55 protein-coding genes and 5 pseudogenes (2 of these 60 cut by a window edge) are annotated in these 55,439 nt (G+C 60.0%); 25 read left to right on the top strand and 35 right to left on the bottom strand.

Features of this window, described 5'->3' with window-relative positions; genetic code table 11:
* The 6 genes in view from kdsA to hemA are tightly spaced (at most 43 nt apart) and all read right to left on the bottom strand, a layout consistent with a single transcriptional unit that may run on beyond the window.
* Positions 1-267: the 5' end (the start) of a 3-deoxy-8-phosphooctulonate synthase gene (kdsA, locus tag HA46_RS00850; protein WP_084881897.1), read on the bottom strand. 588 nt of this gene lie to the left of the window's left edge; the window shows 267 of its 855 coding nt (coding positions 1-267); the start codon lies at positions 265-267; its stop codon lies beyond the left edge, outside the window.
* A gap of 26 nt (positions 268-293) precedes the next feature.
* A complete protein-coding gene (sirB1, locus tag HA46_RS00845) occupies positions 294-1,103 on the bottom strand; it encodes an invasion regulator SirB1 (RefSeq protein ID WP_033789725.1) in 810 nt (269 codons plus the stop codon).
* Entirely contained in the window at positions 1,100-1,498 is a 399-nt protein-coding gene (locus HA46_RS00840; RefSeq protein ID WP_084881896.1) for a SirB2 family protein, read from the bottom strand. Before HA46_RS00840 ends, sirB1 begins: the two co-directional genes overlap by 4 nt.
* 12 nt (positions 1,499-1,510) lie before the next feature.
* Complete coding sequence (prmC, locus tag HA46_RS00835) at positions 1,511-2,344, bottom strand: peptide chain release factor N(5)-glutamine methyltransferase (RefSeq protein WP_084881895.1); 834 nt, start codon at positions 2,342-2,344, stop codon at positions 1,511-1,513.
* Positions 2,344-3,426, bottom strand: a complete 1,083-nt coding sequence (gene prfA, locus HA46_RS00830) for a peptide chain release factor 1 (protein ID WP_033789718.1) — start codon at positions 3,424-3,426, stop codon at positions 2,344-2,346. The genes prmC and prfA overlap by 1 nt, the downstream gene beginning before the upstream one ends.
* A 43-nt stretch (positions 3,427-3,469) precedes the next feature.
* Positions 3,470-4,726: a glutamyl-tRNA reductase gene (gene hemA, locus HA46_RS00825; RefSeq protein ID WP_033789716.1), complete on the bottom strand. Its 1,257-nt coding sequence runs from the start codon at positions 4,724-4,726 to the stop codon at positions 3,470-3,472.
* A gap of 216 nt (positions 4,727-4,942) precedes the next feature.
* On the opposite strand from hemA, the gene lolB reads away from it, so the two are divergent.
* The 3 genes from lolB (at position 4,943) to prs (ending at position 7,505) form a co-directional block, all read left to right on the top strand.
* The gene (gene lolB / locus HA46_RS00820) at positions 4,943-5,566 is read left to right on the top strand and encodes a lipoprotein insertase outer membrane protein LolB (RefSeq protein ID WP_084881894.1); all 624 of its coding nucleotides are present in this window, start codon (positions 4,943-4,945) and stop codon (positions 5,564-5,566) included.
* Positions 5,563-6,420, top strand: coding sequence for a 4-(cytidine 5'-diphospho)-2-C-methyl-D-erythritol kinase (gene ispE / locus HA46_RS00815; protein WP_084881893.1), 858 nt, complete (start codon positions 5,563-5,565; stop codon positions 6,418-6,420). The genes lolB and ispE overlap by 4 nt, the downstream gene beginning before the upstream one ends.
* 137 nt (positions 6,421-6,557) lie before the next feature.
* On the top strand, positions 6,558-7,505 hold the full coding sequence (prs, locus tag HA46_RS00805) for a ribose-phosphate diphosphokinase (RefSeq protein ID WP_006118899.1): 948 nt from the start codon (positions 6,558-6,560) through the stop codon (positions 7,503-7,505).
* Between the two features lie 60 nt (positions 7,506-7,565).
* Here prs and ychH read toward each other — a convergent pair whose 3' ends face one another.
* Positions 7,566-7,835 carry a stress-induced protein YchH gene (gene ychH / locus HA46_RS00800; protein ID WP_033789710.1) on the bottom strand — a complete coding sequence of 90 codons (270 nt, stop codon included), beginning with the start codon at positions 7,833-7,835 and terminating at the stop codon, positions 7,566-7,568.
* A 263-nt stretch (positions 7,836-8,098) separates the two neighbouring features.
* Between ychH and pth the strand changes: the two genes are divergently transcribed.
* From pth to HA46_RS00785, 3 genes and pseudogenes are all read left to right on the top strand, one after another.
* A complete protein-coding gene (gene pth, locus HA46_RS00795; protein ID WP_033747682.1) occupies positions 8,099-8,686 on the top strand; it encodes an aminoacyl-tRNA hydrolase in 588 nt (195 codons plus the stop codon).
* Between the two features lie 102 nt (positions 8,687-8,788).
* Positions 8,789-9,880, top strand: coding sequence for a redox-regulated ATPase YchF (ychF, locus tag HA46_RS00790; RefSeq protein WP_033789708.1), 1,092 nt, complete (start codon positions 8,789-8,791; stop codon positions 9,878-9,880).
* A gap of 661 nt (positions 9,881-10,541) precedes the next feature.
* Positions 10,542-11,000 (top strand): annotated as a pseudogene (locus HA46_RS00785) (DNA-binding domain-containing protein); the annotation flags it as partial.
* Between the two features lie 176 nt (positions 11,001-11,176).
* Here HA46_RS00785 and HA46_RS00780 read toward each other — a convergent pair.
* The 4 genes and pseudogenes from HA46_RS00780 to HA46_RS00765 form a co-directional block, all read right to left on the bottom strand.
* Positions 11,177-11,593, bottom strand: a complete 417-nt coding sequence (locus tag HA46_RS00780; protein WP_084881892.1) for a hypothetical protein — start codon at positions 11,591-11,593, stop codon at positions 11,177-11,179.
* A gap of 4 nt (positions 11,594-11,597) precedes the next feature.
* Positions 11,598-12,287, bottom strand: coding sequence for a hypothetical protein (locus HA46_RS00775; protein WP_084881891.1), 690 nt, complete (start codon positions 12,285-12,287; stop codon positions 11,598-11,600).
* A 148-nt stretch (positions 12,288-12,435) separates the two neighbouring features.
* Positions 12,436-12,927, bottom strand: a pseudogene (locus HA46_RS20650) (transposase); the annotation flags it as partial.
* A 336-nt stretch (positions 12,928-13,263) separates the two neighbouring features.
* A pseudogene (locus HA46_RS00765) lies at positions 13,264-13,521 on the bottom strand (winged helix-turn-helix domain-containing protein); the annotation flags it as partial.
* 317 nt (positions 13,522-13,838) lie between these two features.
* Between HA46_RS00765 and HA46_RS00760 the strand changes: the two are divergent.
* Complete coding sequence (locus HA46_RS00760) at positions 13,839-15,452, top strand: sensor histidine kinase (RefSeq protein ID WP_033789706.1); 1,614 nt, start codon at positions 13,839-13,841, stop codon at positions 15,450-15,452.
* Entirely contained in the window at positions 15,449-16,168 is a 720-nt protein-coding gene (gene dcuR, locus HA46_RS00755) for a two-component system response regulator DcuR (protein WP_033789705.1), read from the top strand. Before HA46_RS00760 ends, dcuR begins: the two co-directional genes overlap by 4 nt.
* On the opposite strand, the gene HA46_RS00750 is transcribed toward dcuR, so the two are convergent.
* Together HA46_RS00750 and HA46_RS00745 are read right to left on the bottom strand one after the other, a co-directional pair.
* A complete protein-coding gene (locus HA46_RS00750) occupies positions 16,149-17,123 on the bottom strand; it encodes an FAD:protein FMN transferase (protein ID WP_084881889.1) in 975 nt (324 codons plus the stop codon). The two genes, dcuR and HA46_RS00750, sit on opposite strands and share 20 nt — an antisense overlap.
* A 78-nt stretch (positions 17,124-17,201) precedes the next feature.
* Positions 17,202-19,981: pseudogene (locus tag HA46_RS00745) on the bottom strand (flavocytochrome c).
* 579 nt (positions 19,982-20,560) lie between these two features.
* On the opposite strand from HA46_RS00745, the gene HA46_RS00740 reads away from it, so the two are divergent.
* Positions 20,561-22,069, top strand: a complete 1,509-nt coding sequence (locus HA46_RS00740) for an anion permease (RefSeq protein WP_033789887.1) — start codon at positions 20,561-20,563, stop codon at positions 22,067-22,069.
* 154 nt (positions 22,070-22,223) lie between these two features.
* Positions 22,224-23,870, top strand: coding sequence for a class I fumarate hydratase FumA (fumA, locus tag HA46_RS00735; RefSeq protein ID WP_084881888.1), 1,647 nt, complete (start codon positions 22,224-22,226; stop codon positions 23,868-23,870).
* Between the two features lie 215 nt (positions 23,871-24,085).
* Here the strand turns inward: fumA and HA46_RS00730 are convergent, their stop codons facing one another.
* Both HA46_RS00730 and exaC read right to left on the bottom strand, forming a co-directional pair.
* Positions 24,086-24,265: a hypothetical protein gene (locus HA46_RS00730; RefSeq protein WP_084881887.1), complete on the bottom strand. Its 180-nt coding sequence runs from the start codon at positions 24,263-24,265 to the stop codon at positions 24,086-24,088.
* 180 nt (positions 24,266-24,445) lie between these two features.
* Positions 24,446-25,966: an acetaldehyde dehydrogenase ExaC gene (gene exaC / locus HA46_RS00725; RefSeq protein ID WP_033789699.1), complete on the bottom strand. Its 1,521-nt coding sequence runs from the start codon at positions 25,964-25,966 to the stop codon at positions 24,446-24,448.
* A gap of 234 nt (positions 25,967-26,200) precedes the next feature.
* Between exaC and HA46_RS00720 the strand changes: the two genes are divergently transcribed.
* A complete protein-coding gene (locus HA46_RS00720) occupies positions 26,201-26,764 on the top strand; it encodes a class I SAM-dependent methyltransferase (RefSeq protein ID WP_084881886.1) in 564 nt (187 codons plus the stop codon).
* Here the strand turns inward: HA46_RS00720 and HA46_RS00715 are convergent.
* A complete protein-coding gene (locus HA46_RS00715; RefSeq protein WP_084881885.1) occupies positions 26,752-27,480 on the bottom strand; it encodes a glutamine amidotransferase in 729 nt (242 codons plus the stop codon). The genes HA46_RS00720 and HA46_RS00715 overlap by 13 nt on opposite strands.
* A 182-nt stretch (positions 27,481-27,662) precedes the next feature.
* Here HA46_RS00715 and HA46_RS00710 point away from each other — a divergent pair, with 182 nt between their 5' ends.
* Both HA46_RS00710 and HA46_RS00705 read left to right on the top strand, forming a co-directional pair.
* On the top strand, positions 27,663-28,547 hold the full coding sequence (locus HA46_RS00710) for a DMT family transporter (protein WP_033789695.1): 885 nt from the start codon (positions 27,663-27,665) through the stop codon (positions 28,545-28,547).
* 47 nt (positions 28,548-28,594) lie between these two features.
* A complete protein-coding gene (locus tag HA46_RS00705; RefSeq protein ID WP_084881884.1) occupies positions 28,595-29,959 on the top strand; it encodes a CoA transferase in 1,365 nt (454 codons plus the stop codon).
* Positions 29,960-29,973: 14 nt separating this feature from the next.
* On the opposite strand, the gene HA46_RS00700 is transcribed toward HA46_RS00705, so the two are convergent.
* Together HA46_RS00700 and HA46_RS00695 are read right to left on the bottom strand one after the other, a co-directional pair.
* Positions 29,974-30,540 (bottom strand): TorD/DmsD family molecular chaperone, encoded by a 567-nt coding sequence (locus HA46_RS00700; RefSeq protein WP_033789691.1) that lies wholly within the window; start codon positions 30,538-30,540, stop codon positions 29,974-29,976.
* A 23-nt stretch (positions 30,541-30,563) separates the two neighbouring features.
* Positions 30,564-30,782: pseudogene (locus HA46_RS00695) on the bottom strand (phosphatase); the annotation flags it as partial.
* Between the two features lie 274 nt (positions 30,783-31,056).
* Here HA46_RS00695 and HA46_RS00690 point away from each other — a divergent pair.
* Together HA46_RS00690 and HA46_RS00685 are read left to right on the top strand one after the other, a co-directional pair.
* A complete protein-coding gene (locus HA46_RS00690; protein WP_033789689.1) occupies positions 31,057-31,317 on the top strand; it encodes a type II toxin-antitoxin system RelE family toxin in 261 nt (86 codons plus the stop codon).
* A 70-nt stretch (positions 31,318-31,387) separates the two neighbouring features.
* Positions 31,388-31,753, top strand: coding sequence for a helix-turn-helix domain-containing protein (locus HA46_RS00685; RefSeq protein WP_033789687.1), 366 nt, complete (start codon positions 31,388-31,390; stop codon positions 31,751-31,753).
* A gap of 255 nt (positions 31,754-32,008) precedes the next feature.
* Here HA46_RS00685 and HA46_RS00680 read toward each other — a convergent pair whose 3' ends face one another.
* Positions 32,009-32,746, bottom strand: coding sequence for a phosphatase (locus HA46_RS00680; RefSeq protein ID WP_033789684.1), 738 nt, complete (start codon positions 32,744-32,746; stop codon positions 32,009-32,011).
* Between the two features lie 51 nt (positions 32,747-32,797).
* Positions 32,798-33,739, bottom strand: a complete 942-nt coding sequence (gene ghrA / locus HA46_RS00675; RefSeq protein WP_084881883.1) for a glyoxylate/hydroxypyruvate reductase GhrA — start codon at positions 33,737-33,739, stop codon at positions 32,798-32,800.
* Positions 33,740-33,940: 201 nt separating this feature from the next.
* Here ghrA and treA point away from each other — a divergent pair, with 201 nt between their 5' ends.
* A complete protein-coding gene (treA, locus tag HA46_RS00670) occupies positions 33,941-35,623 on the top strand; it encodes an alpha,alpha-trehalase TreA (RefSeq protein WP_084881882.1) in 1,683 nt (560 codons plus the stop codon).
* 170 nt (positions 35,624-35,793) lie between these two features.
* Positions 35,794-37,896 carry a TonB-dependent siderophore receptor gene (locus HA46_RS00665; protein ID WP_084881881.1) on the top strand — a complete coding sequence of 701 codons (2,103 nt, stop codon included), beginning with the start codon at positions 35,794-35,796 and terminating at the stop codon, positions 37,894-37,896.
* Positions 37,897-37,954: 58 nt separating this feature from the next.
* Here the strand turns inward: HA46_RS00665 and HA46_RS00660 are convergent, their stop codons facing one another.
* Positions 37,955-38,203, bottom strand: a complete 249-nt coding sequence (locus HA46_RS00660) for a GlsB/YeaQ/YmgE family stress response membrane protein (RefSeq protein ID WP_033747725.1) — start codon at positions 38,201-38,203, stop codon at positions 37,955-37,957.
* Between the two features lie 206 nt (positions 38,204-38,409).
* On the opposite strand from HA46_RS00660, the gene HA46_RS00655 reads away from it, so the two are divergent.
* A complete protein-coding gene (locus tag HA46_RS00655; RefSeq protein WP_033789680.1) occupies positions 38,410-39,144 on the top strand; it encodes a flagellar brake protein in 735 nt (244 codons plus the stop codon).
* 95 nt (positions 39,145-39,239) lie between these two features.
* Positions 39,240-40,364 carry a mechanosensitive ion channel family protein gene (locus HA46_RS00650; RefSeq protein WP_033789678.1) on the top strand — a complete coding sequence of 375 codons (1,125 nt, stop codon included), beginning with the start codon at positions 39,240-39,242 and terminating at the stop codon, positions 40,362-40,364.
* 455 nt (positions 40,365-40,819) lie between these two features.
* Here HA46_RS00650 and HA46_RS00645 read toward each other — a convergent pair whose 3' ends face one another.
* The 7 genes from HA46_RS00645 to HA46_RS00615 form a co-directional block, all read right to left on the bottom strand.
* Positions 40,820-42,307 carry an FGGY family carbohydrate kinase gene (locus tag HA46_RS00645; protein WP_084881880.1) on the bottom strand — a complete coding sequence of 496 codons (1,488 nt, stop codon included), beginning with the start codon at positions 42,305-42,307 and terminating at the stop codon, positions 40,820-40,822.
* Between the two features lie 2 nt (positions 42,308-42,309).
* Positions 42,310-43,254 (bottom strand): transketolase family protein, encoded by a 945-nt coding sequence (locus HA46_RS00640; protein WP_033789674.1) that lies wholly within the window; start codon positions 43,252-43,254, stop codon positions 42,310-42,312.
* On the bottom strand, positions 43,247-44,077 hold the full coding sequence (locus HA46_RS00635) for a transketolase (RefSeq protein WP_033789672.1): 831 nt from the start codon (positions 44,075-44,077) through the stop codon (positions 43,247-43,249). The genes HA46_RS00640 and HA46_RS00635 overlap by 8 nt, the downstream gene beginning before the upstream one ends.
* Before the next feature lie 95 nt (positions 44,078-44,172).
* A complete protein-coding gene (locus tag HA46_RS00630; protein ID WP_084881879.1) occupies positions 44,173-45,279 on the bottom strand; it encodes an ABC transporter permease in 1,107 nt (368 codons plus the stop codon).
* Between the two features lie 2 nt (positions 45,280-45,281).
* Positions 45,282-46,796: a sugar ABC transporter ATP-binding protein gene (locus tag HA46_RS00625; protein ID WP_084881878.1), complete on the bottom strand. Its 1,515-nt coding sequence runs from the start codon at positions 46,794-46,796 to the stop codon at positions 45,282-45,284.
* A complete protein-coding gene (locus tag HA46_RS00620) occupies positions 46,793-47,401 on the bottom strand; it encodes a DUF2291 family protein (protein WP_084881877.1) in 609 nt (202 codons plus the stop codon). Before HA46_RS00620 ends, HA46_RS00625 begins: the two co-directional genes overlap by 4 nt.
* An 11-nt stretch (positions 47,402-47,412) precedes the next feature.
* A complete protein-coding gene (locus tag HA46_RS00615) occupies positions 47,413-48,354 on the bottom strand; it encodes a D-ribose ABC transporter substrate-binding protein (RefSeq protein WP_084881876.1) in 942 nt (313 codons plus the stop codon).
* 183 nt (positions 48,355-48,537) lie between these two features.
* Between HA46_RS00615 and HA46_RS00610 the strand changes: the two genes are divergently transcribed.
* Positions 48,538-49,485 (top strand): sugar-binding transcriptional regulator, encoded by a 948-nt coding sequence (locus tag HA46_RS00610; RefSeq protein WP_033789666.1) that lies wholly within the window; start codon positions 48,538-48,540, stop codon positions 49,483-49,485.
* A gap of 14 nt (positions 49,486-49,499) precedes the next feature.
* Here the strand turns inward: HA46_RS00610 and emtA are convergent, their stop codons facing one another.
* Entirely contained in the window at positions 49,500-50,129 is a 630-nt protein-coding gene (gene emtA, locus HA46_RS00605) for a membrane-bound lytic murein transglycosylase EmtA (RefSeq protein WP_033747752.1), read from the bottom strand.
* Between the two features lie 167 nt (positions 50,130-50,296).
* Between emtA and ldcA the strand changes: the two genes are divergently transcribed.
* Together ldcA and HA46_RS00595 are read left to right on the top strand one after the other, a co-directional pair.
* The gene (ldcA, locus tag HA46_RS00600; protein ID WP_033789664.1) at positions 50,297-51,223 is read left to right on the top strand and encodes a muramoyltetrapeptide carboxypeptidase; all 927 of its coding nucleotides are present in this window, start codon (positions 50,297-50,299) and stop codon (positions 51,221-51,223) included.
* A 22-nt stretch (positions 51,224-51,245) separates the two neighbouring features.
* On the top strand, positions 51,246-51,908 hold the full coding sequence (locus tag HA46_RS00595) for an MBL fold metallo-hydrolase (RefSeq protein WP_084881875.1): 663 nt from the start codon (positions 51,246-51,248) through the stop codon (positions 51,906-51,908).
* Here the strand turns inward: HA46_RS00595 and HA46_RS00590 are convergent, their stop codons facing one another.
* The 3 genes from HA46_RS00590 to HA46_RS00580 all read right to left on the bottom strand — a co-directional run bounded on the left by HA46_RS00590 (position 51,909) and on the right by HA46_RS00580 (position 53,073).
* The gene (locus tag HA46_RS00590; RefSeq protein ID WP_084881874.1) at positions 51,909-52,322 is read right to left on the bottom strand and encodes a GNAT family N-acetyltransferase; all 414 of its coding nucleotides are present in this window, start codon (positions 52,320-52,322) and stop codon (positions 51,909-51,911) included. It lies immediately after the preceding gene.
* Between the two features lie 21 nt (positions 52,323-52,343).
* Complete coding sequence (locus tag HA46_RS00585) at positions 52,344-52,727, bottom strand: hypothetical protein (protein WP_084881873.1); 384 nt, start codon at positions 52,725-52,727, stop codon at positions 52,344-52,346.
* Between the two features lie 121 nt (positions 52,728-52,848).
* Entirely contained in the window at positions 52,849-53,073 is a 225-nt protein-coding gene (locus HA46_RS00580) for a YgdI/YgdR family lipoprotein (protein ID WP_033747766.1), read from the bottom strand.
* Between the two features lie 97 nt (positions 53,074-53,170).
* Between HA46_RS00580 and HA46_RS00575 the strand changes: the two genes are divergently transcribed.
* Positions 53,171-53,527, top strand: a complete 357-nt coding sequence (locus tag HA46_RS00575) for a DUF4186 domain-containing protein (protein WP_033747769.1) — start codon at positions 53,171-53,173, stop codon at positions 53,525-53,527.
* A 37-nt stretch (positions 53,528-53,564) separates the two neighbouring features.
* On the opposite strand, the gene HA46_RS00570 is transcribed toward HA46_RS00575, so the two are convergent.
* The gene (locus HA46_RS00570) at positions 53,565-53,744 is read right to left on the bottom strand and encodes a hypothetical protein (protein WP_033747773.1); all 180 of its coding nucleotides are present in this window, start codon (positions 53,742-53,744) and stop codon (positions 53,565-53,567) included.
* A gap of 213 nt (positions 53,745-53,957) precedes the next feature.
* Between HA46_RS00570 and HA46_RS00565 the strand changes: the two genes are divergently transcribed.
* Complete coding sequence (locus HA46_RS00565; RefSeq protein ID WP_033789660.1) at positions 53,958-54,287, top strand: hypothetical protein; 330 nt, start codon at positions 53,958-53,960, stop codon at positions 54,285-54,287.
* Positions 54,288-54,349: 62 nt separating this feature from the next.
* Positions 54,350-54,913, top strand: coding sequence for a hypothetical protein (locus HA46_RS00560; protein WP_084881872.1), 564 nt, complete (start codon positions 54,350-54,352; stop codon positions 54,911-54,913).
* 10 nt (positions 54,914-54,923) lie between these two features.
* Here HA46_RS00560 and HA46_RS00555 read toward each other — a convergent pair whose 3' ends face one another.
* Both HA46_RS00555 and HA46_RS00550 read right to left on the bottom strand, forming a co-directional pair.
* Positions 54,924-55,130, bottom strand: a complete 207-nt coding sequence (locus tag HA46_RS00555; protein WP_033789656.1) for a DUF2767 family protein — start codon at positions 55,128-55,130, stop codon at positions 54,924-54,926.
* A 166-nt stretch (positions 55,131-55,296) separates the two neighbouring features.
* On the bottom strand, positions 55,297-55,439 hold the 3' portion of the coding sequence (locus HA46_RS00550) for a methyl-accepting chemotaxis protein (RefSeq protein WP_084881871.1). It continues 1,822 nt past the right edge of the window; 143 of the gene's 1,965 nt are visible here — the last part of the coding sequence; its start codon lies beyond the right edge, outside the window — the gene reads right to left on this strand; its stop codon occupies positions 55,297-55,299.

Raw genomic sequence — 55,439 nt, 5'->3', positions numbered from 1 at the left:
GCCGAACGCCTGCTTCAGCTCCTGGAAAATCTTCATGCCTTCTTCGAGGCCGGGACCGCGATAGGATTTGATGGAAGAGCGGTTCGCCTTGTCAAAAGAGGCCTTGAACACGTACGGAATGCCGAGCTTGTCGGTGATCTTCACGTAATGTTCGCAAATACGCATGGCGAGATCGCGCGATTCCAGCACGTTCATGCCGCCAAACAGCACGAATGGCAGATCGTTAGCGACCTTGATATCACCAATAGTGACGACTTTCTGAGTCATGCCCTTTCCTTAATGGTGTGGTGCGCTTAGTGCAGCGTCACCTGTTTCTGTTCAATTGCGTGAATTTGCACTTTGATCATCTCGCTGACCGGATCCTCGGGACACTGCTCAACGAAATAGGTTAAATCGTTTAGCGCAATATGATCGCACTCCAGCTGCGCGTAGATCAAACCGCGATCGCGGATCTCGTAAGGGTCGTCCGGATCGATCTGCAACAGCACCTGACTCACGCCCAGCGCCAGCTCCATCTGCTTCTCCTCCATCAGCGCCGCCTTCATGGTGTCGAGCATCTTGCGCATCACGCTAATGGTCTTCGCCTCTTCCAGATCGTCGTCGTAGAGCTTCGCCGTGGGGCTGATGTTGCCCTTCAGCCACACTTCCAGCGTATGGGTATCGAGCGTCTCGCCGTTGAACGGGTTGATGAGCCACATCTCGCCGTCGATCCAGTCGGCGCGCAAAATCAGCTGCGTAGGGAAAATAACCGGCATCAGCGGAATGTCGAGCGCCTGGGCGATATGCAGCAGGATCACGCCCAGCGACACCGCGGTGCCCTGACGCGTCTTGAGCACTTTATCCAGCCAGAGCGCGTCGGAAAGGTTATAGATGCCGCTGGCGCCGCCAAAGCCCCACTGGCGGTAGAAAAGCTCCAGCAGCTTCTCAAGCTGCATGTCGGCGTCCTGTTCGCTGCTCACGTAGCGGCGGGCTTCCGCCACCAGCGTCGCCAGCTGCTCCTGCACGGACGAGGCGGGAAAATCGGCGCGAATCGCGCGGGTGGCGCCAATCACCGCTTCACACAGCGGCGTCTGACTAAAATCTAATTGCTCTGTGGAGGTCATACTATCCCCAATAACGGCATTTTGGTCACCGCCAGCTTAATCACTGTCACCAGCGCGACCAGCGCGACCAGGAAAGCGATCCAGCGCGTACGGCTGGTGCGCGGGCGACGACTCAATGCCACGGAACCTAAGGCGATGTAGATAATAACGCCTAAAAGCTTCTCCGTCAGCCAGCTTCCTTGCGGAGAGAACGGGTAAAAGTGGGTAATCATCACCAGCAGCACGCCAGTCAGCAGTAAAAAGGTGTCGTTAACGTGCGGCGTAATGCGCACCCAGCGGCGCTGCAGCAGCGCCGAGCCGCTGCGCAGCCAGTAAAAACGCACGATAAAAAGCGCAATGCTGATAAACACCGTCAGCAGATGCAGTTGCTTGATAAGCGGATAGTAAGCGGCCATGTAACGTCCTTTTTAAGAGGGAATGCGACCGAGCGTGACGCGCGGATTGCCGCCGTAGTCATTCACGGTCGCGACCTGAAGAAAATCGTGCTGCTGCATCAGCGCGCGCACCGCCGCGTCCTGCTGCCAGCCATGCTCCAGCAGCAGCCAGCCGCCTGGCGCCAGCCACTGCGGCGCCTGGGTGATAAGCAGGCGCAAATCTGCCAGCCCCGCCTCGTCGGCCACCAGCGCGCTGCGCGGTTCGAAACGCACGTCGCCCTGCGAGAGATGCTGGTCGCACGCGTCGATATAGGGAGGGTTGCTGACGATCAGGTCGAAGCGCGCGGCGGGCAGCGCGTCGAACCAGTGGCTCAGAGCGAACGCGGCGTTGGGGATCGCCAGCCGATCGGCATTGCTTTGCGCCAGCGCCACGGCCGCCTCGATGCGATCGACGCCGAGCACCTCGCAGTCGGGCCGTTCGCTCGCCAGCGCCAGCGCGATGGCGCCGGTGCCGGTGCCGAGATCGAGAATGCGCGCCGGCGCGGCGGGCAGGCGCGCCAGCGCCTGCTCTACCAGCACTTCGGTATCGGGTCGCGGGATGAGCGTCGCGTCGGAAACGCGCAGCGGCAGCGACCAGAATTCGCGCTCGCCGATCAGATGCGCCACCGGCTCGCCCTGCACGCGCCGCGCCAGCAGCGCGTCGAGGCGCGTCAGCTGTTCAGGCAGCAGTTCGGTCTCGCCGAACGCCACCAGCCAGCTGCGCGATTTGCCGGTGACGTGCCCCAGCAGGATCTCCGCGTCGCGCTTCGAGCTGTCGCCGCCCTGTAGCGCGGCGACAGCCTGTTTCAGCCAGCCCTGAAACTCCATTACTCCTGACCAGCCAGCGCGGCCAGCTGATCGGCCTGATGCTCCTGCACGATCGGCTCAATCAGGTTATCCAGCTTGCCTTCCATGGTCTCGTCAAGGCGATAGATGGTCAGGTTGATGCGGTGATCGGTAACGCGCCCCTGCGGGAAGTTGTAGGTGCGGATACGATCGGAGCGGTCGCCGCTGCCGAGCAGGTTGCGGCGCGTGCTCGCCTCCGCTTCATGGCGCTTCGCCATCTCTGCGGCGCGAATGCGCGCGCCCAGCACCGCCAGCGCTTTGGCTTTGTTTTTGTGCTGCGAACGCTCATCCTGACACTCCACCACGATGCCGGTCGGCAGGTGGGTGATGCGGATGGCGGAGTCGGTGGTGTTGACGTGCTGGCCGCCCGCGCCAGACGAGCGGAAGGTGTCGATCTTCAGATCGGACGGGTTAATATCCGGCAGCTCCGCCTCCGGCACCTCCGGCATCACCGCCACGGTACAGGCCGAGGTATGGATACGCCCCTGGGATTCGGTTTCCGGCACGCGCTGCACGCGGTGGCCGCCCGACTCAAACTTCAGGCGTCCATAGGCGCCGTCGCCGGTGACGCGGGCGATGACCTCTTTATAGCCGCCGTGCTCGCCCTCGTTGGCGCTGACGATCTCCACGCGCCAGCGGCGGGCTTCAGCGTAGCGGCTGTACATGCGGAACAGGTCGCCGGCGAAGATCGCCGCCTCGTCGCCGCCGGTGCCGGCGCGCACTTCGATAAAGCAGGCGCGTTCGTCGTCAGGATCCTTCGGCAGCAGCAGCACCTGCAGCTGCTGCTCCAGCCGCTCGCTCTCGGCGCGCGCCTGCTGCAACTCTTCCTGCGCCATATCGCGCATCTCGGCATCGTCCAGCATCATCTGGGCGGTTTCGATATCTTCCTGCGTCTGCTGCCACGCGCGGAAACATTGGGTCACGTCGGTTAACTGCGCATATTCGCGCGAGAGCGCGCGGAAGCGGTCCTGATCGGCGATAACGCTGGCGTCGCCGAGCATCGCTTCCACTTCTTCGTGGCGCTCCTGCAGCGCTTCCAGTTTGGCAACAATAGAGGTTTTCATGTCGTGATGGGATTCTCGTCACAGAGGGCAACAGCCCGTGAGTCTACTCGAGACCGAGGCTGTCGCGAAGCAATTGCAGGCGTTCAGTGTCGCCGTCGCGGGCGGCCTGCTGCAGGGATTTGGTTGGTGCGTGAATTAAACGGTTGGTCAGCTTGTGCGCCAGCTCCTGCAGGACTTTCTGCGGATCGGCGCCCTGCTGCAGCGCGGCCAGCGCGCGCGATTCGAGATCGGCGCGCACGCTTTCCGCCTGAGAGCGGTATTCGCGAATGGTCTCGACCGCGCTCTGGGCGCGCAGCCAGGACATAAATTCGCCGCTCTCCTGCACCACGATGCTTTCGGCCTGTACGGCGGCGGCTTTGCGCTGCGCCATATTCTGCTCGATGATCGCCTGCAGGTCGTCGACGCTGTAGAGATAGGCGTTAGGCAGCTTGCCCACTTCCGGCTCCACGTCGCGCGGCACGGCGATATCCACCAGCAGCACCGGTTTGTTGCGGCGCGCTTTCAGCGCGCGCTCCATCATCCCTTTGCCGATAATCGGCAGCGGGCTGGCGGTGGAGGAGATGACGATATCGGCGTCCGCGAGGCGCGCGTCGATGTCGCCGAGGCCGATCACTTCCGCGCCGACCTCTTCCGCCAGCCGCTCGGCGCGCTCGCGCGTGCGGTTGGCGATAATCAGCTTCTGCACTTTATGTTCGCGCAGGTGGCGAGCCACCAGCTCGATGGTTTCGCCCGCGCCGACCAGCAGCACGTTGACCGTTGAGAGCGATTCGAAGATCTGACGCGCCAGGGTGCAGGCGGCGAAAGCGACCGACACCGCGCTGGCGCCGATTTCCGTCTCGGTGCGCACGCGTTTGGCGACCGAGAAAGTTTTCTGGAACATCCGCTCCAGCTCGCTGCTCAGCGCATGGCCGCGCTGCGAATCGGCGAAGGCTTTTTTCACCTGGCCGAGAATTTGCGGCTCGCCCAGCACCAGCGAGTCGAGGCCGCTCGCCACACGCATCAAATGGCTGACCGCCGCGTTGTCCTGATGCCAGTAGAGACTTTGACGCACGTCCTCTTCATTGAGATGGTGATAGTCACACAGCCAGCGCACCAGGCGCTCCTGCAGATCCGCCTGCTGCTCTACGCTAAGGTAGAGTTCGGTGCGGTTGCAGGTAGAGAGAACGACGCCGCTCTGCACCATCGGCTGGGAAAGCAGGCTGTCGAGCGCCTGTTCCAGCACGTCCGGCCCGAACGCGACGCGTTCGCGCAGCGCGACAGGTGCAGTTTTATGATTGATTCCGAGAGCGAGCAGCGTCATGGCGATAAAAGTTGGGATGTCCCAATAATGTCAGGGTTTTGTGATGCGCATTCTACAAGATGCGGCAGATCATGAAAAGCCATACAAAGGCTATGACTGTAATAAGATTAAACTGATCGTGCGCAATTTTCCTGTAATCAGCATTGACGGTTCATAAGCGGATCGCTAGCGTTATCGGTTACGAATTAAAAACGTGTCCGAGGAGATGACCACGTGATGACCTATTCACCACGCACTATGTTGCGCCTTTTGCCGCTGGCGAGCGTTCTGCTCACCGCCTGCGCCGTTAATCAGCCTCAGGGCCCCGGCCCGAGCACGACCGCGCCGCAGTGGCAGCAGCATCAGCAGGACGTGGCGAAAGTCACGCACTACCAGACACGCGGCGCCTTCGCCTATCTTTCCGACAAGCAGAAAGTCTACGCGCGCTTTAACTGGCAGCAGACCGCCCCGGACCGCTATCGCCTGCTGCTGACCAACCCGCTCGGCAGCACCGAACTGCAGCTCGACGCTCAGGGCGACACCGTACAGATCGTGGATAACAAAGGCAAACGCTACGTCAGCAACGACGCGGAGAAGATGATCTCTCAGCTGACCGGCATGAATATTCCGCTCGCCAACCTGCGCCAGTGGATGATGGGCCTGCCGGGCGACGCCAGCGACTATCAGCTCAACAGCAATTATCAGCTTAAGAGCCTGAACTACAGCAGCGACGGCCAGAAGTGGCAGGTCGCGATTCAGGACTACGACAGCAAATCCACCCCGCCGCTGCCGTCGAACCTGGAGCTGCGCGAAGGCGACCAGCGCATCAAACTGCGTATGGATAGCTGGACCCTGCAATGATCACCACCTGGCCCGCTCCGGCAAAGCTCAACCTTTTTCTCTATATCACCGGCCGTCGCGCAGACGGCTACCATAACCTGCAGACGCTGTTTCAGTTTCTCGACTACGGCGACAGCCTGCATATCACGCCGGACAGCAGCGGCCGCGTCAGCCTGACCACGCCGGTCGACGGCGTCGCCCATGACGACAACCTGATTGTTCGCGCGGCGATGCTGCTGCGCCAGGCGGCGCAGGCGCAGCACCGGCTGCCAACCGACGCCGGCGCGCAGATCGCCATAGAAAAGCGGCTGCCGATGGGCGGCGGGCTGGGCGGCGGCTCCTCGAACGCCGCCACCGTGCTGGTGGCGCTGAATCACCTGTGGGGCGTCGGTTTCTCTCTGGAGGCGCTGGCGGAGCTGGGAATTAAGCTTGGCGCGGACGTGCCGGTGTTCGTCAGAGGGTTCGCCGCTTTTGCCCAGGGCGTCGGCGAGCAGCTTCAGCCCGCCGATCCGGCGGAAAAATGGTATCTGGTGGCGCATCCCGGCGTAAGCGTTCCCACGCCGCTGGTATTTAACGATCCGCAGCTTACGCGCGATACGCCGGTGCGTTCGCTGGCGGCGCTTTTATCGACGCCCTTTCACAATGATTGCGAGGCAGTGGTAAGAAAACGTTTTCGCGAGGTTGATGAGCTTGTTTCCTGGCTGCTAGAATACGCGCCGTCGCGCCTGACTGGCACTGGCGCTTGCGTGTTTGCCGAATTTGACACCGAGTCAGCCGCTCGTCAGGTGCTGGAACTCGCCCCGAAATGGGTATGCGGATTTGTCGCGCGAGGCGTTAACGTCTCGCCTCTGCATCGCACCCTTTCCGGGCTGTAAGCGCATGTGTGACAGTGTCACCCTGTTCCAGACGCTGCACGCTGCGCATTAACACACCCGTATGAACATGCGCTGCGGTATGCGCCGGTTACCGTAACGCCGTTCATTCTCTGGACGCCAAGCCTGAGGTTCTTCTCGTGCCTGATATGAAGCTATTTGCTGGTAACGCCACCCCGGAACTAGCACAACGTATTGCCAACCGCCTTTACACCAGCCTCGGAGACGCCGCAGTGGGCCGTTTCAGCGATGGCGAAGTGAGTGTACAAATTAACGAAAATGTACGCGGTGGTGATATTTTCATCATCCAGTCCACCTGTGCTCCCACCAATGATAATCTGATGGAACTGGTTGTGATGGTCGACGCGCTGCGTCGAGCTTCTGCTGGTCGTATTACCGCGGTTATTCCCTACTTCGGCTATGCCCGTCAGGACCGCCGCGTGCGCTCCGCTCGCGTGCCGATTACCGCTAAAGTGGTCGCGGATTTCCTTTCCAGCGTTGGCGTCGATCGCGTTCTGACGGTCGATCTTCACGCCGAGCAAATCCAGGGCTTCTTTGACGTCCCGGTTGATAACGTTTTCGGCAGCCCGATCCTGCTGGAAGACATGCTGCAAATTGGTCTGGAAAACCCGATTGTGGTTTCCCCGGACATCGGCGGCGTCGTGCGTGCTCGCGCGATCGCCAAACTGCTCAACGATACCGATATGGCTATCATCGATAAACGTCGTCCGCGCGCGAACGTTTCTCAGGTGATGCACATCATCGGCGACGTGGCGGGCCGCGACTGCGTGCTGGTCGACGATATGATCGACACCGGCGGCACGCTGTGCAAAGCGGCGGAAGCGTTGAAAGAGCGCGGCGCGAAACGCGTCTTCGCCTACGCGACTCACCCGATTTTCTCCGGCAACGCGGTAGAGAATCTGCGTAAATCGGTTATCGATCAGGTTATCGTCTGCGACACCATCCCGCTTTCTGAAGAGATGAAGTCGCTGCCGAACGTTCGTACCCTGACGCTTTCCGGCATGCTGGCTGAAGCGATCCGCCGTATCAGCAACGAAGAATCTATCTCGGCGATGTTCGAGCACTGATTTTCGCCTAATAAAAAAACCGGGCCATGCGCCCGGTTTTTTTATGGCTGAAACAGCGGATCAGTGGTGCGGCGTGCGGCGGCAGCGCTCGTCATAGTGGCGGTGCCAGAAGTAGCGGTCTTCGATCCTTTCGCGTCCGCTAACGCGCGCGCCGGCGAGCCACAGCAGCGCGCCGATAAAGATGCCGAGGATAGCGCCCTGCGCCAGCAGCGCCGGCATCTGAATGCTCGGCAGTTGATTAAGCACGGAGAAGATGATGCTGGAGACCATTACGATCAGCCCCACGATCATCAGGACGTTTCCTGCTTTTCGACAATGTTGATGTTTCATAACTCACCTCTGTCCATATGAACAAGCCCAACAAACCGCACATAATGTTAACTTGACATAAGTTTAGGCAATGACCTCTGGACAAATTGCGTCCAGGATCACAAACCCTAATAAAGGCTGACCTAAATTTACCTTCAGAAGCTTGATTTAAATAACAAAATAGTTAATCACGCGACGTAACCATATCGCTTTAGCTAAGTTTGTTCTCTTCTCTGCCGCGAAGTACACTAACGCCTTTTCACCACCTGAGCAGGATAATCATCGTGAGCAGCATTAAACTGATTGTGGGCCTGGCCAATCCCGGCGCGGAGTACGCCGCCACGCGGCATAACGCGGGCGCCTGGTATCTCGATTTGCTGGCGGAGCGTCATAATCAGTCGCTAAAGGAAGAGGCGAAATTCTTCGGTTATACCGCGCGTATCAGCCTGGCGGGCGAAGATGTGCGTCTTCTGGTGCCGACCACCTTTATGAACCTCAGCGGCAAGGCCGTGGCGGCGATGGCGACCTTTTTCCGCATCGCGCCGGAAGAGATTCTGGTGGCGCACGATGAGCTCGATCTGCCGCCTGGCGTCGCGAAGTTCAAACAGGGCGGCGGCCATGGCGGCCATAACGGCCTGAAAGACATCATCAGCAAGCTGGGCAACAACAATAACTTTCACCGCCTGCGCATCGGCATCGGCCATCCGGGCGATCGCAACAAGGTGACGGGATTTGTGCTGGGCAAGCCGCCCGCCAGCGAGCAGAAGCTGATCGATGACGCGATTGATGAAGCGGCGCGCTGTACCGAAGTGTGGCTGAAAGAGGATCGCCTGAAGGCGATGAACCGGCTGCACGCGTTCAAGGCGAGCTAAACGCCCTGCCCGCGCGATTTCTGTGTATAATGCGCCAAATTTTTTCGTTTCCGGCAATGCCTGCAGCAGGCGTTGCACCTCAAGTTAGAAGGGTAACCAACCATGGGATTCAAATGCGGTATCGTGGGTCTGCCGAACGTCGGTAAATCCACCCTGTTCAACGCGCTGACTAAAGCGGGCATCGAAGCGGCTAACTTCCCCTTCTGCACCATTGAGCCCAACACCGGCGTGGTGCCGATGCCGGATCCGCGCCTTGATCAGCTGGCGGAGATCGTCAAACCGCAGCGTCTGGTGCCGACCACCATGGAGTTCGTCGACATCGCGGGCCTGGTGAAAGGCGCGTCGAAAGGCGAAGGCCTGGGTAACCAGTTCCTGACCAACATCCGCGAAACCGAAGCGATCGGCCACGTCGTACGCTGCTTTGAGAATGAAAACATCATTCACGTCGCGGGCAAAGTGGATCCGGCGGAAGATATCGACGTGATCAACACCGAACTGGCGCTGTCCGATCTGGAAACCTGCGAGCGCGCCATTCAGCGCGTGCAGAAGAAAGCCAAAGGCGGCGACAAAGACGCGAAGGTCGAGCTGGCCGCGCTGGAGAAGTGCCTGCCGCATCTGGAAAACGCCGGTATGCTGCGCGCGCTGAAGCTGGACGCCGACGAGAAAGCGGCGATTCGCTACCTGAGCTTCCTGACGCTGAAGCCGACCATGTATATCGCCAACGTCAACGAAGACGGTTTCGAGAACAATCCTTACCTCGACCAGGTGCGCGCCATCGCTGAAGCGGAAGGCTCCGTCGTGGTGCCGGTCTGTGCTGCCGTAGAGTCAGATATCGCCGAGCTGGACGATGAAGATCGCGCCGAGTTTATGGCCGAACTGGGTCTGGAAGAGCCGGGCCTGAACCGCGTTATCCGCGCCGGTTACGCGCTGCTGAACCTGCAGACCTACTTCACCGCAGGCGTGAAAGAAGTGCGCGCCTGGACTATCCCGGTCGGCGCCACCGCACCGCAGGCGGCGGGCAAGATCCATACCGACTTCGAAAAAGGCTTTATCCGCGCGCAGACCATCGCGTTTGAAGACTTTATCGCCTACAAAGGCGAACAAGGCGCGAAAGAAGCGGGCAAGATGCGTTCAGAAGGGAAAGAGTACATCGTTAAAGATGGCGATGTGATGAACTTCCTGTTCAACGTCTAAACAAGCTTTGTTGTCTCATGAAGTTTCATTGAATCTCACAGGCATCAAAAAATATAAAATCCACGCAATTGCGTGGATTTTTCATTTCATAAAGCCTCAATTTATTGAATCGCCACGGATAATCCAGACACTTCCGAGCCGTTGATAATATTTTTTCGTATTCAGCGGGTGGCCTCTGATCGCTCGAGCCATACCGACTGTATTGATTCATTAGAAGTACGACATTAACCGGGAAGAGACTGGAGAATGTGGAAATTCACGAGAGGCCTTGTAGGGCAAGTGCTGTGAAGAGTACGCAGTCAGAAAAAGAGGTATCTGATGAACCAGGATAAAATTAGAATTTCTGTCGGCTGATTCACTAAAAAAACGAATCAGAATTTCTCTTTTTAAATTTTATTTTATCCTTTAAAAAACCTTCAAAGCTGGTAACAGAGCGGTTTGGGTCACCTGCTTGTGGTCAAGTCTTACGTATCTACTCCATGTAAATCAAACTTTTCATTAAGTTAGAAAAGATTGGTGCAAGCTTTGAAGACTTGAATGTGATTTTCTCTATTAACCAGCCTTACTGCGTGGTTCCGTGCTCGGTGCTACGGGGCTGTTATGTTCAGCGTTTTCATACTTAGATAAAATCTCTTTCATCACTTCATCCGGTAAAGACTGGAGCAAAACAGCCTTTCAGACTGCGGCCCGCCAGTTTCAGGTAAGCGCAGCCTCTCTGAGAGATAAATACTATCAGGTGCAGAAATATGCAAAATCTGACTGGGTGGCGTTCTTATCGACAAACGCGGTGGCTCAAAGCATGAAGCAAAGAAGGTCGAATTTGACGAGGATGCCTGGCAATTCCTGCTTGCCGATTTCCTGCGCCCGGAGCAACCCGCGTTTCGCAAATGTTATGCAAGGCTGAAACTCGCGGCGCAATTCCACGGCTGGAATATTCCGACTTATTCGACGGCTTATCGCCGGGTACAGCAAAACGTCGATAAGGCTATGGCCGTGGCCTGCCGTGAGGGTGAACACGCCCTGATGCACCTGCTGTCCGCCCAGCGAGCATCTTAACGTCCTGCAATGGATTAATGGCGATGGTTACCTGCACAACGTCTTCGTTCGCTGGTTCAACGGCAAGGGCGTGAACGCGAGGTTTTAACCTGGTTTATTGGAGAAAACTAGCAGGAGTTTGCCGAACGGGCAGAAGAGTTTTTGGGAGCTAACGGCCTGCACCGGCTTGCAGAAAAGTTGAAGCTCGACTCTCAGACCGCCTGACGAATTCCCCCCGGTGTTGTGCCGGGGGTTTTGTGTTCAGGGGTATGAAAGTTCCGTCAGAACCACGGTTTTCTGGTTTTTGTCGATGGCTAATGACATCACCAGACCTGAATCATAGTGCGTCCATTGTTCACCAAAACTATCCGTGGTTTCGTAAACAAAGCCTTTTTCTTTGAAGTAACTGCGAATCTTTTCAGCGTCATTTGTATTATGGAATGTGACTGAATTCATTTCAGGTGATGCGCCATCCTGCGCACGATACTCAAAGTCATATGTCTCACTGATTCTCGGGGCATGTTTAATCAAATCGCTGGTGAACCATGAATAACTGATGGAGTCACTTTCCCTGTAGCTTTTACCTTCGCCCGGTGCCGGTGAAAAGCTGACAGCGAAGACAGTAACCCCAATGATTACAGCCAGGATAATGTATATCGTATTACGTAAAAATCTCATGGTTCTAGCCCGCCAGAAATCCGAAACTGACCCCGTTCTTGATTAACGGTCTTGCGATCTTACTGCCCGTATCAGTAAACGGGTCAATCTGCTTCATCCAGTGTGGTAATTTGCCATAATAAGGAGTGTGTCGAATGCAGGGGTCATTAGGATCAGGGAAAAGCAACGGCAGGAAAGACTTATTTTTATTCTGGCCAACAGAACCGTAAAAGTCCCAGCGACGCAATGCTTTCTCTTTCGGGTCGATGGTTAACAAATCAAGGTAATTGGTGGGGCGGACAACCGAGTAAAATCCCAGCAGATCAGAAACCAGATCCTCTGCGCTGAACCCGCTGTCGGTAACCCAGCTAAAGCGGGTCTGCCAGTGCTCGAACAGTGAGGCAGTATGCATCATCATCGCCAGTGCAATGCTGTCAATCTCTCGCCGGGTTCTGCCTTTTTTCACTTCCCACTCGACATAGCGGCCCGTGTTAAAGAGCGTGCCGCGATAGCTCATCTGCTGGCGGTATGAAACCCGGTAATACTCCTTTGTTCCGGCTTCACCAGAGCGGAACTGGTTAAGCAAAAGGCGAATGTCTGTACCTCTGGCATGGCCGAGATCAAGCCATCCCAGCTCTTTTGTATAGATAAGGCCGCTACCTTTGGCTGACAGGGTCGCGCCACTCTTTCCGGTCACGTCAATGCGCTTGCTCATAACACCTCCATGTCGTTCGGTTTGAACAGTCACTTTATCCTCAGCAATTGCTCTTGTCGCGTTTGAAGCTGGTATCAAATATTATTAAAAGTTAAACGATGGTTCATTTAAAGTGCGACAATTTTCCTTGTCGCATTTTTTGTGGATCATCCCGCAGGTCCAGATGGATCTTGCAATACCCGTAAACACAACCGGACTCCAGCCAGACTGTTTGATCTGTCCCGTCAGTCTCACATCTGCCTGGTGGCGCTGAGAATGCGTCTGCTGAAGCCAGGCGTAAAAGCCGCTGGGGTGAACATCAAGCCCCCGACAGAGCAGGCGAACAGGCCAGCAACAGGTATGGTCACGGATAAAGGCGTACCTCAGTCGGACAGCTTTGCGAAGTACGCTGCGGCTTTTTTAATATGTCCCGTTCGTCGGTAACTCGCTTCAGCTCCTACTGGAGTCGGCGCATATCGGCCTGAGCATCTGACTGTTCTTTATTAGTGGATGAGTCCGGGCCGTACTTCTTTATCCAAACGTAAAGGCTGTGGGTGGTGATATCAAGACGTGTTGCAACGCTGGCAACAGAATAACCGCGATCAACAACCTGTTTGACCGCTTCAGTTTTAAACTCTTCGGGATAACGCTTACCGCTCATGGGCCCCTCTCTTTAAGTCATCTTAAATGACTCTGGGGTGTCTGTTAAACCCATGGCGATTCAATTCGGATTGTTAATATATTTATCTATTCCAGACAACACATCAAACGAACCGACGCCATAGCAATTTGATTTGACGCTTTTTCCGTCGGATGAAAGACGACTATAGTCCATCATGCAAATTTGCAATTTACGATCCCCCGCGAGTACAAAATTAAAAGCTGATGATAGCTGAGAATATCACGTCAATTAAACTGCTAAATCTCTAAAAATAAACCGAAGTTACTAGCTGATTTGAATGGATGTAAAAGACCGGCTAAGTCGGTCTAAAGTAGGTTATTTCGATGCAGGCTCATCGCACTTCGGCAACCAATCGCCGTTGCTTTCTTCTTTGAGCGTTAGGTTGGTCTGCATGCCCTGACTGGTTCATCGTTTTTCGTCATTCAGGCCGTACTCTTTCAGCATGGTTGGCAAGCCCTTGCCGAACATGGTGAGGCTGAGTGTGTTCTTGTAGCCGTGTGCCTTCATATATACCAGATAAGCGTGATACAGGTAGAGTCGTGACTGATTGGAGTTCCCCATAATACATGCTGTCCGGGCCCGGGCGTTCCTGTATGGGCCATTCTGAACGCCATCTGTGCTTTTCCCTTGCCAGACAGAGCTCGCACTGCTGTTTCGCTTCATATTAATCGCTTTATAAGTATGCTGTAACTACTAAAGATTATGCCCTATCCCGCATTCACCCTGACTCAGCGCACCTTGCCAGCCGTATATTTTTCGTACTAAATCCGGCCGCTTCTCGCCCGCCCGACATGCGCTAACCAACGGCTCACCCCGCTTCGCGCTAAAAGCCTTTGCAAAGGCCCCCAGAAAGCGATAATACCCCACCGCTTTCCGACAAAGGACCGACGATGCGCGACACACCGCAAGGCAACCGGACCCGCAAAAAACATATGAAGCTCAGCACGCTGGTCACGCTGATGATCGGCGCGGTAGTGACCTTCGTGCTGCTCAGCGTGCATCTGCTCTACTTCTTTCAGATCGGCAGCGCCACGCAGAAGCAGCTGGAAGACAAGGCGATGGCTGTGGCGCGCACGCTGGCGGACGTGCCCGCCATCCAGCAGGCGCTGAGCGGGCCGCCGGACGCCGGCGTTATCCAGCCTGTCGCCCGCGCAGCGCAGCAGCATAACAATCTGCTGTTCGTGGTGGTGACCAATATGCAGGGCATCCGCTACTCCCATCTTAATCCGGCGCTGATTGGCCAGCACTTTATCGGCGACGATATCAATCCGGCGCTGCAGGGCAAAGAGAACGTCTCGGTCAATCGCGGCTCGCTGGCGGAGGCGCTGCGCGTCTTTACGCCGGTCTACAACGCGCAGCAGCAGCAGATCGGCGTGGTGTCGATAGGCATCTCGCTGGAGGCGGTCAGCGATCAGATCAACCAGAGCCGCTGGAGCATTATCTGGACCATCCTGATCGGCGCGCTGGCGGGCGCGCTGGGCACGCTGGCGCTGGTGAAAACCCTGAAGCGCATTCTCTTCGGGCTCGAACCCTGGGAGATCTCCTCGCTGTTCGAGCAGCGCCAGGCGATCCTGCACTCGGTCAAAGAGGGCGTCATCGCGGTGGACGCCCATGCCGAGGTATCGCTGATCAACGAGGCGGCGCAAAAGCTGCTGACGGAGGAGAGCTCCGGCAGCATGGAGGACGCCAGCGTCATTCACGCTCAGCTGCAGGAGACGCTGGCAACCGGCCGCGCGCGGCGCGACGAAGAGCTGAATATCAACGGCCACGTGCTGCTGAGCAACACCGTGCCGGTCTACAGCCAGCAGCGGCTTATCGGCGCGGTCTGCACCTTCAGGGATAAAACCGAAATCACGCGGCTGCTGCAGCGGCTGAGCGGCATGGTAAACTACGTCGACGCGCTGCGTGAGCGCTCGCATGAGTTTATGAATAAGCTGCACGTGATCCTCGGCCTGCTGCACATGAAAAACTATGCGCAGGTCGAAGCCTATATTTTGAAAACGGCGAACAACTACCAGACCGAAATCGGTTCGCTGCTCGACAAAATCAAGTCGCCGGTAATCGCCGGCTTCCTGCTGAGTAAAATCAACCGCGCCTCGGACAGCGGCCATCGCCTGACGCTGAGCGACGCCAGCTTCCTGCCCGATATCGGCAACGAGCAGCAGATCGCCGTGCTGATCACCGTGCTCGGCAATCTGATCGAGAACGCGCTCGACGCGCTGGGCAGTGAACACAACGGCGATATCCACGTGATGCTGCACTACCAGAACGGCTGGCTGGCTTGCGAGGTCAGCGACGACGGGCCCGGCATCCCGACCGACCAGCTGGATGCTATCTTTGACAAAGGCTTTTCAACCAAAGGCGAGGATCGCGGCGTCGGGCTTTATCTGCTGAAGCAGCAGACGGAAAGCCTCGGCGGCAGCGTCAGCGTGGAGTCGGAACCCGGCGTGTTTACCCAATTTTTTGTACAACTTCCCTGGGATGGAGGCAACAAAACCGCATGATCAATGTGTTAGTGGTCGATGATGACGCTATGGTCGCCGAGCTGAATCGCGTTTACGTCGGGCAGGTGCCGGGCTTTCACTGCGTCGGCACGGCGTCGACGCTGCAGCAGGCGAAAGAGATGATCCTTCACAGCGAACCCGCCGTGGATCTGGTGCTGCTCGATATCTATCTGCAGCATGAGAACGGGCTGGATCTGCTGCCGGAGCTGCGCGAGGCGAAACAGCCTGTCGAGGTGATCATTATTTCATCCGCCGCCGACGCCGCCACCATCAAAACCTCGCTGCACTACGGCGTGGTGGACTATCTGATCAAACCCTTTCAGTTCCCGCGTTTTGAAGAGGCGCTCACCAACTGGCGGCAGAAGAAGTCGCTGATGGATACCCATCTCTACTACCAGCAGGCGGAAGTCGACCAGCTGATCCACGGCAATCCGCCCACCAGCAACGACAGCAAACGGCTGCCGAAAGGCCTGACGCCGCAGACGCTGCGCACCCTGTGCCAGTGGATCGACGCCCATCCCGGCAGCGAGTTCTCCACCGACGAGCTGGCGGCGGAGGTCAATATCTCGCGCGTCTCCTGCCGCAAATACCTGATCTGGCTGGCGCAGATCAATATTCTCTTCACCAGCATCCACTACGGGGCGACCGGCCGCCCGGTCTATCGCTACCGCCTGCAGCCGGAATACCATTCGCTGCTCAGGCAGTATTGTCAGTAGTCAGCTGATAGCGGCGGTCGTGCAGACGAAACGCGAACTGGCGCGACGAGGAGCAGATCACCTGCTGGTCGCGGGTGACGAAAATCGCTTCGATGTGCGGCGCGTCGCGCAGCGCCGCGAGGCTCTGCTCTCCCCCCAGCCCGTAGAGCAGCGTGGTGTAGATGTCGCCATCTATCGAGCGGTCGGAAACCACCGTGACGCTCAGCAGCTCGTTGTCGAGCGGATAGCCGCTGCGCGCGTCGAGTATGTGGTGATAGAGGCGGCCGTCCCGCTCGAAGTAGCGCTCGTAGACCCCAGACGTCACCACCGATTTCCCTGCCACCTCAATCACGCCGATTAATTCGTCCGCCTGGCCGAACGGCGTTTTTAGCCCCACAGACCAGCCGGCGGCCTGCGGCGGCGCGCCGAGCGTCTGCACGTTGCCGCCCAGGTTAATCAGCGCCCTTTCCACCCCCTGCTGGCGCAGAAAGCTGCGCACCAGGTCGGCGATATAGCCTTTGGCGATAGCGCCCAGGTCGATCTCCATGCCCGGCTGGCGCAGAAACACGCTGCGCCGCTCAGGATCCAGCACCACCTCGCGCGGATCGGTCAGCGCCATCAGCTTTTCCAGATCGCCCTGCGGCGGCACGCTGCGCCCCTGAAAGCCGATTTTCCAGCGCTTGACCAGCGGGCCGATAGTGAAATTGAACAGGCTGTGCGGCAGCAGACTGACCTGGTGCGCGCACTGAATGAGATCGAACACTTCGCGGCTGACGCAGACCGGCTCTCTGCCTGCGGCGTGGTTGATCGCCATCACCTCGGAGTGGGCGCGGTTGACGGTGAGGATATTCTCCTGATGACGGATAAGCCGGAAGACCTGCGCGGCCAGCGCCGCATTGTCCTCGAAAAGCTTAAGAAGAATGGGCGACCCCATCAGTACTGCGGAATAGGCGTAAACGCCTTCGTCGGCTGACATACTCGCCTCGGCTGTCAAAGTGGATCCGGCACCGGCGCGCCAGGTAGCGTTGCCCGACGCGCCGTTGCCGATAGCGGGCTAGCCGCGCGCCAGGGCCGCCGCGTTACGTCCGGCAAGGATACCAAAGATAATGATATCCGCCACGGCGTTGCCGCCGATACGGTTGGCGCCGTGGATGCCGCCGACCACTTCCCCCGCCGCCCAGGCGCCGCGGATCACCTGTTTGTTGCTGTCGAGCACCGCGGTGTCGGTATTGATGGTCACGCCGCCCATGGTGTGATGCACCCCAGGCGCGACGCGGATGGCGTAGAACGGCCCCTGGTTCAGCGGATGACGTAGCGCGGTGGTGCGGCCGAAATCCTCATCCTTCTGATCCACCACGAACTGGTTGTAGCGCGCCAGCGTCTCCTCAAGGGTGGTGTGCTCCATATTGAGCTTCACCGCCAGCTCGCCTACGGTTGGCGCGCTGATGACAAAGCCCTTGGCGATATACTCATCGGCCGCTTTGTTGTTCGCCCGCACCTGTTCGTCGAAGATCACCCAGGCGCTTTTCTCCGGCAGCGCGATAATCTGCGCGGAAACCTTGTCGCGGGTCTCCATCTCGTTGAAGAAGCGTTTGCCCTCCTGCGACACCAGGATAGCGCCGCCGCCGCGAATCGATTCAGAGATCAGATACGACGTGGTCTGCTCGACGGTGGGATGGATCTGGATTTCGCCCATATCGACCGTATCCGCCCCCAACTTCTGCAGCATGGCGATGCCGCTGCCGGTCGCGCCTTTGTGGTTGGTGGTAACGAAGCCGTCCAGCTCAGGGCGATATTTCACCACCATCTCGCGGTTGGCGCTGAAGCCGCCGGTCGCGACGATCACGCTTTTCGCATAGAGGATACGGCTGTCGTAGTACTCATCCACCACCTTCACGCCCGTTACCGCGCCGTTCTCGGTGAGAATTTCAGCGACCGAGGTATCGAGCAGTACCTCGATGTTGCGCTTGTTGATATTTTTCACCAGGCCGCTGATCAGGTAGCCGCCAACCGCCGAACGGTCTGCAGGGCGGTGCGTGCGGTCGATGCTCATGCCGCCGGTTATGGTGATATCGTTAAGCTCGATGCCGTGATCCGCCAGCCAGTCGATCGCCTCCGGCGCCAGCTCGACGAACTCGCGCAGCAGCGCCGGGTTGTTTTTATGCTGCCCGCCTTTCAGCGTCTCCTGATAGAAGAGCTCTTTGCTGTCTTTGATGCCCTTCATCGCCTGGAAGCGCGTTTCCGCCGCGTTCATCCCTACTGAGGCTTTGATGGTGTTGCCGCCGATGGTCGGCATCTTCTCGATGATCACCACGCGCGCGCCTTCGTCGTGCGCCTGAATCGCCGCCGCCAGGCCCGCGCCGCCGCTGCCGATCACGACCACGTCGTAGTTCTGCGGCGCAGCGGGGTTGCCGCCCTCTTCAATCACATACTCTTTGCTGGAGGTGGAGAGCGCGCGCGATACCGCTTTTTTCAGCGCCTCGCTCTGGGTGGTGGCGCCGCTGATGGCGTCGACGTGCGGGCTGTTAGCCACCAGGATGCGGTTACGCAGGCTTTCGAAGGTCTCGGTGAAATCGACGTCCAGCGTATCGTCCGGCACCATCGAAATATCGGTGATGCGGTCGGTATCCAGGGTGACGTTGATTTTCAGCTTCAGCGCTTCCGCTTCGACTTTCTCCTGGTAGACGCCCGCCTTGTATTTGCGGCCTGGCGCGCTGACCTCGCGGATCATCGCGTCCACCAGCGAGAAGCGCCACAGCGGTTCCGGGATCATCAGCGCTTCGCGCTGGGTGCTGTCGATATAGAGGTCGAGATGCTCGTTGTTCAGCACGCGATCCGCCCAGTCCGGGTAAGCGATGCAGGCTTTGCCGATCGCCACGAGATCGTAGCCGTGCTCCAGCGCCATCTCCACGTCGGCTTTATTCACCACGCCGCCGACGCCGATAACCGGCACCTTCGCCAGGCGTTCGGAACGCTGCGCGATATATTTGTCGATCAGCGGCGTCGGATCGCGGGTATCGACGATAGAGGGACGCAGCAGCTGGCCCATGGAAAAGTGCACGTAGTCGAGGCCGCGCTCCGCCAGTTTCTCCAGCAGATAGAGCGTGTCGGCAAAGCGAATGCCGGGCACTTCGATCTCTTCCGGCGAGAAGCGATAGCCGATAATAAAGGTGTTATGCGCGATGCGCTCCGCCATTTTATGGGCGATATCCAGCACCGCCAGCGGGAAACGGGCGCGGTTTTCGCGGCTGCCGCCCCACTTGTCGTCGCGCTGGTTGGAGTTAGGGGAAAAGAACTGCTGAATCAGATAGGTATTGGCGCCGTGCAGCTCCACGCCGTCGAAGCCCGCCTTGATGGCGCGGTTCACCGCGTCGCCGAATTTAGTGATCATCACCTCGACTTCATCGGCGGTCAGCGCCTGCGGCGTGGTCGCGCCTTCGCGCGGTGCGGCAATGGCGCTGGGGCCCACCGGCGTTTTGCCGCCGATCAGCCCCGGTTCCACCATGCGGCCGCCGTGGTAAATCTGCAGGATAGCCGTCGAGCCCTGCGATTTAATCGCGTCGGCGATGCGGGCAAGTCCGGGGATCTTGTTGTCGCTGTCGATGCCGATAGCGCCGGGAAAGGCGGGCCCTTTGTTATCGATAAAACAGGACTCGACGATAACCGTACCAAGCGTGCCTGCGCGCGCGCGAGATAGTACTCCACGAGCTCGCTGGTCACCGTGCCGTCGTAAAATCCCGTACAGGTGGTCATCGGCGCCATGACCAGACGATTTTTTAATACCGCGCCGTTGGGCAAAGTCAGCGGATTTAAAAGCGGGGTGCGAGTATTCATTTAGATTAACTCCGGAAATTAAAAGCTGAGAAATTCTGCGGACGAGGCGCTCTGGCGATAATTAAAAGGTCCGGCTTAATGCCACTAATATACCAGTAACTTTAGATACAAAAGTAACGAATATAGTTTTAAAACTTTTTGAAGTATCCGGGTTATTTATTTTGCAAAGGCTGAGATTTTAGTTATAGTAATGTTAGCGAAAGCGCTGAAAAAATCAAATTATTGTTATAATCAAAAATTAATACATCTTTATCAATAAGTTGACAGAAGCGGCACTTGCACAAAAAAGCGCCAGTAACGCCGCCTGTTGCTTCGGAATCGTCTTAAGAGCCCAATAAAAATTTTAAAGTTTTTAACGCAATTAAAAGGCAAACTCACTCTTTGATCTAGATCAAAATTTACTATTATGGCAGGCGCATCATATAGCCACGGCGCAAAAGTTTATTTAATAAAGTTGTCACATGAAGACGTTATTCAATAAGGTTTTGCTGAAGGCGTTCTCCCCGCGAGAATAATACGCAGCGCATCAACAAAGCCGGTACCCTCTTCTTTTTTAACTTGCAGACCTTCACTATGAACATGAAAACGACGCTGAACGAAGCCGCGCAACCTGCGCCCGTCCCGCCGCCGGGACAACACAAACGCTGGATCATGCTGGCCCTGCCCATCGTGGTCGCCGTCCTGCTACTGCTGGTGCCGACGCCCGCCGGGCTCGAGCCCTACGCCTGGCACTTTTTCGCCATTTTCGTCGGCGTTATCGTCGGCCTGATTTTCGAACCGCTGCCGGGGGCGGTCATCGGCCTGACCGGCGTGGTGGTCATCGCCCTCTTCAGCCAGTTCGTGCTGTTTAGCCCCGCCGAGCTGGCGAAGCCGGGCTTCAAGGTCGCTACCGAGGCCTTTAAATGGGGCGTAAGCGGTTTCGGCAACTCTACCGTCTGGCTGATTTTCGGCGCCTTTATGTTCGCCGCCGGCTACGATAAAACCCAGTTCGGCCGCCGCCTGGCGCTGATTCTGGTGAAGTATCTTGGCCGTCGCAGCCTGACGCTTGGCTACGCCATTACCTTCGCCGACCTGCTGCTGGCGCCTTTTACCCCGTCGAACACCGCGCGCAGCGGCGGCACCATCTACCCGATTATCGCCAACCTGCCGCCGCTCTACGGCTCTAAACCCAATGACCCGAGCGCGCGCCGCATCGGCTCTTATCTGATGTGGGTCGCGATTACCGCCGCCTGTATCACCAGCTCTATGTTCCTGTCGGCGCTGGCGCCGAACCTGCTGGCGCTGGCGCTGGTGAAAAGCGTCGTGGGCTTCGATATCTCCTGGGGCATGTGGTTTCTCGCCTTCCTGCCGCTCGGCGTGCTGCTGATCCTGACCATGCCGCTGCTGGCGTACTGGCTCTATCCGCCGGAAGTGAAGGTCAACGACGAAGTGCCGCGCTGGGCTACCGCCGAGCTGCAAAAGCTGGGCAAGCTGTCGCGCAATGAGATTTTGCTGCTGATTTTCGTGGTGTGCGCGCTGCTGATGTGGATTTTCGCCACCGCCTGGATCGAGCCTGCGATGGCTGCGCTGCTGGTTATCATACTGATGCTCTGGACCGGCGTGCTGAACTGGAGCGACATCACCAGCAACAAGGCGGCGTGGAATACCTTCGCCTGGTTCGCCACCCTGGTGGCGCTGGCGGATGGCCTGGCGCGCGTCGGCTTTATCGCCTGGCTGGGTAAAGAGGGCGGCATGCTGCTGCAGGGTTACGACCCGCAGGTCTCCGCGGTGGTCTTGCTTATCGCCTTCTACCTGCTGCACTACCTGTTCGCCAGCACCACGGCGCACACCACCGCGCTGCTCCCGGCGATGCTGACCATCGCCGCAGCGATCCCGGGCATCAATATGCCGGTGTTCTGCCTGATGCTCTGCACCTCGCTTGGCGTGATGGGGATTATCACCCCGTACGGTACCGGCCCCAGCCCGATTTACTACGGCAGCGGCTATCTGCCGACCAAAGACTACTGGCGTCTGGGCACCATTTTCGGCCTGCTGTTCCTGGTGCTGCTGATGCTGATCGCCTACCCGTGGATGGTCATGTTGTTCTAAAGCAGGCGACGAAACAGGTTAATAAAGTGTAAAATCCTTTCCCTTCAGCTTACGCCAGCCGCGTCCCGCGCGGCTGGCGAAATAAAAACCAACAATATTTGCGGCTGTTCGTCTCGCGCTGCGCGAGCCGCCGCCGCCGCATAAGTGAGCCGAGATGTCGAACAAACCTTTCTACTATCAAGAGCCCTTTCCACTGTCCCACGATGACACCCAGTACTATCTGCTGACGCGCGAGCACGTCTCCGTCGCCAGCTTCGAAGGCGAAGAGGTGTTGAAGATCGATCCCAAAGCGCTGACCCTGCTGGCGCAGCAGGCGTTTCACGACGCCTCTTTTATGCTGCGTCCGGCGCACCAGCAGCAGGTCGCCTCTATCCTCGCCGACGATGAAGCGAGCGAGAATGACAAATATGTCGCCCTGCAGTTTCTGCGCAACTCGGAGATCGCCGCCAAAGGCGTGCTGCCGACCTGCCAGGATACCGGCACGGCGATTATTATGGGCAAAAAAGGCCAGCGCGTCTGGACCGGCGGCGGCGACGAAGCCGCGCTGTCGCAGGGCGTCTATAACACCTTTATCGAAGATAACCTGCGCTATTCGCAGAACGCCGCGCTCGATATGTATAACGAGGTGAACACCGGCACCAACCTGCCGGCGCAGATCGATATCTACAGCACTGACGGCGACGAATATAAGTTCCTGTGCATCGCCAAGGGCGGCGGCTCAGCCAACAAAACCTATCTCTACCAGGAGACCAAAGCGCTGCTCTCGCCCGGCAAGCTGAAGAATTATCTGGTGGATAAGATGATGTCGCTCGGCACCGCCGCCTGTCCGCCCTATCACATCGCGTTCGTGATTGGCGGCACCTCGGCAGAGGCGACGCTGAAGACCGTGAAGCTCGCCTCGACGCACTATTACGATAGCCTGCCGACCAGCGGCAACGAGCATGGCCAGGCGTTCCGCGATCTGGCGCTGGAGCAGGAGTTGCTGGAGGCGGCCCAGCAGCTCGGCCTAGGCGCGCAGTTCGGCGGCAAATATTTCGCGCACGATATCCGCGTGATCCGCCTGCCGCGCCACGGCGCTTCCTGTCCGGTGGGCATGGGCGTCTCCTGTTCGGCGGACCGCAATATCAAGGCGAAAATCAACCGCGACGGCATCTGGATCGAGAAGCTGGAGGACAACCCGGCGCAGTATATTCCGGAAGCGCTGCGTCAGCAGGGCGAAGGCGGCGTGGTGAGCGTCGATCTTAACCGGCCGATGCAAGAGATTCTGGCGCAGCTCTCCGCTTATCCGGTCTCTACGCGTCTCTCGCTGAGCGGCACCATTATCGTGGCGCGCGATATCGCACACGCCAGGCTGAAAGAGCGTATCGACAGCGGCGAAGGGCTGCCCCAGTACGTGAAAGATCACCCGATTTATTACGCCGGTCCGGCCAAGACTCCGGCAGGCTACGCTTCCGGCTCGCTTGGCCCGACCACCGCTGGCCGCATGGATTCCTACGTCGATCTGCTGCAGTCGCACGGCGGCAGCATGATTATGCTGGCGAAGGGCAACCGCAGCCAGCAGGTGACGGACGCCTGCCAGAAGCACGGCGGGTTCTATCTCGGCAGCATCGGCGGCCCGGCGGCGGTGCTGGCGCAGCAGAGTATTAAAAAGCTGGAGTGCGTGGAGTATGCCGAGCTGGGGATGGAGGCGATCTGGAAGATCGAGGTTGAGAACTTCCCGGCGTTTATCCTGGTGGACGACAAAGGCAACGACTTCTTTAAGCAGATTCAGGACAGCACCTGCGCGCGCTGCGTGAAGTAAACCTTAAATACCTCGTAGAAGGCGTGACCTTTGTGCTCACGCGGCTGGCAGGATTCGGTCGCAAAGGCGCTTGACGCATCCCTGCTCGCCCGGCCCGCGACATCCCTGTCGCGGGCCGCTTTGCTCCTCGAACCCTGCCAGCCGCGTATTAAGCCTCAGAGCTGCCTGCAACAATCTGTTTCAGGTGCCTTGTACTCATGTGACACTACAGCACGTTACCAGAAACGCGGCACGTCTGCTGAATCGCTCGCCTCAGCCGCCAGCAGTAAATCGGCGTCATAGCGATCGAGCATATAGACCGCCTGACGACCCGGTAGATTAACCGCAATGATGCTGTACTCCACGCCGTCCAGCACCTCATCATGTTCAGTCAGCACGCTATAAAATTCGTTCATCAACATTCCTTATTCAGTTCGGCCTCAGGCCCGTCAGGAACCACCGTCCTGACCATGCCATAGCAATCTTACGCGGTTATGACAGTTAACAATGGGTCGAAAAAACGCGAAATGCGCCGGGATTAATATGAAATAAAAAAGGCGCGTTGCCCAGAGAGCAGCGCGCCGCAGACCGGGAAATCAGAAGAAACCGAGCGGCTGAACGCTGTAGCTCACCAGCAAGTTTTTGGTCTGCTGATAGTGGTCCAGCATCATCTTGTGCGTCTCACGCCCGATGCCCGATTTTTTATAGCCGCCAAAGGCGGCGTGCGCCGGATAGAGATGATAGCAGTTGGTCCAGACGCGTCCTGCCTTGATGGCGCGGCCGACGCGGTAGGCGCGGTTGATATCGCGCGTCCAGACGCCTGCGCCCAGCCCGTAAATCGAGTCGTTGGCGATAGCGATCGCTTCCGCCTCATCCTTAAAGGTGGTGATGCCCACCACCGGCCCGAAAATCTCCTCCTGGAAGACGCGCATGCTGTTGTCGCCCCTCAGCAGCGTCGGCTGAATGTAGTAGCCGCTGGCGAGAGCGCCTTCCAGCTTCTCCACGCCGCCGCCGGTCAGCACCTCCGCCCCCTCCTGACGAGCGATCTCCAGATAGGAGAGGATCTTGTCGAACTGCTGCTGCGACGCCTGCGCGCCGACCATGGTTTCGCTGTCCATCGGATCGCCGCGCTTAATGGTTTTGATGCGCTTCATCACCGCCGCCATAAAGGGCTCGTAGATCGACTCCTGCACCAGCGCGCGCGACGGACAGGTACAAACCTCGCCCTGATTCAGGAAGCCGAGCACCACCCCTTCGGCCGCCTTCTCGATAAAGCTCTCTTCCGCCTGCATGATATCTTCGAAGAAGATGTTCGGCGATTTGCCGCCCAGCTCGACGGTTGAGGGGATCATGCTCTTCGCCGCCAGCTCAAGAATATGGCCGCCGGTCGCAGTGGAGCCGGTAAAGGCGACTTTGGCGATGTCGGGATGAGAGGCCAGCGCCTCGCCCGCCTCTTTGCCGTAGCCGTGCACCACGTTCAGCACCCCGGGCGGCAGCAGATCTTTGATCAGCTCGACAAACAGGGTAATGCTCAGCGGCGTCTGTTCGGCCGGCTTCAGCACCACGCAGTTGCCCGCGCCCAGCGCCGGGGCCAGCTTCCACGCCGCCATCAACAGCGGGAAATTCCAGGGGATTATCTGCGCCACCACGCCGAGCGGCTCATGGAAATGGTAGGCGGCGGTAAACTCGTCGATCTCGGCGGCGGTGCCCTCCTGCGCGCGCACGCAGCCGGCGAAATAGCGGAAGTGATCCACCGCCAGCGGCATATCGGCGGCCAGCGTTTCGCGCACCGGTTTGCCGTTATCCCAGGTCTCGTTCACCGCCATATATTCCAGATTTTGTTCCAGCCGATCGGCGATCCTGAGCAGCGCCAGCGACCGCTGCTGGGGCGAGGTTTTACCCCAGGCTTCGGCGGCGGCGTGCGCCGCGGCGACGGCATTATCCACATCCGCCTTGTCCGAACGCGGAAATTCCCCCGCGACCGAACCGTTGACCGGCGAAGTATTGGTGAAGTAGTTGCCGTTCACCGGCGTCACGAATTCGCCGTTAATAAAGTTGCCGTAGGTTTTCTGCAGCTGAATCAGAGAACCCTGTTCCCCGGGAGAGGCGTAACGCATGGTGAATCTCCTTAACATGGCTGTAATTGAAACAACAATGAAACCTGTCGTTAACAATGAATGAACAAACCCAGCCTGTCAGATGTTGCAGTCGGAAACTGTGACCGCCGCAAAGGAAAAGCGCGCCGCCCGTGCGCACGGATAATTCTGAGAATAAGCCGAGGCGCGGAAAAAAAGCGAAACCTCGGGCCGAAACAGGGTCAACAGAGAAGGTTAATCACAGGAGAGAGTGACATGCTGGCTTCGGCTTTTACCCTTATGCGCGCAAAAACAGAATTTATTCATCAGTTTATTCGCCATCCGCGCAAGATGGGCAGCATTACGCCCTCATCGGCGGCGCTGTGCCGCGCCATGAGCGATAGCGTCTGCTGGCGCAGCGCCCTGCGCGTCGCCGAACTCGGCGCTGGCGACGGCGTGCTGACGCGCCATCTGCTGGCGCGCATGCAGCCGCAGGCGAAACTGGATGCCTTTGAGATCAGCGCGCCGCTGGCGGATAAGCTGCGCGCGCTGGAGGATGCGCGCCTGCAGGTGCGCAACTGTTCGGCGGCCTGGTTGACAGGCGAGTATGACGCGATCTTTTCCGGCCTGCCGCTGCTGTCGCTGCCGCCGGCGCTGCGCGACGACATTCTGCGCGCCGCGTTCGAGGCGCTTGGCCCGGACGGCGTTTTCGTGCAGTTTCAGTACACCTCCCTCACCCAGCCCGATCTCTCGCGCTACTTTATCTGGCAGCGTCAGCGGGTGCTGAAAAACGTGCCGCCCGCCTGGGTTTATCGCTGTCGGCGCAGCTACGCGCCCTGAGCCTGGCTCGGCTGTGGGCGCGTCTGCTGCCAGAACGCCATCAGCAGCTGCCGCGCCCAGTCTGCGCCTTCGATGTCCGCATCCGCGACGCTATCGCTGACGTCGGGCGACAGGCAGGCGCTCATAATATGGCGTGAAAATTCCGGGTGAAACTGCACCGACAGCGCCTGCGGCGAGTAGCGCAGGATCTGACAGGGATCTTTCTCAGAGGTGGCCAGTACCTGCGCCTGCGGCGGCGGAGCGATCACCGACTGGCGGTGCGACAGCCAGGCGCTGAAGCGTTCCGGCAGCGCCGAGAGCAGCGCGTCGCGCTGCATCGCCGCTTTGCACGTCAGCGGCAGCAGGCCGCGCTCCCAGCCGTTGGGGTTATCCGCCACCTTGCCGCCCAGCGCGTAGGCCATCAGCTGGTGGCCGTAGCAGACGCCCAGCAGCGGCAGCTTAGCGTCGATCGCCGCCCGCACCCACGCCGCGCTGCGCTCACTCCACTCGGCGTGGTCGGTCACCATCGCCCAGGAGCCGCTCAGGATCGCGCCGCTGATCTGGTCAAACTGCGGCAGCGATTCGCCAAGGTGCGGGCGCACAATGAGATAGTCATCGGGTTGCAGATCAAGCGCGTCAATAAACCAGCGCGGCTGTTCGCCAATACGTTCCACCACGATGGCAGGCGGCACTTCAAGTTGAATCAGGGCAAGGGGCAAAGAGGAAGTGGAAGTCATACCGAATGGGTTCCCTGGCAGGTTAGCGTCTCGGTGAACCAGTCTGCCAGCAAAGCGGCGGCCTGTCTTATGATTTTCCAGCCGCTGTCATAACAGAAAAATATTTGTCATCGCCTGTCGGCGACTCCTCGCTTCGTGCCATCATTAGGGCGTGGCGAAAAACAACAGCGAAGGACGGGATTGTGGCTCTGCGGCATTTTTTTCTGATTTTGATGGTGGTCTCTATCTGGGCATTCAATAACGTGGCGGTGAAGTGGGGCCTGCTGGAGCTGCCGCCGCTGTTTCTCACCTGCATGCGTTTTGTGGTGGTGGCGATTGTGCTGATACCTTTCTGCCGCATCACGCGTGAGCAGCTTCCCTGGCTGCTGGCGCTCGCCTTTACCTTCGGCTTTATGCACTTCTCGCTGCTGTTCGTGGGCATGCGCTATACCGACGCCGGCACCGGCGCAATTGTGGTGCAGCTCGGCACGCCGATCGCCATGCTGCTGGCGATGGCGGTGCTGAAAGAGCGGCTGAGGGCGATTCAGCTGGTCGGCATCGCCATCTCACTGTGCGGCGTGGCGGTGCTCTCCGGCAGTCCGACCATCCCCGCCTGGTGGGTGCTGGCGATCCTGCTCTGCAGCGCCACCGGCTGGGCGGTCAGCAATCTGATTGTGAAAAAATCGCCGCCGATCAAGCCGCTGACCATGACCGGCTGGATCGCCTTTCTGGCGGTGCCCATCGTCGGCCTGTCGAGTTTCGTGATGGAGTCGCACCAGTTTTACGCCCTCAGCCAGGCGGGATGGCGCGGCTGGTTCGGCATTCTCTACAGCGCGCTCGCCTCGTCGATTGTCGCCTATACCCTCTGGTACGGGCTGCTGAAGCAGTACAACGTCAATCTGATCATGCCCTACTCGCTGCTGACGCCGGTGTTGTCGGTGCTGATGGGCATCGTGGTGCTGGGGGACAGCCTTAACAGCTTTAAAATCATCGGCGCATCGCTGGTGGTGTGCGGCACGGCGATAGCGGTCATCAATCTGCGCAGCCTGCGCATGCACGCGCGCTTCCCGCGTCTGCGCCGTCGCTGAAAAAGCGGTGCTATGCTCTGGATACCGTCTGTTTCTGGAGAATGATTATGGATTATCAGCTTGCCGCGTCGCTGTGGCAGCAGCTGTGGCAAGGATTGCGTGGCCCCGGCGACGCAACCGCCCCGCCCACTTTTCTTGATACCGCGACCTTCTCATCCGCTTTCGCCGTCAGCGAGCTGGCGGCCGCCAGCATCGGGCTGGCGACCCAGGCGACGGCGGATTTTATCGGCGTCCGCCAGCCGGTGAGCGTCAATGTACGCCTCGCCTCGCGCTGGTTTCAGACCAGTTTCTTTCCCTGCAATCGCCCCGCGCCCGCACTGTGGGACGCCTTTGCCGGCGACTACCGCAGCGCCGACGGCTGGATCCGCCTGCACACCAATGCGCCGCATCATCGCGCGGCGATGGAGCGCGTGCTGGGCCAGCATCCCGATCGCGACGCACTGGCGCGGCAGGTGGCGCGCTGGCAGGCTGACGCGCTGGAGCAGGCGGTAGTCGACGCCGGCGGCTGCGCCGCAAAGATGCGCAGCGAACAAGCGTGGCAGCAGCATCCGCAGGGCCAGGCGATGCGCGAAGAGCCGCTGATCGCCTGGCGACGGGGCGCCGCCGCGCCCGCGCGCAGCTGGCCGATGCCCGCCGCGCGACCGCTGCTCGGCGTTCGGGTGCTGGATCTGACGCGCATCATCGCCGGGCCGGTGGCGACCCGCTTTCTCGCCAGCCTCGGCGCGCAGGTGCTGCGTTTCGATCCGCCCGGCTGGCGCGAGCCGACGCTGGATGAAGAGATCGGCTGCGGCAAACGGCGCGCCGTGGTCGACTTTAAAACGGCGGCAGGCCGCGAGACGCTGCGCGCGCTGCTGCAGCAGGCGGACGTGCTGGTGCACGGCTATCGCGCCGACGCGCTGGAACTGCTGGGATTCGACGCCGAGACGCGCGCCCGGCTGGCGCCGGGTCTGGTGGACGTTAGCCTGAACGCCTGGGGCTGGCACGGCCCATGGCGCAATCGCCGCGGCTTCGACAGCCTGGTGCAGATGGCGTGCGGCATCGCCGAGAGCGGCATGCGCTGGTCGCAAAGCGCGAAGCCGACGCCGCTGCCGGTGCAGGCGCTGGATCACGCCACCGGCTATCTGATGGCCGCCGCGGCGCTGGAGGGGCTGCGCCAGCGCCACGCTACCGGCTACGGCGTTGAGGCGCGGCTGTCGCTGGCGCGCACTGCCCTGCTGTTGCAGCAGCATCCCTGCCGGGACGCGATCCTGACGGCGGGCGTTAAAGCGCATGCGCACGACACGCTGCCGACCGTTGAGCTAACGCCCTGGGGCATCGGGGAACGGCTGCGCGCCGCTGCCCGGCTGCCCGGCACGCCGCAACTCTGCGCCACGCCGGGCTGCGAGCCGGGCACGCATCCGGCGCGCTGGTAAAGGAGCGGGCGGGATCAGGCTTCGCCGCTGTCTTCGCTGGCCTCGTTCAGCTCGTCCCACATCGCCTGGATCGCCTCACGGCTTAGCATCGCCAGCGTGCGGTAGAAGGCGGTGGTGGCGTGCGCCTCGACCTTGCCGAGAAAGGCGCCGCACCAGGGCAGCAGATAGCTGTCGAACAGAGCGCACTGCGCCGCGCTCTCATCTTCCGCCGACTGATCTTCCAGCCAGGAGGCCGCCAGCATCAGCACGCCGAAGTGGTCGGCGGGCGCGTCGCTGAGCGGCATGCCGCGCGAGGCGAGAAAGGCGCGCACCTCCGGCTCCGGCTTGCCTTCCGGCCACTGCGAGGCGTAAGGCGGCACCTTACAGTCGGGGCCGACGAACAGCGCATTGTAATCCGCCGCCAGCGCCTGCGGATCGCTATTCTGCTGCAGACGCTGCAGCAGCTCGTCCTGCTCCAGCGGCCACTGCGCGCCAAGTTTGCCCTCGCGCAGCAGGGTAAACAGCGGAACCAGCAGCGGATCCTGCGGCTGACGGTTAAACAGGGAGCCGATCACGCGGCAGAGGATGGAAAACTCGTTCATGCACTATTCCAGAGGCAAAAGGGTTAGAAATCCGCCAGTTCGGCAATCTGTTTGCCGGTGCGCTGCTCAAGAAAATCGAGCAGGCGGCGCGGCGTGACATTTAACACGCGATCCTCGGGAAAATCCACTGCGCGCGTGATGCGCAGGCAGTGCTCGAAGTCGCCCAGCGTAAACGCGGTGTGGGAATCGGAGCCAAACGCCAGCTTGCCGCCGGCGTCGCGCACCGCTTCGGCGATGGCGCGGATATCGATCGGAAACGTGGGTCGCCGAAAGTTATTGGTGGCCACATTATATCAGGCCCTTAAATTCTGTGCTAATCAAGCAATTAAAGCTCTGTAGGTGAGTTATTAACCATAAGACCTAATGCAGATCTTTACTAAACCCTATGTATGTACACTTCCAAACGGCTAATAAAAAAACATTAGATGATTAGCAAAATCATCTTGAAATAATTAGATATTGGCAATATTATCTAATCATACCAGAGGGATATGTTCTTTAAAATTTGGGGGCATAATGGTTGAAGTAATTTGGTCTAAGCGTGCATTGAAGCACTTGACTAAGATCGATAGCCGCTACCGGAAAGCTATTAACGAGAAGACTCAGCAGTTGGTAACCTTCCCGCTTGTGAATGTAGACATCAAGAAGTTACAGGATACCGATAACCAGTACCGGTTACGTGTTGGTGACTACAGAATAATCTTTGAGTTAATAGACGGTGAGCCGGTAGTACTCAGGATTGAAGAAGTGACGCGCAGAACATCAAAGACTTACTGATACAAGGCGAGTCAAATCGACGATTATGCTCCATGACATTAACCGCGACGCCAAAACACCCGGATAAACTATGTCAAAACAGTACATATATGATGAAACAGGTAAGCCACAATTTGTGGTACTTCCGGTAGCAGAGTACGAAAAGCTTCTCTCAGACGCCGAAGGCGAATGGGAGAGTATACCTGTTGAAGCAGGCCCTGATGATGACGAAACTGTACCAGGTGCAGTCGTTAACATCATGGTTGAACAGGACGTAAGCTTACAAGCCGCCTGGCGTATTTATCGCGGCTTAAGCCAGTATGATGTGGCTGAAAAATTAGGTACGACTCAGAGTGCTATCTCTCAGTTAGAACGGGCAGAGAGCAAGCCACAGAAAAAAACGCGTGAACGTCTTGCGAAGCTCTATGATTGCCGTCCAGAACAGTTAGTACTCTAAAAGACAAAGGCCACTTCCGCGGTGGCCCTTCATTTATTCGAGATCGTATGTTGCCTGGATTTCTTCATTGCCAGTCATAGTACCGGTAAGGCGTTCAGTTCCCCTCAAACGCCTTGATCTAAGGCTCTGGCACCGCTTATCAGGCTTGCCCGGAGCTGCTGAGAATATTCACAGTCGTACTGACCTCCTGCATTCCCCTCGTCCTTTTGCGCGATCTTGCTTCTTCTGCGAAGCGTAACGCCATTGCAGCAAGAGTCAGAAATCCGCCAGTTCGGCAATCTGTTTGCCGGTGCGCTGCTCAAGAAAATCGAGCAGGCGGCGCGGCGTGACATTTAACACGCGATCCTCGGGAAAATCTACTGCGCGCGTGATGCGCAGGCAGTGCTCGAAGTCGCCCAGCGTAAACGCGGTGTGGGAATCGGAGCCAAACGCCAGCTTGCCGCCGGCGTCGCGCACCGCTTCGGCGATGGCGCGGCAGTTCGGCTCGCTGCCGGGACGCGAGGTGGTAAAGGAGGAGTTGTTGATCTCCAGCGCCACGTTGTAGTGCGCGGCCGCCTCGGCGACCGCGCGGATATCGATCGGGAACTTCGGGTTGCCGGGATGGCTGATGATATGCGCCACGCCGTTCGCCATGGTGGCGATCATCGCATCGGTGTGATGGCTCTTGTCGCGCGGCGCGTAAACCGGCTCGTGAAAGCCGGCGATAATCAGATCCAGCGAGCCGAGCATCGGACCGGAGCAGTCGATTTCGCCCTGCTGGTTTTTAATATTGGCCTCGATACCGCGCAAAATGCCGACGCCGTCGATCACGCGCGGCCAGATTTTCATATTGACGAAGTGCCAGTAGTGCGGCGCGTCGGCCATGTCGGGGCCGTGATCGGTAATGGCGAACAGCCTGATGCCGTTGTTTTTCGCCTGCGCGACATAGTCGTGCAGCGTGCTGTAGGCATGAGTGCTGGCGACGGTATGCATATGCAAATCAACGGGGTACATTATTTTCTCCTCTCTGCCGCCCGCTCGGACGGTCAATAAGTTAACCGGAATTCAATAGCCGCGCTGGCGATCGACGCAGCCCGACGGCCGTTCGCCCGCCTCAATAGCGCCGATGGCGCGCGTAATGGCGTCCATCGCCTCATCCGTCAGGGTCAATGCCGCAATATGCGGGGTCACGGTGACGCGCGGATGACGCCACAGCGGATGCTCCTGCGGCAGCGGCTCCTGCTGGAACACGTCGAGCGCGGCAGCGCGCATCCGCCCGCTCTCCAGCGCCGCCAGCAGATCCGTTTCCACCACCTGCGCGCCGCGCGCCATATTGAGGAAACAGGCGTGCTGCGGCAGCTGGCTCAGGGTGCGCGCGTCGAACAGGTCGCGGGTTTCCGGCGTGGTGGGCAGCAAATTGATCGCCACCTGCGCGCCGCGCAGAAAGTCGTCGAGGCTCTCGCGTCCGGCAAAGCTCTCGACGCCGTCGATGCGCTTCGGCGTTCGGCTCCAGACGCGCAGCGGAAAGCCCCATGGCCGAAGCGCCTCGATAACGCTCCGCCCCAGCACGCCGGCACCGAGTACGCCGACGCTGAACGTCTCGCGCGTTATCGGCGGCAAAGGCTGCCACTGCGCCTGCTGCTGCTGTCTGGCGTAGTCGTCGAAACGGCGGAACCAGCCGAGCACGCAGTAGAGCGCATACTCCTGCATCTGCCGCGCCATACCGCTATCCTCCAGGCGGACCAGCGGCACCGACGGCGGCAGCATTTCGGGATAGCGCGCCAGCCGGGCGAGAATATCGTCAACCCCGGCGCCCATTACGAATACGCCCCGCAGCCCGGCGCGATGCGCCAGCATCTCGCGCGGCGGCTGCCACAGAATAGCGTAATCCGCGGGCGCGTCGTCGCCCGGCTGCCAGCGCCGCACCCGCGCCTGCGGCAACCGCCGCTGCATTCCCCTCAGCCAGACGTCGCCATCCTGCGTCGGGTGATACCAGATAATATCCATCTCGCTCCTCGTTTTTGCCCTCAAGCCTCCGGTAAAAGCGGCGCCAGGGCAAGCAAAAACCGCCGCTCCGCCGCCGGCTTCTGTTCCGGTCTGCTTCACATTTCCGCAGTCTCGTCGCGCCACGTTGTCAGATTAAGACTAAAGTTGTTTGAGTGGTCAATGCGTTACACGCGGCCGCCTTTCGGACAAGGAGAAAAACCGATGAAGAAAACTGTGGTAACCGCGCCTGTCGGGCGTCAGGGAGTCGCGCCAGTGCTGCTGACTCTGCTGCTGGGTTTGCCTGCGCTGACGGCGCACGCAGACGATAACTCACGTCTGCTCAGCAGCCAGCCGCAGCCGCCGGATGTTCGGCTGGGGCCGCTGTTTAGCGCGGTGCAGCAGGCGCAGTTCTATCCCGACCAGAAAACCTTCGCCGACGCGGTGCCTAAATTCGATCCCGCGTCGATTCTGGCAGACTGGCAGATGCAGAAAAATCAGCGCAACTTCGATCTGAAGCGTTTCGTTGCCAGCAACTTTACCCTGCCCGCGGCGGGCGAAAAATATGTGCCGCCCGCCGGGCAGAGCCTGCGCGCGCATATCGACGGCCTGTGGCCGGTGCTGACGCGCACCGCCAAAAGCGCCGGCCGCTACGATTCGCTGCTGCCGCTGCCGAAGCCCTATGTGGTGCCGGGCGGCCGCTTCCGCGAGGTCTACTACTGGGACAGCTATTTCACCATGCTCGGCCTGGCTGAAAGCGGACACTGGGATCGCGTACAGGATATGGTGGATAACTTCGCGTGGGAGCTGGATACCTACGGCCATATCCCGAACGGCAACCGCAGCTACTATCTCAGCCGCTCGCAGCCGCCCTTCTTTAGCCTGATGGTCGATCTGCTGGCGACCCACGAGGGCGACGCGGCCTACAGCAAATATCTGCCGCAGCTGCAGAAAGAGTATGACTACTGGATGGCGGACAGCGATAGCGTCGCCGCTGGCCAGGCGAGCAAGCGCGTCATCAAGCTGGCGGACGGCATCGTGCTTAACCGCTACTGGGACGCGCGCGACGTGCCGCGCACCGAATCCTGGCTGGATGACGTCAATACCGCGAAAAAAGCGCCGCAGCGCGACAAAGGCGAACTCTACCGCGACCTGCGCGCCGGTGCCGCCTCCGGCTGGGACTTCAGCTCGCGCTGGTTCAGCGACGCGCACAATCTCGCCTCAATCCGCACCACTCAGCTGGCGCCTGTCGATCTCAACAGCCTGATGTTCCATCTGGAGCAGACGCTGGCCAAAGCGTATCGCCTCGATAAGCAGCAGGATAAAGCGAAGCAGTTCGCCGATCTGGCGGAGAAGCGCCAGGCGGCGGTTAACCGCTATCTGTGGGATGAGAAACAGGGCTGGTACGCCGACTACGACAGCAAAACAGGCCAGGCGAGCCCGCAGCTTACCGCCGCAGCGCTCTTCCCGCTCTATATGCAGCTGGCCAGCGACAAGCAGGCCGATCGCACCGCCTCGGCGGTAGAGAAACAGCTGCTGAAAGCGGGCGGCCTGCTCACCACCACGGTGAACAATGGCCAGCAGTGGGACGCGCCTAACGGCTGGGCGCCGCTGCAGTGGGTTGCGGTAGAGGGTCTGGAGCACTACAACAAGCCGCAGCTGGCGCAGCAGGTCGGCATGCGCTTCCTGCAGAACGTCCAGACCACCTATGACAAAGAGCATAAGCTGGTCGAGAAGTATGTCGTCGACGGGCCGAACCTCGGCGGCGGCGGCGGCGGGGAATATCCGCTGCAGGACGGCTTCGGCTGGACCAACGGCGTGACGCTGATGCTGCTCGACAAGTACTGTCCAAAAGAGAAAACCTGCAACAGCGCGCAGGATATTCCTCAGGCGGCGACAGCGAAGTAACCCCTGCCAGACGAAGGGCCGCTATCGGCCCTTTATTTTCTTTTTTGCCTTCTCCTGTTCAACAAACCTTGAAACATTTTTCACATATTGATAATAATTCTCACTCTGATTGTGAGAATCTTTATCATACACGTCCCGCCTGCCGCAGGCGGACCGAACAAGGACAGGACATGACGCTGCCGTATCCCCTTCACCGCTGTGCGCTGCTGTGCGCGCTGGCGATCGCTCTGCCCGCTGCCAGCCTGGCGGCCGACACGCTGACGGTGACCGCCTCGCCGCAGGAGAGCGCCGACGGCCCGACTCAGGGCTATCTCGCCACCACCAGCGCAGGCGCCACCAAAAGCGATCGCCCGCTGCTCACGACGCCGCAGTCGGTCTCGGTGATCGCTCGCCAGCAGATCGACGATCAAGGCGCCATCGATCTCAATCAGGTACTGAACTATACGCCAGGGGTTTTCTCCAACTTCGGCGGCGCGGCGACCCGCTACGATACCATTTCGCTGCGCGGCTTCCACGGCGGCGACGTCGATAACACCTTCCTCGACGGCCTGCGCCTGATGAGCGATGGCGGCAGCTATAACGTTTTGCAGGTCGATCCCTGGTTTCTGGAGCGCGTCGACGTGATTAAAGGCCCCTCTTCCGCGCTGTACGGCCAGACGGTGCCGGGCGGGCTGGTGAACCAGACCACGCGCCGCCCGCAGTTCGCCGAAGCGGGCCACTTCCGGCTGACGGCCGGCACCCAGGATACGCGCGGCGCGGCTTTCGACTACACCAACGCCATCAACAACGAATGGGCGTTTCGCCTGACCGGCATGACGCGCAACAGCGACACCCAGTATGACCACACGCGCGAGGAGAAGTACGCGCTGATGCCGCAGCTGATGTGGCAGCCCACGGAAGATACGCAGCTGCTGCTGCGCGCCTATCTGCAAAAAGATCCGTCAGGCGGCTATCACGGCTCGGTGCCAGGCGATGGCGCGCTGAGCGCTCACAACGGCGCGAAACTCAGCACCGGCTTTTACGACGGCGAGCCCTCCCTTGACCAGTTCAAACGGCGCGAACAGATCTACAGCTATGATTTCCGGCACCGCTTCAGCGATGTCTGGTCGTTCTCCTCGACCGGCAGCTACAGCCACTCAAACGTCGATCTCGACCAGGTTTATCAGGTGGGCTGGCAGGCGCCCGGCAGCGATATCCTTAACCGCTACTACTCCGGCGAGCGCTCGTCGCTCTCTGCCTGGGCGACGGATAACCGCGTCACGGCGGAGTTCGACACCGGCGAGCTGGCGCATCGCCTGTCGATCGGCGGGGAGTATCATCGCTATAAAAACGATTTAAGCGAGGCGGGCGATGCGGCCAGCGCGCTCAACGCCGCCACCGGCGAGGCGCTCGGACCGATGCCGGACTATAGCTGGACGCGCGAGACGCGCCGCTACTACCAGACCGGCCTCTACCTTCAGGATGAGATGACGTGGGATCGCTGGCATCTCGATCTCTCCGGCCGCTACGACCGCATCGTCGCCGACAACAGCGGCACGTCGCGCCGGCAGGACGATCACGTCAGCGGTCGCGCGGCGCTGCTCTACGCCTTCGACAACGGCGTCTCGCCCTATGTGAGCTATAGCCAGGCGATTACGCCGACGGCGCTGACCGGCACCGACGGCAACCTGCTGCAGCCGACCACCTCGGAACAATATGAGACAGGCATAAAATATCAGCCGGCAGGCACGCGCGATCTCTATACCCTGGCGCTCTACGATCTGACGCAGAAGGATGTCGCCACGCGCAATATCGTCGACTCCACCTACACGCCGACCGGCAAAGTCCATTCGCAGGGCATCGAGCTGGAGGCGCGCAATCAGCTGACGCCGCGCCTGAGCACGGTGGCGGGCTATACCCTTAACCACCTGCGCTATAAGGAGACGCTGGACGGCAATGATGGTCATACGCCTTACGTGACGCCAGACAGCATGGCATCGTTCTGGGGCCACTATCAGTTTGACGGCGGCATCAGCGCGGGCGCTGGCGTGCGCTATATCGGCAAACAGTGGGCGGACAATGAGAACAGCCGACGCGTGCCTTCGGTTACGCTGTTCGATGCCTCGGTGCGCGCCGATCTCGGCGTCTGGAACAGCGCGCTGCGCGGCGCGTGGCTACAGGTCAACGCGAATAACCTGACCGATCGTCACTATGTGGCGGCCTGTTACGGCACGGGCTACTGCTACTGGGGCGCGGAGCGTTCGCTGCTGGTGTCGGTGGGATACGATTTCTAGCGGGGAAAGTAAAACGGGACGACAACGTCGTCCCGTTGCAGTTCTTACGCTATGCGTACTAGCTACGGACTTTACGGTAGATAAACAGCACGACAAGGGCACCGATTACCGCGACCACAAAGCTGCCGAAGTTAAAGCCGTCTACTCGGCCGAAGCCAAACAGGGTACTGATCCAGCCGCCGACTACCGCACCGATGATTCCCAGAATAACGGTTACGATAAAACCACCGCCATCTTTACCAGGCATGATCCATTTAGCGAGAATACCGGCGATTAAACCAAAGATGATCCATGAAATGATACCCATCTACTACTCCTTCCTTTTGTTTAGGTTGTGACCGCCTGATTAATCAGGAGAATTACAGAGCTAAGTATAGACGGGAAATTCTCTGGTGCAGGATAAACCGCGACAAAAATTGACTTAAGAACCTAAAGCTTCCGCGCCCGCCGCCGATAACGGAGAGAGCATAAAGCATCCGATAACAGCAAATTTGCCCCCTTTGGAGCCAGTAAGTGAAAGAAGCCGACAAAGAACAGTATCTCAAACGTGGCACGCTGGCGGTTCTCGGCGTGATAAAGGATTTGCTACGATTTCAGACGCCTTTAATGGTCACTTTTTCGCGCGGTCAGTTTATCAGCCGTATGCTGGATGCCGACGAGGATCGCATTGTTTTCGACCTTGGCAGCAATAATCTCGACAACGAGTATGTGCTTTCCTGCAACGATGTGAGCATCTTCGCTGAAACCTACGGCGCCAAGGTAGAGTTCAGCCTCGCGTCGCTGGAGAGAACCACCTTCGAGGGTTTACCCGCCTTTAGCGCGCCGCTGCCCGACCTGCTGTGGCAGATCCAGCGCCGTGAATTTTTCCGTATCTCCGTACCGCTCGATCCGATCTTTTACTGTCATAGCGAGTGGCCCAACGGCAAAAAAGTGCGTTTCCGCCTGCAGGATCTGTCGCTGGGCGGTATCGGCGTGCTGGTGGACGAGGCGCTGCCAGAGGGGCTGAGCAGCGGCGACAAGTTTAAAAAGCTGCACGTCGAGCTGGGCGAATATGGCCAGTTCGAGGTCGGCGCGCAGCTGCTCCATATCGGCGAGCGCAGCGTGGTGACCAGCAAAAACGAAACGCGCGTCACGCCGCGTCTCAGCTTCCGTTTTACCGCCATCGAGCCGTTGCAGGAGCGTCAGCTACAGCAGGTTATTTTCGCCCTTGAGCGCCTGGCGCGCGACAAAGCGAATCGATTTCAGTAATTATTCAGTGATTTGCGCTGTCTCGCGGCGCATCCAGGCTATGCTTCTCCTTGCTCTCTTTTTTAAACCGGCTCCCAGCAAGGAGAAACTCCCCAATGGAAAACTGGCTCTCATCCGGCTATTTTCAACGTCTTTTTCTGAACCAAACCTTCTGGATCAATAGCGCTATCGTGGTCGCGGGCACGCTGGTGATCTACTGGCTGCTGCGCAGCGCCATACGCTTTATCTCCAGCCGCATCGCGCGCTACAGCGAGCAGCGCCACGTGCGCTTCACCTCGATTCTGGTGGAGATCCTGCGCAGCACCAGCCAGCTGCTGCTGCTGATCTTTTCGCTGCTGATCGCCCTGCGTTTCGTCGACGTGCCCGCCAGCTGGGACGGTTTTATTTCTCACGGCTGGTTCCTCGCGTTCGCCGTGCAGCTAGCCATGTGGATCGACTGCGGTATCCGGCTGTGGCTGCATAATCTGCTGCGCGATCCGGTGCACGTGCGCAATCCCGTGACGACGGTGATCCTGGGCATTCTGCTGCGCGTGGTAGTGTGGGTAATGATGCTGCTCGCCATTCTGTCGAATATGGGCATCAATATTACCGCGCTGGTAGCGAGTCTTGGCGTGGGCGGTATCGCCATCGCGCTGGCGATTCAGACGGTGCTGAGCGACGTTTTCGCCTCCCTGGCGATCGGCTTCGATAAACCTTTCGAGCACGGCGATTTTATTGTGTTCGGCGATATTGCCGGCTCTATCGAGCATATCGGCCTGAAGACCACGCGCCTGCGCAGCCTGAGCGGCGAGCAGATCGTCTGCTCCAATACCATTCTGCTGCAGCAGACCATCCACAACTACAAGCGTATGCAGCAGCGGCGCATCGTGTTTCGCTTTGGCCTGAGCTACGGCACGCCTTCGGCGCAGGTGCGCGAAGTGAGCGATCTGGTGAAGTCGATCATTCAGGGCATTGAGCTGACCCGCTTCGACCGCGCGCATTTTTTCGCGTTTGAGGATTCGAAGCTGACCTTCGAGGTGGTCTACTTCGTGCTTGACGCCGACTACAACAAATATATGGATATTCAGCAGGAGATTAACCTGCAGCTGATGGCGGCGCTGGAGCAGCGCGATGTGCGCTTCGCCTTCCCGATCCGTCAGGTGGAGTTCAGCGGCGGCCGTATTCCGCCGGTGGAGATGCTGCGCGCGGAGAACGATGAGGAAGAGGCGCGGCGGGCGTAATTTGCCCAAACCCGTCGCTTTGCGTTTCGCGATGGGTCAAGGGCATTTCGCCCGATCGCAAAGACGGCATAAAGCATCCCTGCGCCTCGGCGCGGGCCATCCCTGGCCCGCGACGCTTTGCTCTTCGGGCGAAACGCCCTTTCCCTTTCGGCATGGTGCGGCTGCTTAGGAGCCCAGTGGTTATATCGTCATGCCATTCTTTTCAGGCGGCTAATAAACTCAAAACGTGGGTGACATGGACCGAAGAGCAAAGCGTCCCGCGACAAGGACAAAAACGCCGGGAGCGTTTTTGAACAACGCAACGCGTTGGCCCGGTGACGGGCGCCCCCTCAGGGATGAGGGGCGTAAACGCGCGGGACGAGCGGTCAGGGATGACGTTTTTTGCGTCTTTGCGATCGGGCCTTGTCACCCACGTCTGCACCCTGCCTCTAATTTGTTTAACAGGCCGTCAGCCATCACGCCGGCTGAAACCGGCAGCGCGCCACCGCCGCTATCCATCCCTGATAGCTCTCCCGCATCGCCTGCGCCTGCTCGCTGCGCGGCTCGACGCGCGTGCCGCCCTGTAGCGCCTGCATCTCGCTGCCCTGCCGCCACCAGCCGAGCACCTTGCCTGCCAGCAGCGCCGCGCCGAGCGCGGATACCTCCGCCGTGGGCGCGCGCAGCAGCGGGCGCTGCAGCACGTCCGCCTGCAGCTGCATCAGCCAGTCGTTGGCGGTCGCGCTGCCGTCCACGCAGAGCGCCGACAGCCGCTGGCCGCTCGCCTGCTCCATGGCGAAAAAGACGTCCGCGATCTGAAACACGATCGACTCCAGCGCCACGCGCGCCAGCACCGCAGGCGTGGCGGCGTCGGTCAGGCCGCACACCATGCCGCGCGCCCGCAGATCCCACCAGGGCGCGCCCAGCCCGGAGAGCGCCGGCACAAAATAGACGCCCTGATTGCTGTCGGCGGTGCGCGCCAGCGCGGTCAGCTGGTGCGGGTCCTGAATGCCGAGCATCTTGCCCAGCCAGGCCGCGCCGGAGCCGGTGTGCGTAATATTGCCCTCGAAGGCGAAGCGCAGCGCGCCGTCGTGCCAGGCTACGGTGGTGCTCAGGCCGTTATCAGTGAGCAGCGGCGTCGCCATCGACATCATCAGCGAAGAGCCGGTGCCGTAGGTCGCCTTCACCACCTCTTCGTCGCCGCGCCGCTGCGCCTGCAGCGCCGCATGGGAATCGCCGATGCGCGCCAGAATCGGCGTGCCCGGCGCCAGGCCCGGAATAGCGTTAATCGCCACCGCGCCCTGCTCGCTGGCCGACGGCACGATAGTCGGCAGCGCGGCGCGCGGCAGCTGAAACAGACGCAGCAGCTCATCGTCCCAGCCGCCGCTGTGCAGACTATAAAGCTGAGTGCGCGCAGCGTTGGCGTGATCGGTAACGAACACCTCGCCCGCGCTGAGCTGCCAGGCAAGCCAGCTATCGACCGTGCCGATGCAGAGTTCGCCCGCCGCCGCGCGCGCCGCGCCGTCCGGGATCGCCGTCAGCATGCCGGTAAGCTTCGCCGCCGGGAACATCGGATCCACCGCCAGCCCGGTCAGCCCGGTTATGCGCGAGGCGTTGCCCGCGGCGCGCAGGTCGCGACAAAAGGCTTCCGAGCGCCGATCCTGCCAGCTTACCAGCGGCGTGAGCGGCTTGCCGTCGCGCCGCTGCCAGATCAGCACCGACTCACGCTGATTGCTGATCGCCACCGCCGCCACCGGCGCGCCATCGCACTGCGCCAGGCAGTCGGCAACCGCCTGCTTCACCGCCTGCCAGATAGCCAGCGCGTCCTGCTCCGCCAGCCCCGGCTGCGGATGCGACAGCGTCAGCGGCTGACTGCCCCGCGCCACGACGCGGCCCTGGCGATTGACGGCGATCGCCTTGGCATTGGTGGTGCCTTCGTCAATCGCCAGAATAAGGGCGTCTTCCATGGTCAGGCTCCCGCACAAATGCGCACTGCGCTGTTGACGACGCTCGCGGCGTCGATGCCGTGATACGCGCGCGTGGAGGCGCGATCGCCCGCGATGGCGTACTGCCCGTCCGGGATGCCCAGGCGCAGCAGCGGAATGGCGCAGCCCCCTTCCGCCAACACCTCGGCCACCAGACTGCCGACGCCGCCGTTAACGTTGTGCTCCTCCACGCTGATCGCGGCTGGATAGTGATTTAGCAGGTTGCGCAGCTGTTGGGTATCGCAGGGTCTGATGGATGGAACACTGATCACACCCGCTGAGATCCCTTTCTCAGCCAGTTGCTCCGCCGCGTGAACGATCTCATGCACCGTCGAGCCCATCGCCACCAGCGCGATATCCTTGCCTTCGCGCAGCTGGTCGATTTTACCCGGCTCGAAGCGGTAATCGTCGCTGTGCAGCTGCGGCAAATCTTTGCCGTCGAGGCGGATATAGACCGGGCCGACGTGCTCAAGCGCATAGTCGATGATCTGGCGGCACTCCAGCGGACAGGCGGGCGCGTAAATTTCGATGTTGCCGAAGCCGCGCATCACCGCGATATCGTCGATGCTGTGATGGGTGCTGGCGAGCGGGCCGTAGCTGGCGCCGGCATTAAGGCCGAACAGCTTCACATTGGTGTTGTTGTAGCAGACGTCGACCTTGACCTGCTCGTTGGCGCGCGACACCAGGAAGGGCGCGGCGTTGCAGGTTACGGCGATCTTGCCGCCCAGCGCCAGCCCGGCTGCGGTGCCGACCAGCGTCTGCTCGGCGATGCCGACGTTCACCAGCCGGTCGGGAAAGGCCTTAATAAAGGGCGAAATTTTTGCGGTTGAGGTGGAGTCCGCCACCACCGGCACCAGATCCACGCCGCGATTCACTGCGTCGATAAAGGCGGTCACCATTACGCTGGCTAAATGTTGCGCATTACTCATCTTTCAGTTCCTCCAGTGCCAGTTCGATCTCTTCGCCTTTCGGCACGCGGTGATGCCACTCCGCTTTACTCTGAATAAAGGAGACGCCATAGCCTTTTTCGGTATGCGCCACGATGACCTGCGGCTTGCCGTTCTGCGGCAGGCTTTCAAGGGTCTCGACCACCTGCGCCATGTCGTTGCCGTTGCACTCTGTCACCTCCAGGCCGAAGGCGCGCCATTTTTCCGGCAGCGGGTCGGTGTTCATGATGTCGCGCGTCGCGCCCGCCAGCTGCAGCTTGTTCTTGTCGTTGATGATAATCAGGTTGTCGAGGCCGTAGTGCGCCGCGACCAGCGCCGCCTCCCAGTTGCTGCCCTCCGCCAGCTCGCCGTCGCCGGTCACCACGAAGATGCGCCGCTTGCTGCCATCTTTTTTCGCCGCCAGCGCCAGCCCCACCGCTACCGGCAGGCCATGGCCGAGCGCGCCGGTATTCAGCTCCACGCCCGGGGTTTTCTGCCGCACCGGATGGCCCGGCAGATGCGAATCAGCATGCTGATAGGTGGGCAGCCAGTCGACCGGAAAATAGCCCGCCTCCGCCAGCACGCAGTAGTAACCGCCGACCGCATGGCCTTTGGACTGGATATAGATGTCGCGCTGCGGATCCTCGGTGCGATCCGGCGCGCAGTCGAGGATGCGGAAATAGAGCGCGGTCAGAATATCCGCCTGCGACAGATCCGCGCCGGTATGGCCGCCGGCCGGGCTGCCCGCGTTAAGCTGGATAATGCGGCGGCGCACGGCGCGCGCCTTACGCTGCAGTTCGTCGACCGGAAGTTTGAAAGGATTCATACATCACCTCTGAATTAAAAATCACGTCCGAATATATATTCGAGAAGAGTAAAAAAAGGGGGTGCAGCAAAATAGCCAGCCTGCACCGCCACCGATTAACTTTTTGCCTCCGCGCCCTCCTCGATCAGCGCCTTCTGCGCCACCACCGCCGCTTTCTGCTGCATGCGGTTTTGCATCTGATCGATGATGACGGCGATGATAATAACGATGCCCTTGATCACCATCTGCCAGAATTCGCTGACCCCCATCATGATCAGGCCGTCGGCGAGAAAGCCGATAACAAAGGCGCCGACCAGGGTGCCGAGAATAGTGCCGCGCCCGCCCGCCAGCGAAGTGCCGCCCAGCACCACCGCCGCAATGGCGTTCATTTCGAACGAGGTGCCGTTGGCGGGATGGCTGGCTACCAGCTGCGACGACACCACGATGCCCGCTATCGCCGCGCAGAAGCCGGAAAGCGTATAGACCCAGATTTTCACCTGCTTCACTTTGACGCCGGAAAGCTCCGCGGCGCGCTCGTTGTCGCCGATGGCATAGACCTGGCGGCCGAACGGCAGGCGACGGGCGATATAGGCGATCGCCAGCGCCAGCACGATCATCATCCAGATGGCGTACGGCAGGCCGAGCAGCGATCCGGCGCCGATGCGGTCGAAGCCGGTGTTGCCGAGCAGCGGATTGCCCTGCAAACCGGGGAAGGTTTCGCCGCCCGAGGTGAGCATCGCCGCGCCGCGCAGGATATACATGGTGCCGAGCGTGCAGATAAAGGGCGCGACGTTGTAGCGGGTGATGATCCAGCCGTTGGCCGCCCCGATCGCTCCGCCTACCAGCAGCACCAGCGGCACGATGACCCAGACGCTGGGAAAGATGGCGATGCCGAACATCGGCAGCACGATCCCCTTGGTGATCAGCCAGCCGGCGATCATGCCGCACAGCCCCAGCGTCGCGCCGATAGAGAGGTCGATGCCGGCGGTGATAATCACGAAGGTAATGCCCAGCGCCAGAAAGGCGTTGATGGCGATATGCTTCACCATAATCACCAGGCTGCCGAGCGCGAGAAAGTCCGGCACGGCGATCGCGAAGAAGCCGACAATCAAAAACAGCGCGATAAAGGTGCGCAGCTTCAGCAGCAGCAGGATAATGCTCTCGCGCGAGTTAAACGCCTTCGCCGGTTGGCCTGCCATCGTCATAGCGTTGTTGCCTTTCATGCTCAGAACCCCTGTGCGCTTGCTTTCACCAGCGCTGACTCTTCCGCGTCGCCGCGCGGAATATCAGCCGTAAGTTTGCCGCCCGACATCACCAGGATGCGATCGGCCACCGCCATGATCTCTTTCAAATCGGAGGTGGAGAAGAGCACCGCAATGCCCTGCTCCGACAGCTGCACCATCATGCGAAAAACTTCCCCTTTGGCGCCGACGTCGATTCCGCGGCTCGGTTCATCCAGCAGCAGCAGCCGCGGGTTGGTCAGCAGCGAGCGGCCGATCACCACCTTCTGCTGATTGCCGCCGCTCAGGGCGCTGATCGCCACCTCCGGCGAGGAGATCTTGATCGCCAGATTGCCGACGGTGCGGGTCACCGCTTCCCGCTCTTCCTGCCGGGCGATGGCGAAGCGGTGCGTCAGGCGGCGCCACAGGCTGGCGATGGTGAGGTTGCTTGCCACCGAGGATCCCGGGAAAATCCCGGCGCGCTTGCGATCTTCCGGCACCAGGCTCATGCCCATGCGGATGCGCTCGGCGGGCGGCAGCCGCGTCGGCACCGGCTTGCTGTCGAGCCAGATTTTGCCGAGGTAGTTGCGTTCGCTGCCGAGCAGACACTCGAAGAGTTCGGTGCGCCCTGCGCCCATTAGCCCGTAGATGCCGACAATCTCTCCGGCGCGCACGTTAAAGGTGACGTCGTCCACCAGCGTGTTGCCGTTGGAGCTGACGCAGGTAATGTGCTCCGCCTCCAGCACCGCCGCGCCGAAGGTGCGTCCGTCCGGCAGAAAGTTGCTCATCGGCTCGCTGCCGAGCATTTCGCGCACGATCCAGGGCACGTCGATATCGCTGACCTGCGCTTCCGCCTGAAAGCGGCCGTCGCGCAGAATGGTGATCACGTCGCCGATCGCCATCAGCTCTTCGAGGCGATGCGAGATATAGATCAGGGTGACGCCCTGCCGCGTCAGCTCGCGGATGACGCGGAACAGGATTTCCACTTCGATTTTGCTGAGCGCCGAGGTCGGCTCGTCGAGGATAAGAATATCGGCGTCTTCCGCCAGCGCCCTGGCGATCTCCACCAGCTGCTGCTGCCCGACCTTGAGGTTGCCGACCGGTTCTTTCGGCGAAATGGGCTGGTCAAGGCGCGCCATCAGCGCGGCGGCGCGGCGCTCCTGCTCCGCTTCGTTAATGGGGCGGATGCCGCGCTGCAGCTCGCGGCCGAGAAAAATATTCTCCGCCACCGACAGGTTTTCAAACAGGTTCAGCTCCTGATGCACCATGCCGATACCGAGCGCGGCGGCGGCGCGCGTGCTGCTCAGCACCACCTTTTCGCCGTTGAGGAACAGCTCGCCGCTGGTGGGCTGCTGCACCCCGGCGAGGATTTTCATCAGGGTCGATTTGCCCGCGCCGTTTTCGCCGATAATCACGTTGACCTTGCCGCGCCAGACGCGGTAGTCGACGCGGTCCAGCGCCAGCGTGCCGGGAAAAAGCATGGTGATATTGCTTGCCTTCAGGATGATGTCGTCACTCATGGCGCCTCTCCCTGCTTCAGCTCTACCGCCACCACGTCGTTAACCACGCCGTGGCCCATCTCGACCGCCAGCAGCGCCTGCGCCGGTTTGCCGATCCAGCTGGCGTCGACCTTCGGCAGCTGCTGCACCGCGTGGCGGTTAAGCGCGCGGGTCAGCTGCGCGTACTGCACCTGATTGGTGAACTCCTCGAAGCGGAAACCCGCCGCATCGCGCAGCGCGTTGCTGCGGATCACCGGCCCGAGGCTGACTGTTACCGGCCTGCCGTTCAGGGTCAGCGTCAGGGTGCGCTCGCGGCTGTTGCTCTCGTCCACCGCCGCCACCCTGCCGCTGGCGCGCACAAAGACGCTTTCGCTGCCGCCCGCCTTCACCGTCCCGCTTTTGGTCTCCATATCCGCCCAGCTCATGGCGCGCTGCTGCGCCGCGTCGAGCACCCGGCTCTGCCAGCTCGCCTGCGCGATCTGCTGCGGCGTCTGGCTGCTGTAGCTCGGTTTCGCATGGGGATCTTTCGGCATGATCGGGTTGCCGCTGGCGTCGAGATCCACCACGGTACAGCCGCTTACCGTCAGCGCCAGGGTGATCGCCAGCATCGCTCTGCTCCGTTTCATGCCGCCTCCGGTCACTTCGCCAGGTTAAAGTTTTTCAGCTTCGCTGCGTTGCTGTCGTCAATCAGCACGCAGTCCATCAGCTGCTTCTCTTCTTTCTGGGCTTTGCCGTTTTTCAGGTAGTAGTCCGCCTGCTCCACCGCCATCTGCGCCTGCGCCCAGCCCGGCTGCAGCACCGTCGCCTTGATATTGCCTTTGTTGAGAATGGAGTCGCGGGTGTAATCGCTGCCGTCGAAGCCCACCACGATAACGTTGGTTTTGCCCGCCGCCTTCAGCGCCGCCTCCGCGCCCAGCGCCATGGTGTCGTTGCCGGAGATCACGCCGACAATGTTGGGGTTCTTTTGCAGAATGGTCTCCATGCGGCTGAACGCCTCGGTCTGGCTCCAGTTGGCGCTCTGCTGCGCCACCATCTTCATGTCGCCGTAGTCGTCCAGCACGTCGTGATAGCCCTGCGAACGTACGCCCGCGTTGGTGTCGGACTCTTTGCCCAGCAGCTCGACGTAGCTGCCTTTGCCGTTCAGCAGTTTGGCGAACTTCTCTGCGCCGAGCTGCGCGCCCTGATAGTTGTTGGAAACGATCTGCGCCACGGCGATGCCGGTTTTGTTGATTTCGCGGTCGATCAGGAAGGTAGGGATGCCGGCATCTTTGGCTTTCTGCACCGGGCCGACGGTGGCGTCCGCCCCGGCGTTATCGAGAATGATCGCTTTGGCTTTGCGCGCGATGGCGGTTTCGATCAGCTGGTTCTGTTTGTTGACGTCGTCGTCGTGCGACGCCACCAGCGTGGCGTAGCCGAGCGCCTTAGCCTTTTCCTGCGCGCCGTCCGCTTCCGCTTTGAAGAAGGGATTGTCGTGCGACGGGGTAATGATCGCCAGCAGGCCTTTATCGGCGGCGAGCGCGGCGGTCGAGAGCGCCATCAGTGAAGCCAGTAGGGTAATTTTGACGAGGGGTGCGTTCATCGGTTATTCTCCGCTTGAATAAATATTCAATTGCGATTTTATATGCAAGATGACTATGCACCCGCTTCAGGCGGGCGCGCAACCCCGATTGTTTAAAAAGCGAAAACGATCACAAAATGTCACGCGTTGTGATTTCCCCCATCCTGGTTAACAATACCAGGCCGACACAGAGAGGAAGGATGAATGGCGAAACAGGATGAGCAACGGCTGATGGTGAAGATTGCCACGCTTTACTACAGCGAAGGGATGAAACAGTCAGATATCGCGCAGATGCTGAAGCTGTCGCAGTCTTTTGTCTCGCGCATTCTCAACCGCAGCGTGAAAGAGGGCGTGGTGAAGATCAGCGTCGTGCCGCCCGCCAATATCTTTCCGGCGCTGGAGAAGGCGATCGAGCAGACCTATGGGCTGCCGCAGGCGATTGTGGTCGACGTGCCGGAAAACGCCTCTTCGCAGCAGATCAAGCAGGCGATCGGCTCGGCGGCAGCGCACTATCTGGAGACGCGGCTGCGCGCCGACGAGCTGATCGGCATCTCCTCCTGGAGCGGCACCATCCGCGCCATGGTGGATGCGCTGCACCCCTTTAACGCCGCCTGCAAAGGGGTGATCCAGCTGCTGGGCGGCGTCGGCGCCAACGGCAACGTGCAGGCGACGATTCTGACGCAGAACCTCGCAGCGCTGCTGAACTGCCCTTCCTGGCTACTGCCGTCGCAGTCGATCGAGCACTCGGTGCAGGATCGCCAGCGGCTGGCGGCCAACCCGGACGTCGCGGAGGTGCTGGAGAAGTTTGACCAGGTGGATCTGGCTATCGTCGGCATCGGCGATCTGGAGCCGTCGGCGCTGCTGCGCAACTCCGGCAACTATTATGACGAGGAGATGCTGCGCACCCTGGCGCAGCGCGGCGCGGTCGGCGATATCTGCCTGCACTACTTCGATGCGCAGGGCGAACCGGTGCTGAGCGCGGAAGAGGATCCGGTCATCGGCATGGAGCTGGCGCAGGTGCGCAACTGCGCGCAGGTGGTGGCGCTGGCGGGCGGCAAAGAGAAGGCGCACGCCATCCGCGGCGCGCTGCGCGGCGGCTACGTTAACGTGCTGATCGTCGATTACCCCACCGCGCGGCTGCTGGTGGAGTAAGGCGTTAAAAGGCGTTAAATAGTGCGGTACGCCGTGGTGACCTTCCACAGGTAGCGCGGCGCCTGCGCGGCGGGATGCTTGTTCTGAACGTGCTGGTAGAACTCGTCCGGCGACATGGCGTTGATCATGGCGATAGCCCGGTCGCGGTCGCGGGAAAAGGTGCGCAGCAGCGCGCCCGCGCCGTTGGCGTAGGAGACGATCGTGGCGTAGCGCAGCGTCAGCGGGTCGCGAATGCCGGAAAGCGCCGACTCCTGCAGGATCTTGATATAGGCGGCGCCGATATCGATATTTTTCGCCGGATCGCGCAGCTCGGCGTTCGACGGCTGACCGCGGCGCCCCTGCACGCGATAGACTTCCCTGCCCGCCGTCGCGGCTTTAATCTGCATCAGTCCCACCGCATTGGATCGGCTGACGACGCCGGGGTTACCGCCCGATTCGACAGTGATAATGGCGCTGAGCAGTTTCTCATCAACGCCATAATGACTGGCGGCATCTTCGGTGAACATCGCCCAGGTCGCGTTGATATTCGACGGTGGCGCCTGAGTAAGCGGCGTGTTGCGTTGCTTAACGACCTGTTTTGACGGTTCGCTGGCGCAGCCCGCCAGCAGCAGCGCGGAAAGGGCAAGATATCGAAATTTCACCAATTTTTCATCCTGATGCAGTGTGGTCGCAGGCTATCATACCTGGCGCGCGCCGCAGCAAAATTACCGTTTATCCTAATTGCGTAAAAAACCGTGTCGCGAAGTGACTTCCCTCGCGCTTTTCGTCATCATCGGCCTGTTAATCGCCCGCTAACCGCAGGAATAGCCTTATGATTTCTCGTTCCGTTCATCTCATTTCGCCCTCCGGATATTGTCACAACCAGCCTGCCGCCTGGCGCGGCGTCGAGCGGCTGCGTGCGGCGGGCCATCAGGTCGAAAACCTGGAAACCATCGGCCGCCGCTTTCAGCGTTTCGCTGGCACCGACGCCGAACGTCTCGCTGAATTCAACCGGCTGGCGCAGCTCGAGACGCTGCCCGACATCGTGCTGGCGGTGCGCGGCGGCTACGGCGCCAGCCGCCTGCTGGCGCAGGTCGATTACGTCGGGCTGCAGCGCCGCCTGCTGAATCAGCCGCTGGCGCTGTGCGGCCACAGCGATTTTACCGCGCTGCAGCTCGCCCTGCTGGCGCAGACCGGCCTTGTGAGCTTTAGCGCGCCGATGCTGGCCGGCAATTTCGGCGCGGAGGTTTTATCTGATTTTACCCTGACGCACTTCTGGCAGGCGCTGACTTCGCCTACAGTCAATGTTGGCTGGCGCAGCGAGACGCCGGACGCCGGCGAGTGGCAGGGCACGCTGTGGGGCGGCAATCTGGCGATGATTTGCTCGCTGATCGGCACCCCCTGGCTGCCGCAGTTCGACGACGGCATTCTGGTGATCGAGGATGTCAATGAACATCCGTTCCGCATCGAACGCATGCTGATCCAGCTGCAGCAGAGCGGCATCCTGGCGCGACAGCGCGCCATCATCACCGGCAGCTTTACCAGCAGCGCGCTCAGCGACTATGACAACGGGTTCGACTTCGCCAGCGTCTGGCACTATCTGCGCGACGTCACCGGCCTGCCGGTGATAAGCGATCTGGCCTTTGGTCATGATGCGGATACCGTAACGCTGCCGCTAGGCGCGCGCGCCCGTCTGCGCGTGGCGAACCATCAGGCCGAACTGCAGGCCACTGGCCATCCCGTATTACCCGAGCATTAAGCCGTTCTCAGGGAGATCGCCATTGAAGCCGCTGTACGACGATTTGTGGATCTCCACGCCGGAATTTCCGGCGGAAGATGCCGTTAATGATTTAATGATGCACGGCTTTATGCTGCGCCACCCGCGCGGCAACCTGCTGATTGGCCGCGTGGAGCACCCGCTCGATCATGAGGTGCTGGCCGACGAGGGCGGCGTGATCCGCCACTACCTGACCCACTGGCACGAAGCGGCGCCCGGCGCCGCCGTGATCCAGCAGCGCTTCAGCAGCGCGCTCTACTGCCACAGCCGCTCTCTCGGCCCCGTCAGCCGGGTGCTGGAGCCGGATGACACCTTTAGCCATCAGGAGACGCACTTCGGCGACTTCCATCTGCTGCCGACGCCGGGCCACACGCCAGGCAGCAGCAGCTTTCTCTACTCTTCGCCGCTGGGTCGCAGCTATCTGTTTGTCGGCGACACTCTGACGCGCGATCACCATCGCTGGATCACGGTGCTGGTGGCGGACAGCAATCCGCACGAGCTAAAGCAGTCGCTGGAGTTTTACCGCACGCTGCGGCCCGATGTGGTGCTGATGAGCACCACGCGCGGCCATCTTTCATGGGTCGAGGTGACGCTGCAAAGCTGGCTGGCGGCGATTGACGAGGCGGAGCAGCAGCCGCTGGATATGCGCCAGCAGCCGCCTTTGTGATTACAGCGCCTTGCTGAGATAGTGACGCTGATGGTGGCGCGGGTAGTTATCCAGACTGAAACGCAGGCTGTAGCCTAATTTTTCATAGAACGGGCGCGCCTGAAAGCTGGCGGTGTCGACCTGCGCATAGCGGCAGCCGCGTCGGCGCGCCTCCTCTTCCGCCGCCCCGATCAGCTGCGTGCCGACGCCCTGCCCGCGCAGCGCGTCGCTGACCCACAGCATATCGATACGCAGCCAGTTGCCGGTGGTCGAGCCGGTCAGCCCCGCCCTTTTTTTGCCATGCTCGTCGGTGACGAACACGCCGATGGCTTTGATCTCGTCGATATTGATAAAGCGGCTGTTGAAGGCGTTCAGGCCGAGGCGCACTTCATCCAGATCCTGATGCGTGACCGCATCGGTAACGTTCAGTTGCATAGACTCTCCAGCTAAAGCGGGTTAAGAGTGCGGATGGTCGCGATCGTCGTACGGCTCCAGCGATAGCTGATCGACATCGCGCGTTTCGCTGCGGCTACAGGGTAACAGCCGGTTACTGTCGCGGTAAACGAAGAAGGTCTCGTCGCTCGCTTTGTTGACAATCAGCTGGTCGCCGTTGCGAAAACGGGTGATGGCGACGCTATCGCCGTCCTTCAGCCGGGTATGCTGCTTTCCGGCGGCAATCTGAAAATGGTGCTGCGGCCAGCTAAGCGTGCTCAGGCCATAGGCGGCGTGCGAGATGGTCATGGTGGGACGGCCGGGACAGGTAATCTGGAACTGGGTTTCGCTCCAGGCGGGCGCAATAGCGCAGCTCAGCAGGCCGAGTGTGAACAGAGTGGCTTTCATTTTCGGGCTCCGTCGAAGTTATGCTCTGATTTGGTTAACTATTTTCAGAGTATCACATCAGACGGCGGGAAAAAGCGGAACGGCCCGCGCCGGGCGGGCCGAAGTGTGACAAAAGCTGTCGTTAATTTCCGACCTGCGACATATCTTTAATGCTGTCGCGATTGATTTGCTGCTCTTTACCGTAGACGTCTTTGTAGGTGATCATACCGGTGTCGTCATCTACCTTCGGCTTGCCCTGCGCCACAATAGTGCGGCCGTCGTTGGTGTGCAGCACGTGGTCATTCGCGCAGCCGGCCAGCATCAGGCCCGCGCTCAGAATACCGATCGCCATAACTGTTTTTTTCATATTTCCTCCTTCCTAGGTTCGCTTTAGGTTTAGCACAGCCTCGCCAAAGCGAAACCAGGAAGAGACTTAAAGCGCATTGATTCCTAAAGGAGATTCTATGGATCGGCAAGATGCCCTGTTTCAGCGGCTGGCGCAGTCGCCATTTCGGCGGCGCTTTCATCTGGGCGTGAAGGAGCGTGAATACTGTCTGGCGAAAGGGCCGGAGGTGATCGACAGGCATGCGGCGGATTTTGTCGCGCAGCGTCTGGCGCAGGCGGAGCCGAAGAATGACGGAAAGCAGACGCCGATGCGCGGTCATCCGGTGTTTATCGCCCAGCATGCTACGGCGACCTGCTGTCGCGGCTGCCTGGCGAAGTGGCACGGCATCGCTGCTCATCAGCCGCTGGACGACGCGCAGCAGGCGTGGATTGTCAGCGTGATCCACCGCTGGCTGGTGAGTGAGATGAACCGCTAAAAGCCCGGCGCCGCATCATGCAGCCCCGGGCTGACGTTTATTCTGCCGCAACCTCTGCGGCGACCAGCATTAACGCCAGCGAGGCGTCCTCCTCGTCGTATCCCTGCATAACATCGCGGATGGCCGCCACGCAGGAGATCACCTGCTGCTTCTTTTCCGCTTCAAGCCTCTCGATCGCATGACGGATAATCATTAGACTGGCTTCTTCTTCTTTCATTCAGTTTCCCTTAAATCGCCCAACTGGTGCGCAAAGATGGCAAGAATACCTTTAATATGCTACTCAAGTCACCCTTTGGCACGTTTAACGCTTAACTATTAATCGAACTGCAAATGGGATGCCGCGCCAGACCTGCTATGATCACAATAGCCGGGACGCAACGCGTCAAAATTAGCGCCACGGGATACCCAGGGATCGAAGCAGGTACAGGATATGTTGCGACTCACCGTTTTCACTTTTATTACGCTGCTTGCCGGCTGCGCTTCCGGCCCGAAAGGGGTCGAGTGCGCTGGCGAAGTCAGCACTATTTACGGCCAGCCGATGGGGCAGACGCAGGCGACGATTTTCGACCTCGTCAGCGCCTTCACCGTCAGCCGCGACGGCGTCAACGTGCAGAGTGGGACACTGCAGTCGCTGGATCGTTTCAAATATATCCCCTCCGCCGTCACCGCCGAAGGCTACTACGCCCAGCGGCTGTCGGATAAGCAGTTCCGCCTGATCAATCCCCACGAAGACACCATGATCACCTGGACGTGCCCTTAGGCGTGCGTCCGGCGGCCAGATAGTTTATTGTCGTGGCTCGTCAGGCTGCAGGCTCACCCTCCATGGAAAAGCGACTGGACAACAACGGCTACATCGATTTCCCCTTCCCCGCCACGCGCAACGAGGACGGTTCGCTCAACCCGTGCGGCATCGATCTCACGCTGCAAACAGAGCGCATCGATGAGATCGCGGTGCTGGCGCAGTCGGCGAATCTTCGGCGTCTGCTGGAAGAGATCAATCTGCAGGATGGGCTATTTATGACGCTGGCGTGCGACTGGCAGCAGCGCGACGATGCGGTATGCGGCTTTATCGATTTCGCTTTCCGTCCCGACCTGCCGGTCGCCCGGCAAGAGACGCTAAGCCTCGACCAGGCTTTCGGACGCTACCTGCGCGAGCAGGCGACGCAGCACGATATGCAGCCGGAGGCGTTGATTAACTACGCCCGCTGCGTGCTGGACTGGGGCTGGTCGCCGCTGCGTCAACGCGCGCGGGAGTATGAAAAGGTGACGGTAATGTACTACTGCCAGCAGCGCGACGAGGCGGAGTGGTGCCTCGATCACCTGCGGCATTTTCTGGTGAGCTGGTATCCCGCCAGCCGCCAGGGGCTGCTGGCGCAGCAGGCATAGCGGCCAGCGTTTAAGGCTTAACCAGACGGATCGCGTGCTCCAGCATCCGCTGCTCATCGCGCTCGCTGTGAGAACGGTGCTGCCGCGCGCGCTTCAGCAGTGCGGAAAGCTCTTCCCGTTTGGTCTCATGGCCCGATTCGGCCAGCACGACCACCGCATCGCCAATGACGCGGCAGACTTCGTCGTAATCATCTTCATTTAATGCATCGCGCTTCATCGCTCCTCCTGCCAGGCTTCGCCGGTCGTCGTAAAAGAGTATTCAGAAACAGTAGTCAGGATCGTCGAGCGACGCAAACCCGCCGCAGGCGGAACAGCATCTGAGGCTTAGGGCTCCGCTTCGTCTTCGGCGCAGCCCTTCTCCAGAGAGCTGCGCCAGCGGTGCCTTACCGGCGGGTTGAGAGGGTTTGCAGCACTTTCAGCTCTGCCACCGCTTCCTGCATGGCGTCCATGCCAGCGGTCAGGGTGCGCAGGCTATCCAGCTGTTTCGCCATGTCTGCGCGCTCTTCGCGCGTGCGATGGCTCATCG

This window comes from Pantoea septica, assembly GCF_002095575.1.
In the GTDB taxonomy this organism is placed as follows: Bacteria; Pseudomonadota; Gammaproteobacteria; order Enterobacterales; family Enterobacteriaceae; genus Pantoea; species Pantoea septica.
This window is presented reverse-complemented; position numbering and strand designations above follow the sequence as displayed.

Excerpts from the sequence above, each read along its gene's own strand:
- sirB1 (WP_033789725.1), bottom strand. The coding sequence starts at position 1,103 with ATGACCTCCACAGAGCAATTAGATTTTAGTCAGACGCCGCTGTGTGAA.
- HA46_RS00840 (WP_084881896.1), bottom strand. The coding sequence starts at position 1,498 with ATGGCCGCTTACTATCCGCTTATCAAGCAACTGCATCTGCTGACGGTG.
- prmC (WP_084881895.1), bottom strand. The coding sequence starts at position 2,344 with ATGGAGTTTCAGGGCTGGCTGAAACAGGCTGTCGCCGCGCTACAGGGC.
- prfA (WP_033789718.1), bottom strand. The coding sequence starts at position 3,426 with ATGAAAACCTCTATTGTTGCCAAACTGGAAGCGCTGCAGGAGCGCCAC.
- hemA (WP_033789716.1), bottom strand. The coding sequence starts at position 4,726 with ATGACGCTGCTCGCTCTCGGAATCAATCATAAAACTGCACCTGTCGCG.
- lolB (WP_084881894.1), top strand. The coding sequence starts at position 4,943 with ATGACCTATTCACCACGCACTATGTTGCGCCTTTTGCCGCTGGCGAGC.
- ispE (WP_084881893.1), top strand. The coding sequence starts at position 5,563 with ATGATCACCACCTGGCCCGCTCCGGCAAAGCTCAACCTTTTTCTCTAT.
- ychH (WP_033789710.1), bottom strand. The coding sequence starts at position 7,835 with ATGAAACATCAACATTGTCGAAAAGCAGGAAACGTCCTGATGATCGTG.
- ychF (WP_033789708.1), top strand. The coding sequence starts at position 8,789 with ATGGGATTCAAATGCGGTATCGTGGGTCTGCCGAACGTCGGTAAATCC.
- HA46_RS00780 (WP_084881892.1), bottom strand. The coding sequence starts at position 11,593 with ATGAGATTTTTACGTAATACGATATACATTATCCTGGCTGTAATCATT.
- HA46_RS00775 (WP_084881891.1), bottom strand. The coding sequence starts at position 12,287 with ATGAGCAAGCGCATTGACGTGACCGGAAAGAGTGGCGCGACCCTGTCA.
- HA46_RS00760 (WP_033789706.1), top strand. The coding sequence starts at position 13,839 with ATGCGCGACACACCGCAAGGCAACCGGACCCGCAAAAAACATATGAAG.
- dcuR (WP_033789705.1), top strand. The coding sequence starts at position 15,449 with ATGATCAATGTGTTAGTGGTCGATGATGACGCTATGGTCGCCGAGCTG.
- HA46_RS00750 (WP_084881889.1), bottom strand. The coding sequence starts at position 17,123 with ATGTCAGCCGACGAAGGCGTTTACGCCTATTCCGCAGTACTGATGGGG.
- HA46_RS00740 (WP_033789887.1), top strand. The coding sequence starts at position 20,561 with ATGAAAACGACGCTGAACGAAGCCGCGCAACCTGCGCCCGTCCCGCCG.
- fumA (WP_084881888.1), top strand. The coding sequence starts at position 22,224 with ATGTCGAACAAACCTTTCTACTATCAAGAGCCCTTTCCACTGTCCCAC.
- HA46_RS00730 (WP_084881887.1), bottom strand. The coding sequence starts at position 24,265 with ATGAACGAATTTTATAGCGTGCTGACTGAACATGATGAGGTGCTGGAC.
- exaC (WP_033789699.1), bottom strand. The coding sequence starts at position 25,966 with ATGCGTTACGCCTCTCCCGGGGAACAGGGTTCTCTGATTCAGCTGCAG.
- HA46_RS00720 (WP_084881886.1), top strand. The coding sequence starts at position 26,201 with ATGCTGGCTTCGGCTTTTACCCTTATGCGCGCAAAAACAGAATTTATT.
- HA46_RS00715 (WP_084881885.1), bottom strand. The coding sequence starts at position 27,480 with ATGACTTCCACTTCCTCTTTGCCCCTTGCCCTGATTCAACTTGAAGTG.
- HA46_RS00705 (WP_084881884.1), top strand. The coding sequence starts at position 28,595 with ATGGATTATCAGCTTGCCGCGTCGCTGTGGCAGCAGCTGTGGCAAGGA.
- HA46_RS00700 (WP_033789691.1), bottom strand. The coding sequence starts at position 30,540 with ATGAACGAGTTTTCCATCCTCTGCCGCGTGATCGGCTCCCTGTTTAAC.
- HA46_RS00690 (WP_033789689.1), top strand. The coding sequence starts at position 31,057 with ATGGTTGAAGTAATTTGGTCTAAGCGTGCATTGAAGCACTTGACTAAG.
- HA46_RS00685 (WP_033789687.1), top strand. The coding sequence starts at position 31,388 with ATGTCAAAACAGTACATATATGATGAAACAGGTAAGCCACAATTTGTG.
- HA46_RS00680 (WP_033789684.1), bottom strand. The coding sequence starts at position 32,746 with ATGTACCCCGTTGATTTGCATATGCATACCGTCGCCAGCACTCATGCC.
- ghrA (WP_084881883.1), bottom strand. The coding sequence starts at position 33,739 with ATGGATATTATCTGGTATCACCCGACGCAGGATGGCGACGTCTGGCTG.
- treA (WP_084881882.1), top strand. The coding sequence starts at position 33,941 with ATGAAGAAAACTGTGGTAACCGCGCCTGTCGGGCGTCAGGGAGTCGCG.
- HA46_RS00665 (WP_084881881.1), top strand. The coding sequence starts at position 35,794 with ATGACGCTGCCGTATCCCCTTCACCGCTGTGCGCTGCTGTGCGCGCTG.
- HA46_RS00660 (WP_033747725.1), bottom strand. The coding sequence starts at position 38,203 with ATGGGTATCATTTCATGGATCATCTTTGGTTTAATCGCCGGTATTCTC.
- HA46_RS00650 (WP_033789678.1), top strand. The coding sequence starts at position 39,240 with ATGGAAAACTGGCTCTCATCCGGCTATTTTCAACGTCTTTTTCTGAAC.
- HA46_RS00645 (WP_084881880.1), bottom strand. The coding sequence starts at position 42,307 with ATGGAAGACGCCCTTATTCTGGCGATTGACGAAGGCACCACCAATGCC.
- HA46_RS00640 (WP_033789674.1), bottom strand. The coding sequence starts at position 43,254 with ATGAGTAATGCGCAACATTTAGCCAGCGTAATGGTGACCGCCTTTATC.
- HA46_RS00635 (WP_033789672.1), bottom strand. The coding sequence starts at position 44,077 with ATGAATCCTTTCAAACTTCCGGTCGACGAACTGCAGCGTAAGGCGCGC.
- HA46_RS00630 (WP_084881879.1), bottom strand. The coding sequence starts at position 45,279 with ATGAAAGGCAACAACGCTATGACGATGGCAGGCCAACCGGCGAAGGCG.
- HA46_RS00625 (WP_084881878.1), bottom strand. The coding sequence starts at position 46,796 with ATGAGTGACGACATCATCCTGAAGGCAAGCAATATCACCATGCTTTTT.
- HA46_RS00620 (WP_084881877.1), bottom strand. The coding sequence starts at position 47,401 with ATGAAACGGAGCAGAGCGATGCTGGCGATCACCCTGGCGCTGACGGTA.
- HA46_RS00615 (WP_084881876.1), bottom strand. The coding sequence starts at position 48,354 with ATGAACGCACCCCTCGTCAAAATTACCCTACTGGCTTCACTGATGGCG.
- HA46_RS00610 (WP_033789666.1), top strand. The coding sequence starts at position 48,538 with ATGGCGAAACAGGATGAGCAACGGCTGATGGTGAAGATTGCCACGCTT.
- ldcA (WP_033789664.1), top strand. The coding sequence starts at position 50,297 with ATGATTTCTCGTTCCGTTCATCTCATTTCGCCCTCCGGATATTGTCAC.
- HA46_RS00590 (WP_084881874.1), bottom strand. The coding sequence starts at position 52,322 with ATGCAACTGAACGTTACCGATGCGGTCACGCATCAGGATCTGGATGAA.
- HA46_RS00585 (WP_084881873.1), bottom strand. The coding sequence starts at position 52,727 with ATGAAAGCCACTCTGTTCACACTCGGCCTGCTGAGCTGCGCTATTGCG.
- HA46_RS00580 (WP_033747766.1), bottom strand. The coding sequence starts at position 53,073 with ATGAAAAAAACAGTTATGGCGATCGGTATTCTGAGCGCGGGCCTGATG.
- HA46_RS00575 (WP_033747769.1), top strand. The coding sequence starts at position 53,171 with ATGGATCGGCAAGATGCCCTGTTTCAGCGGCTGGCGCAGTCGCCATTT.
- HA46_RS00570 (WP_033747773.1), bottom strand. The coding sequence starts at position 53,744 with ATGAAAGAAGAAGAAGCCAGTCTAATGATTATCCGTCATGCGATCGAG.
- HA46_RS00565 (WP_033789660.1), top strand. The coding sequence starts at position 53,958 with ATGTTGCGACTCACCGTTTTCACTTTTATTACGCTGCTTGCCGGCTGC.
- HA46_RS00560 (WP_084881872.1), top strand. The coding sequence starts at position 54,350 with ATGGAAAAGCGACTGGACAACAACGGCTACATCGATTTCCCCTTCCCC.
- HA46_RS00555 (WP_033789656.1), bottom strand. The coding sequence starts at position 55,130 with ATGAAGCGCGATGCATTAAATGAAGATGATTACGACGAAGTCTGCCGC.